The sequence below is a fragment of the Alkalibacterium olivapovliticus genome (genome assembly GCF_003003275.1).
GTDB classification, from domain to species: Bacteria; Bacillota; Bacilli; order Lactobacillales; family Carnobacteriaceae_A; genus Alkalibacterium; species Alkalibacterium olivapovliticum.
Genome location: NZ_PVTO01000005.1, coordinates 57,672 through 115,342, shown reverse-complemented (window position 1 = coordinate 115,342; position 57,671 = coordinate 57,672). Strand labels below are relative to the sequence as shown.

60 protein-coding genes (2 of these 60 cut by a window edge) are annotated in these 57,671 nt (G+C 41.1%); 9 read left to right on the top strand and 51 right to left on the bottom strand.

The features are described from left to right. The 13 genes from celB to CLV38_RS04040 form a co-directional block, all read right to left on the bottom strand. Positions 1 to 353: the 5' end (the start) of a PTS cellobiose transporter subunit IIC gene (gene celB / locus CLV38_RS04100; protein WP_106191879.1), read on the bottom strand. 940 nt of this gene lie to the left of the window's left edge; the window shows 353 of its 1,293 coding nt (coding positions 1-353); it begins with the start codon at positions 351 to 353; its stop codon lies beyond the left edge, outside the window. Between the two features lie 19 nt (positions 354 to 372). After that, positions 373 to 726 carry a PTS sugar transporter subunit IIB gene (locus CLV38_RS04095; RefSeq protein ID WP_425427769.1) on the bottom strand — a complete coding sequence of 118 codons (354 nt, stop codon included), beginning with the start codon at positions 724 to 726 and terminating at the stop codon, positions 373 to 375. A 473-nt stretch (positions 727 to 1,199) separates the two neighbouring features. Then, a complete protein-coding gene (locus CLV38_RS04090) occupies positions 1,200 to 2,804 on the bottom strand; it encodes a complex I subunit 5 family protein (RefSeq protein WP_106191873.1) in 1,605 nt (534 codons plus the stop codon). 30 nt (positions 2,805 to 2,834) lie between these two features. Next, positions 2,835 to 4,442: a complex I subunit 5 family protein gene (locus CLV38_RS04085; RefSeq protein WP_106191871.1), complete on the bottom strand. Its 1,608-nt coding sequence runs from the start codon at positions 4,440 to 4,442 to the stop codon at positions 2,835 to 2,837. 37 nt (positions 4,443 to 4,479) lie between these two features. Beyond that, positions 4,480 to 6,075, bottom strand: a complete 1,596-nt coding sequence (locus CLV38_RS04080; protein ID WP_245920532.1) for a complex I subunit 5 family protein — start codon at positions 6,073 to 6,075, stop codon at positions 4,480 to 4,482. After that, a complete protein-coding gene (locus CLV38_RS04075) occupies positions 6,076 to 6,426 on the bottom strand; it encodes a sodium:proton antiporter (protein ID WP_106191868.1) in 351 nt (116 codons plus the stop codon). 61 nt (positions 6,427 to 6,487) lie between these two features. Continuing rightward, positions 6,488 to 7,186, bottom strand: a complete 699-nt coding sequence (locus tag CLV38_RS04070) for an MnhB domain-containing protein (RefSeq protein WP_106191866.1) — start codon at positions 7,184 to 7,186, stop codon at positions 6,488 to 6,490. Beyond that, positions 7,170 to 7,733, bottom strand: coding sequence for a Na(+)/H(+) antiporter subunit B (locus CLV38_RS04065; protein ID WP_106191863.1), 564 nt, complete (start codon positions 7,731 to 7,733; stop codon positions 7,170 to 7,172). Before CLV38_RS04065 ends, CLV38_RS04070 begins: the two co-directional genes overlap by 17 nt. A 5-nt stretch (positions 7,734 to 7,738) precedes the next feature. Continuing rightward, positions 7,739 to 8,044: a monovalent cation/H(+) antiporter subunit G gene (gene mnhG / locus CLV38_RS04060; protein WP_106191861.1), complete on the bottom strand. Its 306-nt coding sequence runs from the start codon at positions 8,042 to 8,044 to the stop codon at positions 7,739 to 7,741. Further along, complete coding sequence (locus tag CLV38_RS04055; protein ID WP_106191858.1) at positions 8,044 to 8,304, bottom strand: MrpF/PhaF family protein; 261 nt, start codon at positions 8,302 to 8,304, stop codon at positions 8,044 to 8,046. Before CLV38_RS04055 ends, mnhG begins: the two co-directional genes overlap by 1 nt. 35 nt (positions 8,305 to 8,339) lie before the next feature. Beyond that, positions 8,340 to 8,873 carry a Na+/H+ antiporter subunit E gene (locus tag CLV38_RS04050; protein WP_106191855.1) on the bottom strand — a complete coding sequence of 178 codons (534 nt, stop codon included), beginning with the start codon at positions 8,871 to 8,873 and terminating at the stop codon, positions 8,340 to 8,342. Positions 8,874 to 9,237: 364 nt separating this feature from the next. Next, positions 9,238 to 10,164, bottom strand: a complete 927-nt coding sequence (locus tag CLV38_RS04045) for an RluA family pseudouridine synthase (protein WP_106191853.1) — start codon at positions 10,162 to 10,164, stop codon at positions 9,238 to 9,240. A gap of 98 nt (positions 10,165 to 10,262) precedes the next feature. After that, positions 10,263 to 10,577, bottom strand: a complete 315-nt coding sequence (locus CLV38_RS04040) for a hypothetical protein (protein ID WP_106191850.1) — start codon at positions 10,575 to 10,577, stop codon at positions 10,263 to 10,265. A gap of 152 nt (positions 10,578 to 10,729) precedes the next feature. On the opposite strand from CLV38_RS04040, the gene CLV38_RS04035 reads away from it, so the two are divergent. After that, positions 10,730 to 11,254: a YehS family protein gene (locus tag CLV38_RS04035; protein ID WP_106191847.1), complete on the top strand. Its 525-nt coding sequence runs from the start codon at positions 10,730 to 10,732 to the stop codon at positions 11,252 to 11,254. Between the two features lie 82 nt (positions 11,255 to 11,336). Here the strand turns inward: CLV38_RS04035 and CLV38_RS04030 are convergent, their stop codons facing one another. From CLV38_RS04030 to CLV38_RS03995, 9 genes are all read right to left on the bottom strand, one after another. Then, a complete protein-coding gene (locus CLV38_RS04030; protein ID WP_106191845.1) occupies positions 11,337 to 11,843 on the bottom strand; it encodes a tRNA (uracil-5-)-methyltransferase in 507 nt (168 codons plus the stop codon). Between the two features lie 68 nt (positions 11,844 to 11,911). Continuing rightward, positions 11,912 to 12,478 (bottom strand): hypothetical protein, encoded by a 567-nt coding sequence (locus tag CLV38_RS04025; RefSeq protein WP_106191842.1) that lies wholly within the window; start codon positions 12,476 to 12,478, stop codon positions 11,912 to 11,914. 389 nt (positions 12,479 to 12,867) lie between these two features. Next, complete coding sequence (locus CLV38_RS04020) at positions 12,868 to 14,148, bottom strand: YcjF family protein (RefSeq protein WP_106191840.1); 1,281 nt, start codon at positions 14,146 to 14,148, stop codon at positions 12,868 to 12,870. Between the two features lie 54 nt (positions 14,149 to 14,202). After that, positions 14,203 to 14,760 (bottom strand): NAD(P)H-dependent oxidoreductase, encoded by a 558-nt coding sequence (locus CLV38_RS04015; RefSeq protein ID WP_106191837.1) that lies wholly within the window; start codon positions 14,758 to 14,760, stop codon positions 14,203 to 14,205. A 133-nt stretch (positions 14,761 to 14,893) separates the two neighbouring features. Further along, on the bottom strand, positions 14,894 to 15,625 hold the full coding sequence (locus CLV38_RS04010) for a YrrS family protein (protein ID WP_170068807.1): 732 nt from the start codon (positions 15,623 to 15,625) through the stop codon (positions 14,894 to 14,896). Between the two features lie 191 nt (positions 15,626 to 15,816). Further along, positions 15,817 to 15,954: a hypothetical protein gene (locus CLV38_RS13695; protein WP_170068806.1), complete on the bottom strand. Its 138-nt coding sequence runs from the start codon at positions 15,952 to 15,954 to the stop codon at positions 15,817 to 15,819. A gap of 315 nt (positions 15,955 to 16,269) precedes the next feature. Continuing rightward, a complete protein-coding gene (locus CLV38_RS04005) occupies positions 16,270 to 17,409 on the bottom strand; it encodes a zinc-dependent alcohol dehydrogenase (protein WP_106191831.1) in 1,140 nt (379 codons plus the stop codon). Positions 17,410 to 17,574: 165 nt separating this feature from the next. Then, entirely contained in the window at positions 17,575 to 18,177 is a 603-nt protein-coding gene (locus tag CLV38_RS04000) for an ECF transporter S component (protein WP_245920531.1), read from the bottom strand. Positions 18,178 to 18,206: 29 nt separating this feature from the next. Then, positions 18,207 to 18,638 carry a MarR family winged helix-turn-helix transcriptional regulator gene (locus tag CLV38_RS03995; RefSeq protein WP_106191828.1) on the bottom strand — a complete coding sequence of 144 codons (432 nt, stop codon included), beginning with the start codon at positions 18,636 to 18,638 and terminating at the stop codon, positions 18,207 to 18,209. Positions 18,639 to 18,796: 158 nt separating this feature from the next. Here CLV38_RS03995 and CLV38_RS03990 point away from each other — a divergent pair, with 158 nt between their 5' ends. The 3 genes from CLV38_RS03990 to CLV38_RS14195 all read left to right on the top strand — a co-directional run bounded on the left by CLV38_RS03990 (position 18,797) and on the right by CLV38_RS14195 (position 21,344). Further along, positions 18,797 to 20,503, top strand: a complete 1,707-nt coding sequence (locus CLV38_RS03990) for an Rqc2 family fibronectin-binding protein (RefSeq protein ID WP_106191825.1) — start codon at positions 18,797 to 18,799, stop codon at positions 20,501 to 20,503. A gap of 198 nt (positions 20,504 to 20,701) precedes the next feature. After that, complete coding sequence (locus CLV38_RS03985; RefSeq protein WP_106191823.1) at positions 20,702 to 20,935, top strand: hypothetical protein; 234 nt, start codon at positions 20,702 to 20,704, stop codon at positions 20,933 to 20,935. Between the two features lie 202 nt (positions 20,936 to 21,137). Further along, the gene (locus CLV38_RS14195) at positions 21,138 to 21,344 is read left to right on the top strand and encodes an integrase core domain-containing protein (protein WP_425427768.1); all 207 of its coding nucleotides are present in this window, start codon (positions 21,138 to 21,140) and stop codon (positions 21,342 to 21,344) included. Between the two features lie 92 nt (positions 21,345 to 21,436). On the opposite strand, the gene CLV38_RS14190 is transcribed toward CLV38_RS14195, so the two are convergent. Next, positions 21,437 to 21,505, bottom strand: coding sequence for a hypothetical protein (locus tag CLV38_RS14190; protein ID WP_425427767.1), 69 nt, complete (start codon positions 21,503 to 21,505; stop codon positions 21,437 to 21,439). On the opposite strand from CLV38_RS14190, the gene CLV38_RS13945 reads away from it, so the two are divergent. Continuing rightward, positions 21,484 to 22,101, top strand: a complete 618-nt coding sequence (locus CLV38_RS13945) for a class B sortase (protein ID WP_245920530.1) — start codon at positions 21,484 to 21,486, stop codon at positions 22,099 to 22,101. The two genes, CLV38_RS14190 and CLV38_RS13945, sit on opposite strands and share 22 nt — an antisense overlap. A gap of 69 nt (positions 22,102 to 22,170) precedes the next feature. Here the strand turns inward: CLV38_RS13945 and pyrR are convergent, their stop codons facing one another. Genes pyrR through lspA form a run of 3 tightly spaced genes read right to left on the bottom strand, consistent with a single transcriptional unit; the run spans position 22,171 to position 24,112 of the window. Then, entirely contained in the window at positions 22,171 to 22,716 is a 546-nt protein-coding gene (gene pyrR / locus CLV38_RS03965) for a bifunctional pyr operon transcriptional regulator/uracil phosphoribosyltransferase PyrR (RefSeq protein WP_106191812.1), read from the bottom strand. A gap of 14 nt (positions 22,717 to 22,730) precedes the next feature. After that, the gene (locus CLV38_RS03960) at positions 22,731 to 23,636 is read right to left on the bottom strand and encodes an RluA family pseudouridine synthase (protein WP_106191809.1); all 906 of its coding nucleotides are present in this window, start codon (positions 23,634 to 23,636) and stop codon (positions 22,731 to 22,733) included. Between the two features lie 2 nt (positions 23,637 to 23,638). After that, positions 23,639 to 24,112: a signal peptidase II gene (lspA, locus tag CLV38_RS03955; protein ID WP_106191806.1), complete on the bottom strand. Its 474-nt coding sequence runs from the start codon at positions 24,110 to 24,112 to the stop codon at positions 23,639 to 23,641. A 206-nt stretch (positions 24,113 to 24,318) separates the two neighbouring features. On the opposite strand from lspA, the gene CLV38_RS03950 reads away from it, so the two are divergent. The 3 genes from CLV38_RS03950 to CLV38_RS03940 are packed head-to-tail and all read left to right on the top strand — an operon-like array spanning position 24,319 to position 27,103. After that, positions 24,319 to 24,966, top strand: coding sequence for a YkyA family protein (locus tag CLV38_RS03950; RefSeq protein WP_106191803.1), 648 nt, complete (start codon positions 24,319 to 24,321; stop codon positions 24,964 to 24,966). 11 nt (positions 24,967 to 24,977) lie between these two features. After that, on the top strand, positions 24,978 to 25,862 hold the full coding sequence (locus tag CLV38_RS03945; protein ID WP_245920529.1) for a polysaccharide deacetylase family protein: 885 nt from the start codon (positions 24,978 to 24,980) through the stop codon (positions 25,860 to 25,862). After that, a complete protein-coding gene (locus CLV38_RS03940) occupies positions 25,862 to 27,103 on the top strand; it encodes a putative glycoside hydrolase (RefSeq protein WP_245920528.1) in 1,242 nt (413 codons plus the stop codon). The genes CLV38_RS03945 and CLV38_RS03940 overlap by 1 nt, the downstream gene beginning before the upstream one ends. A 237-nt stretch (positions 27,104 to 27,340) precedes the next feature. Here the strand turns inward: CLV38_RS03940 and addA are convergent, their stop codons facing one another. From addA to CLV38_RS03820, 24 genes are all read right to left on the bottom strand, one after another. Then, on the bottom strand, positions 27,341 to 31,132 hold the full coding sequence (gene addA / locus CLV38_RS03935) for a helicase-exonuclease AddAB subunit AddA (RefSeq protein WP_106191801.1): 3,792 nt from the start codon (positions 31,130 to 31,132) through the stop codon (positions 27,341 to 27,343). Continuing rightward, positions 31,129 to 34,767 carry a PD-(D/E)XK nuclease family protein gene (locus CLV38_RS03930; RefSeq protein ID WP_106191798.1) on the bottom strand — a complete coding sequence of 1,213 codons (3,639 nt, stop codon included), beginning with the start codon at positions 34,765 to 34,767 and terminating at the stop codon, positions 31,129 to 31,131. The genes addA and CLV38_RS03930 overlap by 4 nt, the downstream gene beginning before the upstream one ends. 81 nt (positions 34,768 to 34,848) lie before the next feature. Continuing rightward, positions 34,849 to 36,075, bottom strand: coding sequence for a peptidase T (gene pepT / locus CLV38_RS03925; RefSeq protein ID WP_106191795.1), 1,227 nt, complete (start codon positions 36,073 to 36,075; stop codon positions 34,849 to 34,851). A 15-nt stretch (positions 36,076 to 36,090) separates the two neighbouring features. Continuing rightward, the gene (locus CLV38_RS03920; protein ID WP_106191793.1) at positions 36,091 to 37,218 is read right to left on the bottom strand and encodes a Nif3-like dinuclear metal center hexameric protein; all 1,128 of its coding nucleotides are present in this window, start codon (positions 37,216 to 37,218) and stop codon (positions 36,091 to 36,093) included. After that, on the bottom strand, positions 37,215 to 37,916 hold the full coding sequence (locus tag CLV38_RS03915) for a tRNA (adenine(22)-N(1))-methyltransferase (protein WP_106191790.1): 702 nt from the start codon (positions 37,914 to 37,916) through the stop codon (positions 37,215 to 37,217). Before CLV38_RS03915 ends, CLV38_RS03920 begins: the two co-directional genes overlap by 4 nt. Before the next feature lie 189 nt (positions 37,917 to 38,105). Continuing rightward, on the bottom strand, positions 38,106 to 38,672 hold the full coding sequence (locus tag CLV38_RS03910) for a general stress protein (protein ID WP_106191788.1): 567 nt from the start codon (positions 38,670 to 38,672) through the stop codon (positions 38,106 to 38,108). A gap of 296 nt (positions 38,673 to 38,968) precedes the next feature. Then, positions 38,969 to 39,592: a 50S ribosomal protein L25 gene (locus CLV38_RS03905; RefSeq protein WP_106191785.1), complete on the bottom strand. Its 624-nt coding sequence runs from the start codon at positions 39,590 to 39,592 to the stop codon at positions 38,969 to 38,971. A 166-nt stretch (positions 39,593 to 39,758) separates the two neighbouring features. After that, entirely contained in the window at positions 39,759 to 40,892 is a 1,134-nt protein-coding gene (gene rpoD / locus CLV38_RS03900; RefSeq protein WP_106191783.1) for an RNA polymerase sigma factor RpoD, read from the bottom strand. 26 nt (positions 40,893 to 40,918) lie between these two features. Beyond that, the gene (dnaG, locus tag CLV38_RS03895; protein WP_106191780.1) at positions 40,919 to 42,784 is read right to left on the bottom strand and encodes a DNA primase; all 1,866 of its coding nucleotides are present in this window, start codon (positions 42,782 to 42,784) and stop codon (positions 40,919 to 40,921) included. Positions 42,785 to 43,570: 786 nt separating this feature from the next. Beyond that, positions 43,571 to 44,128 carry an ECF transporter S component gene (locus CLV38_RS03890; RefSeq protein WP_106191898.1) on the bottom strand — a complete coding sequence of 186 codons (558 nt, stop codon included), beginning with the start codon at positions 44,126 to 44,128 and terminating at the stop codon, positions 43,571 to 43,573. Positions 44,129 to 44,212: 84 nt separating this feature from the next. Beyond that, positions 44,213 to 44,725: a transcription repressor NadR gene (locus CLV38_RS03885; protein WP_106191777.1), complete on the bottom strand. Its 513-nt coding sequence runs from the start codon at positions 44,723 to 44,725 to the stop codon at positions 44,213 to 44,215. Between the two features lie 30 nt (positions 44,726 to 44,755). After that, positions 44,756 to 46,468, bottom strand: a complete 1,713-nt coding sequence (locus tag CLV38_RS03880) for an ABC transporter ATP-binding protein (RefSeq protein ID WP_106191775.1) — start codon at positions 46,466 to 46,468, stop codon at positions 44,756 to 44,758. A 76-nt stretch (positions 46,469 to 46,544) separates the two neighbouring features. Next, positions 46,545 to 48,629 (bottom strand): glycine--tRNA ligase subunit beta, encoded by a 2,085-nt coding sequence (gene glyS / locus CLV38_RS03875; protein WP_106191773.1) that lies wholly within the window; start codon positions 48,627 to 48,629, stop codon positions 46,545 to 46,547. After that, complete coding sequence (glyQ, locus tag CLV38_RS03870; protein ID WP_106191770.1) at positions 48,629 to 49,561, bottom strand: glycine--tRNA ligase subunit alpha; 933 nt, start codon at positions 49,559 to 49,561, stop codon at positions 48,629 to 48,631. Before glyQ ends, glyS begins: the two co-directional genes overlap by 1 nt. Positions 49,562 to 49,864: 303 nt before the next feature. After that, a complete protein-coding gene (locus CLV38_RS03865; RefSeq protein ID WP_106191767.1) occupies positions 49,865 to 50,323 on the bottom strand; it encodes a hypothetical protein in 459 nt (152 codons plus the stop codon). Positions 50,324 to 50,364: 41 nt separating this feature from the next. After that, positions 50,365 to 51,141 (bottom strand): DNA repair protein RecO, encoded by a 777-nt coding sequence (recO, locus tag CLV38_RS03860; RefSeq protein WP_106191764.1) that lies wholly within the window; start codon positions 51,139 to 51,141, stop codon positions 50,365 to 50,367. Between the two features lie 26 nt (positions 51,142 to 51,167). Further along, positions 51,168 to 52,082, bottom strand: coding sequence for a GTPase Era (era, locus tag CLV38_RS03855; RefSeq protein WP_106191762.1), 915 nt, complete (start codon positions 52,080 to 52,082; stop codon positions 51,168 to 51,170). Further along, on the bottom strand, positions 52,079 to 52,483 hold the full coding sequence (locus CLV38_RS03850) for a cytidine deaminase (RefSeq protein WP_106191759.1): 405 nt from the start codon (positions 52,481 to 52,483) through the stop codon (positions 52,079 to 52,081). Before CLV38_RS03850 ends, era begins: the two co-directional genes overlap by 4 nt. Positions 52,484 to 52,496: 13 nt before the next feature. Next, on the bottom strand, positions 52,497 to 52,895 hold the full coding sequence (locus CLV38_RS03845; RefSeq protein ID WP_106191757.1) for a diacylglycerol kinase family protein: 399 nt from the start codon (positions 52,893 to 52,895) through the stop codon (positions 52,497 to 52,499). After that, positions 52,879 to 53,352: an rRNA maturation RNase YbeY gene (gene ybeY / locus CLV38_RS03840; RefSeq protein ID WP_106191895.1), complete on the bottom strand. Its 474-nt coding sequence runs from the start codon at positions 53,350 to 53,352 to the stop codon at positions 52,879 to 52,881. Before ybeY ends, CLV38_RS03845 begins: the two co-directional genes overlap by 17 nt. Before the next feature lies 1 nt (position 53,353). Beyond that, entirely contained in the window at positions 53,354 to 54,322 is a 969-nt protein-coding gene (locus CLV38_RS03835; protein WP_425427766.1) for a PhoH family protein, read from the bottom strand. A gap of 247 nt (positions 54,323 to 54,569) precedes the next feature. Next, on the bottom strand, positions 54,570 to 55,016 hold the full coding sequence (locus tag CLV38_RS03830; RefSeq protein WP_106191754.1) for a GatB/YqeY domain-containing protein: 447 nt from the start codon (positions 55,014 to 55,016) through the stop codon (positions 54,570 to 54,572). A 42-nt stretch (positions 55,017 to 55,058) separates the two neighbouring features. After that, positions 55,059 to 55,232 carry a 30S ribosomal protein S21 gene (gene rpsU, locus CLV38_RS03825; RefSeq protein ID WP_106191751.1) on the bottom strand — a complete coding sequence of 58 codons (174 nt, stop codon included), beginning with the start codon at positions 55,230 to 55,232 and terminating at the stop codon, positions 55,059 to 55,061. Between the two features lie 225 nt (positions 55,233 to 55,457). After that, on the bottom strand, positions 55,458 to 55,880 hold the full coding sequence (locus tag CLV38_RS03820) for a Fur family transcriptional regulator (RefSeq protein WP_106191748.1): 423 nt from the start codon (positions 55,878 to 55,880) through the stop codon (positions 55,458 to 55,460). Between the two features lie 138 nt (positions 55,881 to 56,018). On the opposite strand from CLV38_RS03820, the gene CLV38_RS03815 reads away from it, so the two are divergent. Then, a complete protein-coding gene (locus CLV38_RS03815; protein WP_106191745.1) occupies positions 56,019 to 56,828 on the top strand; it encodes a pyruvate, water dikinase regulatory protein in 810 nt (269 codons plus the stop codon). A gap of 69 nt (positions 56,829 to 56,897) precedes the next feature. Here the strand turns inward: CLV38_RS03815 and CLV38_RS03810 are convergent, their stop codons facing one another. Beyond that, positions 56,898 to 57,671 carry the 3' portion of an MDR family MFS transporter gene (locus tag CLV38_RS03810; protein ID WP_106191743.1) on the bottom strand. The gene runs 711 nt beyond the window's last position, so 774 of the gene's 1,485 nt are visible here — the last part of the coding sequence; its start codon lies off the right edge, out of view; the stop codon is at positions 56,898 to 56,900.

Sequence of the window (57,671 nt, the reverse complement as noted above, 5' to 3'; positions counted from 1 at the left end):
TGAGGTGTCATAATCAAGAATGACGCGATAGCTACGACTCCGCCATAAATGGCTTCGCCTCCACGCCCTTCAACCATTTTGTACCCTATACCTATTATAACAAATAATCCCATGATACTTAATGTGGCAGCTGAAGCGGGCCCCAACGCATTCTGATAGGCTGCAAAGGCATCGTCGCCTATTAATCGATCTAAAAAAGGCAGGTTAGCGATTACAACAAAGATTGAGCCAAATATGATCATCGGTAATGCCACCATAAATCCATTACGCAATGCTGTTAAGTACCGGTTATTATTCAACTTTTCAGCAATGGGCATTAGAACATTTTCTAACATCTCCATAAATTTATCCATTGTTTAAGTGCTCCTTTATTTAGTTTTTATTTGCTTCAATTAATTCCAGTGCTTTATCCAGTACTGCTTTTCCATCAACACGTCCGTAAGAAACTGGATCGATGACATCTAAAGGAATACCCACTTCATCTGCTGTCACTGAGAATTTTTTCTTCATGAAACGCATTTGAGGTCCAATAAGCAAAACATCCGCTTTTTTCATATCTTCTGGCGCTTTATCTTGAGCCACTGCCCAGATCTCAGCGTCCAATCCTCTTTCTTTTGCTTCCGCTTCCATTTTTTGAACCAGAAGACTTGTTGACATACCTGATGAACAGGCTAATAAAATTTTGACCATTTTTATTTTCCGCCTTTCGTTTTTTAAGCTATACACATCATATAAAAAGAACGCTTCCACTACCACACGTACAATTTCCGCTTCATAACGGAAAAAGCATGTGAGTGCAGAGGAACTGAAGACGATTTAGTGTAAGACTCAACCAAAATCTGACATTCAGTAGTGCCCTATCTTTGTTTTACCCGCATCTCAATGCCTCTTCATTTCTGAGACTCCCCTAGTCAGGTCCTTGACCTGCAACTCAGATGACATGTAGCTGCGAGATCAGTCTAGTCCCCTTCATTATCTAGAACTCAAGCCCAAGCTCTATTTCAGTTAAAGGTAGTGAGCCTCACTACCTTCAGCTCACAATCTAGTTTGTTTTGAGATGGTCCCTAAATCAGTTTAGGGGCCATCTCATATGTTGCTGTCTGCTGAGTTGCAGCTAATCAATACCCTTCTCCCCTTAGACAGCACATACACACAAAAACACCCCGTCTGATTAGACGAGGTGCAGTCACCGTGTTCAGTTATAGTACGAAATACAAGTAGGTTGCCATGAATAGAAAGAATCCAGTCATGGAGGTGATAACTCCGTTAAATGTGAGCTCGATGTGGCTGATTCTATTCAGCAGTCCACCCTGTTTAATGATCCCGTTATAAATACCAGCTGCGGCAACGATCATTAAAGCGTAGACGATTCCTTTTTCAAAATATTCCGCTGAGAATACCGCTACTTCATAGCCAAAGAGGACGTTCATTGAAGTTGGTCCGTAGATACCGGTAACTAAAATCAGTCCACCCATGATGAAGACCAGAAGTTCTGACAGCAAGTCTTCCTTAGGCGGCTTCGCTTCTTCAGCACGATTATCCTTACCGAATAATATGGTAGCGAACTTGAAGAAATAAGTGATGGTACCCAGGTTGATTAGGTTCAGACCAAACTGAACGATCGGACGGTAACTGCCGTAACTGATCATGTATTTGGAAATACTCCCGTTAAAGAGTGGTGCTCCTGTGACGCCCAGTATTCCGAATATAATGGCAAAGCCAGTGAGCGGCATGGCCTTAAGGACCCCTCTCATCTGCCGGATGTCCCGTGTGCCGTACTGATGGTAAACTTGACCGGCAGCCAGGAATAAAGTCGATTTGAATAAGGCGTGACTGACGACGTGGAACAAAGCACCCCAGTAGGCAATCTCAGACCCCATATTCAACCCGATCATGATCAGACCAATTTGAGAAACCGTTGAATAAGCAAGAATCATTTTGATATCATTCTGGCCCATGGCCATAATGAATCCGAATATAGAGGTGATGAACCCGATCAGGAAGAAGACTTCCTGTACATTAATGACGGGCTCGAACATGGCACTGAAACGGATGAACATGTAGACCCCTGTTTTAATGAATAAACCGGATAAAATAGCTGAAACAACAGGCGGTGCACTTGGTGTTCCGTGAGCTTTAGGCAGCCAGCTGAACAACGGTACAACAGCTGTCTTCAGACTCAGTGTCGTCATCATGAAGGCAAACGGCAGCATAACGGCACGAGGGTCTTCCAGTTGAGGCAGGACCTGACTAATAGCTCTTATGTCAAGAAGTCCAGTTGTGCGGTACAACATTCCTATTCCAAAGAGCAGAAAAGCTGTTCCGATGACATTGACGAAGAAGTAAATCATTCCATCGTAAATCGCCTGCTTTTCTTTATTGATCATGATTAGAATCGCTACAACAACTGTAGATACTTCCAGCAGAACGAATATATTGAACAAGTCTGTACTCAAGAATAAGGCGATGATCAATCCCTGAAGCACTAAGAACAAGAATCCGAACTGGGTCGTGAAGTAATCCTTATGAAAGGCATAGATAATCATCATTAGGAATATAGTGGTTGTCAGTAAGATGAATACCGATGAAATAATATCGGCCATCAGAGTAATCGCTATTCCTTCAGGAACATTCGACATGAAATTGAAGATTGTATCATCTGTTCGAACCTGAATGAAAATGCGCAGTGCATAGATAAACTGGACAATCTGCGCGGCCACAATAAACAGGCGTGTGTCTTTTTTAGAGAATAATATGCTGATGATTCCAGCTAAAATCGGTCCGATTACGAGTAGGTAAAGCAATGTGTGTACCCTTCTTTCTGAATTCTAGATTTAAGTTAACCAGTACATATACCCGACTATACCGATGAAAAAAGCAACTAAGGCGGTTATCATGGCATTGAACGACAACTCGATGTAGCCGATTTTTGAGAATAAATCCCGCTCCTTGACCCATCCTTTATAGAGTGCAAAGGCTGCCAGGACAAGCAGCAGATAAATAAATGATTTTTCCAGATATTCACCTGGGTAAATAGTAAAGTCATATCCATATAAGAACTGAAGCAGTCTATTCCCAAACAGTCCACTAATTAACGTCAGTACACCAAAAGTTAATGTTGTCCATTGAGGGACATCATGTCTGGTATCCTGCCCTTTGATGTCGTCCGGCTGAGTGTTTTTACCGAACAGCATAGCTGCAAACTTCATGCTGTAAAGTAGTGTTCCTAAGTTGATCAGGTTTAAAAGTAACTGAATATAGGGCGAATCACTACCATAACTGATCATGTATTTTGAAATGGACCCGTTAAACAGTGGAGCGCCTGTAATACCAAGCAGTCCGAATATAATGGCAAAACCGGTGACCGGTAATGTTTTCATGACTCCACGGATTTTATGTATGTCTCTGGTCTTATAGTGATGAGACAGTACACCCACGGATAAAAATAAAACGGTTTTGAACAAGGAATGGGCGAACATATGGTACATCGCTCCCCAGTAGCTTGCTTCCGCACCAAACGAAAAACCGACTGTCATTAATCCTACCTGTGAAATGGTTGAGTATGCCAGCAGCAGTCTAAGGTCATTTTGCGCAACGGCTAATGTGAACCCGACAATACTGGTGACAAATCCGATAACCAGGAAAAACGTGTTCAGTTCAATGACTTGTGAAAACATGGCTGTCAGTCTGATGAATAAGTAAAGGCCAGTTGTTTCATATACTCCCGAGAGAATAGCTGGAATAACTGGTGGTGCACTTGGTGTCCCATATGCTTTAGGTAACCAGCTGGATAATGGAAACAGTGCGATTTTTAAACTGATGGTGGTCATGATAAAGGCAAACGGCAGAATCAGTGAGCGCGGATTTTCCACTTCAGTAATGACTTCTGAAATGGCGTGGAGATCCAGATGACCGAATGTCCGGTACAGAAACCCGACACCAAAGAGCCAGAAACTTGATGCGATAACACTGATAAAGAGGAAAATCATCCCGTCGTAAACCGCCTGCCGGTCTTTTCGAAGCATGATCAGTATGGCGACGACAACAGTTGACACTTCAAGGAGCACATATATATTGAACAAGTCAGTCGATAGAAACAGTGCAATGATCAGCGCCTGCAACGTCAGATATAAAAACCCGAACTGACTGTCAAAGTAATCCCCAGAATAAGCATAGATCAGCAGTCCTAAAAAGAGTAAAGTCGTCAGCCAGACTAAAACGATCGAGATACGGTCCGCATAAAGCGTAATGGAAAAAGCGCGAGGATAACCGGCCATATTATTGATGATCGTTCCCTGAGAGCGGACGTTGAAAAACAGATAGGTCGTATAAAGGGTAATCCCAATTTGCGAGCCAACAATCAGCTTTCGCGAGTCACTGTGAATGAACCCGATATTGATGACCGCAATAATAATGGGTATGATAACCAGCCAATAGAGCATCCTCTCACTCCTTTCCACTAAATTTAGAGCCTGTCAGTTATAACATTAATGATAGATAGACAACAACGACAATAAAGTAGCCTGCCATTGCAGTAATAATTCCGTTGAACGTCAATTCCGCGTGTCCGATTCGTGTGATCAATCCACCGTGTTTGATGATACCGTGGTAGAATGCAACGCCGGCAACGATCATTAAGACGTAGACCATACCTTTTTGGATATACTCATCTACATTTACGTGCACTTCGTAGTTAAAGAAGAATTGAGTCAGTCCTTCTCCGAAAATACCTGTAAAGAAAGAAGCGATACCCATCACGACACAGGCACTTAAGGCAAAGAAATCAGATTTTGCTCTACCCTCTTTTGGATTGTTTCCAAACAGCATGGTCGCATATTTAACGAATGACATGGTCGTTCCCAAATTAATGATGTTCAAGAGAATCGTGACCCCATAGTCATACGTTCCGTGGGCAATCATGTATTTTGAAATACTCCCGTTAAAGAATGGAGCTCCGGTAATGCCAAGAATTGCAAAGGTTGTAGCAACAGCTACCCAAGGCATTCGTTTGAAGAGCCCTCTGATCTGGTAGACATTTCGTGTGCCGTACTCCTCGTAAATCATCCCAGCTGTCAGGAAGAGAGTTGATTTGAATATGGCATGGTTGAAAATATGGTAGACGGCACCCCAGAATGCAATTTCTGATGCCATGTTGATTCCCATCATGATCAGACCGATTTGTGAAACGGTATGATACGCCAGAATGAGTTTTATGTCTTTCTGACCAAGCGCCATAATGAAGCCGATCAGTGACGTAAAGAATCCGATCCAGAAGAAAAAGACATGCATATCGATGACAGGACTGAACATGTCATTGAAACGAATGAACATGTAAACCCCACTCTTAATGTAAAGTCCACTTAACACAGCAGATACGACCGGTGGTGCACTTGGTGTACCGTGCGCTTTCGGAAGCCAGCTGAATAAAGGCGTGACCGCTGTCTTCAGTGAAACAGTTACCATCATCATCCCGTAAGGCAGCACAACGGCGTGAGGACTTTCCAGTAAGGACATGGCTTCTTTGATGGCACGAATATCTAAAAGTCCGAATGTTCTGTAAAGCATGCCTATCCCAAACAGCAAAAAGGCTGTACCAATAACGTTGACGAAGAAATAAATCATTCCGTCATAAATCGCCTGTTTTTCTTTGTTGAACATAATCAAAATAGCCACGACTACTGTTGATACTTCCAGAAATACAAAGATGTTGAATAAGTCACTTGATAAAAAGAGTCCCATCATCACTCCTTGTAAAGTCATGAATAAAAATTGAAAACGTGGCTCGAAGTAATCTTCTCTAGTCGCATAAACAAGGAAGGCAATGTAAAATACGGCTGTCATCAAGACCATGAAAATCGCAATAGAATCAGCATATAAACTTAATGCCAAGCCGTCTGTGTATCCACCTGTGTTCCAGATGATCGGGCCAGTCTCTTTTACTTGAAAAAAGACATAAAAAGCAAATCCGGCATATAATACCTGAAAAACATACAATAATAATTTAGCTAGTCTATTACGAAGTAATAGAGCAATAACCCCCATCAAAATGAGAGCAAGCACTAATAATCCTAACAATTAATGGTCACTTCCTGTCTGATCTCTATTACGCGACCAGTGCGTAATGCCGTGTTTCTGTTTGTAGTGCATAAACATGGTCAACCCTATCGCTGTAACACCAATACCGATAACGATAGCTGTAATCATCAAAGCAGAAGGAACGGGGTCGACGAAAGCAGCTTCCTGTGCCTGTCCGATTGGAGGCACACTGCCAACAGTGTAATTGATTGTGATATAGAATAAAAATATACCCGATTCCATGATAGACATGGACATGATTGTTTTAACGATCGTTTTCTTTGTCATCAACCCGTAAAGGCCAATGAAAAACAAAAGGATGCCGACAATCTCGCCAGTGATAAAATCCAATGGTTTCATCTTCTTTCTTATAATAGTTGTGTGTTGCTACAGACTCAATTAGTCAGTAAGACTATCGGCCTTCATAGAATACGAAACGGTAGAATATGATACTTAACCCTGAGAATACTTTAAGTCCGATAAGCGAGTTCATTGCCACCATGTAAATCTGGTGAGAAATCGTTGTATCTGCAGGTTGAATCTGCATGAAGACGTAAAGAACAGGAGTCATCACGATCGAAAGGAAAAGAATTTTTTCCACGATTTCTAAAGCATGCAGGTCTAAATCAAAGTTTGGATAAACCAGGTAACGTGTGATCAAAGCTGTAGCAAGTATTGCTCCACCCTGGAATCCTCCACCTGGAGAAACGTGGCCATTAACGATAATGTAAAGACCAATCAGTAAAACGAACGGATAAATGATTCCAACCATTCGAACAACAATCTCTGAGTTCCCTTTACGGTTAAAGTCGTCTTTTTCAAACTGATATTTTTCAGCGTGTTTATTTGCCCATGATACGTTGATAACCTCCATTACAGATACCATCAGCATCAAGGCTTCAAATAGTGTATCGAATACACGGTAGTTCAGGTAAATAGCAGCAACTGAGTTCTGGGCACCCGTTTGTGCAAAGAAGTCTGCTGTGAAATAATCCATCAGTGGTGTGTCGAGCTGCTCTGAGTGATTCAGGAATAAAAAGAGAACAACCAGTGCACCAATGACCGCAAATGCGATACGAATTATGTGGAATAACCTACTCGTCTGCGCCATCTAAGGTCACCTCATCTCTAAATACTACACGGATATCTGTAATATCTGTAATGACTTCATTCAAGTTAGCCACGATATCCTGGAACACCTGATCAGTCGTATCACCGTATAAATACGTCAGATTTCCTTTTCGGTGTATAACACAATCATGTCTGTTTTCACGTGCAACTGTTTTCAGTGGCCGGTTTGTGTAAGCCAGCTGAGGCTCGATTTCTTCTGTACGCTCCATGAACAATTCCAGTGGACGGACGATCGATCCCATGATTTCATTGATTTGATCATCATTAAATACTTCTACATCTTCATTAACATAACAGATGTCGTAAACTGATACTTTTTTCAAGGCAACTAAGTACATAACGGTTGAAAGACCTACGCCAATAGCTGCTTCAGCTAAGGCTACATCGGGTGCGTTGTAATGCAGGTAGGCAAGAGCAATCGTTAAGGAAAAAGCACCAAGGAAAATGATTGAACGACGCAAGTTATCAGAGAAGACAGACACACAAGCTAAAACAAGCAGTGTCAATAAAATAAACGTTTCAAACATGTCTCCTATCTCTCCTTCTTGATTCGGTAGCCGCTGATATGGGCTGACCTTGTAATGGCGTGCGTGGCTATAGGGTTAGTGATGATATATAATGCTAAAACTAAAATAATTTTTCCGCTGAAGAAATCAAATCCGTGTTTGATGATCAGTCCCAGCATAATAGTGATAAAGCCGACAGTGTCAACCTTAGCGGTTATTAGGATACGTGAGAAATAATCTTTGAATCTGAAAATACCGAAAACACCTAAAGCCATAAAAATAAGGCCGATGATAATGACTATATTGGCAATCCATTCTATTACGTGTGCCATTATACATCTCCCTTTCGTTCAATAAATCGTGCAATCATGATAGTCCCTATAAATCCAAGTACACCATAAATAAGGGCTACATCGATCATGTAAGTGCGGTTGATAATTATCCCGATAAAGACAGCGGCAACGATAACCTTGGATGAAAACAGTGAGAACCCAAGCATGCGATCCCAAACTGTCGGTCCGTCCAGCACTCGAACAAGACCAAATACGGATAATCCCGCTATAATGGTTAAAACAATTGAATCAAAATCCATTTGTTTCCCTTCTTCCTCTCTATTCCTTTTTGTTATTACGCTTTTTCTCCACCAAGTGACTTTTCATAGCGTAAAAGGATATCTTCTAGTTTAAGTGGAATGACCGCTCTTGGATCTTCGTCTATAGCTGGTGCATTAAGAGCTAAAACTTGCAGCGTACTGCCCTTCTTTTCTACCGTTACAGTACCCGGTGTCAGTGTGATCGAGTTAGCTAAAATATCGATCAGCAGTTCATCCGTCAAAATCGTTTCACACGTAATGATCTGTACATCTGCTTTGCCTGTAATAATGTTTGGAATAACATCCATACCGGCAAGGAAGATTTCAACAAATAAGCGAAACGCATATTTAGCTAGTGTCCCTAATCCGATCATGTATGAATGCTCGTAATTCCCCTTTAAAAGGAAGCGATCTGTAAAGACCAGCACCACTACTGATGAGATAATACCTGATACAACTGTGAAGATGGTAAGCTCTTCAAACAAAATAAGCCATACTAACGATAACAGAATCAATATCTCTTTGTTATCGACGATGTCTTCCCATAATGCGTTCATATATGTTTTCAAAAAAAAACCTCCCTTCCGACGTGAGTAGATGAAAGTCTATCTCCTAAGTAAGTCGATGGGCGGGTAAATGTCCCGTCTTTTCGGCTGTACTTCGATTGTAGCATGTTTCAGATCTTATGCAATGGATTTCTGCTAAAAAAGCGGTCAGGTTGTCATTGAAAGCGATTTTACTCCAGAGGCCTTTCGTTCTTTATTCACATTTGCTACTTATTTAATAGTCTAACAAAATCAAGTGCCTTTGAGAACCGGTTTTTTGCTTCTAACGGGTAATAATTAAATACAAAAAAAGTACTGTGGAATCAGCGCTCGAGCCATTCTCCACAATACTTTATAATTGGTTTCCGATTTTTATGTCTCATTTGTCCTACTTTACACGTTTAAGGAAACTTCTAGGCACTTCAGCTGTGTAACGAACCAGTTTATTCGTCCCTGGATGGACCAGAACAAGCGTCGTCGCATGTAACCCCAAGCGTTTAAGCGGATTGGTTTCTGCATCATACATCTTGTCTCCGGCTACAGGATGGCCCATTTCTTTCAGGTGAACACGAATCTGGTGTTTACGTCCCGTCTCCAGTTCCACTTCCAGCAGTGAATAATTCTCATTACCCAGTACTTTTCTGAAATGCGTAACAGCGTGTTTTCCGCCATTTGGTTCCAGATTGGAATACATCTTGATGCCTTTGCTCTCGGAAATATAAGAGGCATACTTACCTTGTTCTTCAGCTACAACACCTTCAACCAGTGCCGTATAAATCCGTTCTTTTACAGTATTCTTCCAGTCTTTCTGAAGTTCCTCTTTTATCTCTTCTGACTTAGCGAACAGCATGACGCCAGATGTGTCTCTATCCAAACGGTGTACAACGAAGATTTTATTTTCAGGATTCTCTTTTTTTAAATAGTCACTGAGTTGGTGATAAGCTGTCAATTCAGTTGGATCATCGCCTGCAATAGACAGTAACCCTGCTTCTTTATTGATTACGATAATATCTCTGTCTTCATGAAGGATAGACAATCCAATCAGTTCTGATTTTTTCTTGGATTCTTTGTTGCTTAAAACACCGACGACTTGGCCCGGTTTTAGTGGGTGATTGTGTTTGGTCACTTCTTTTTCGTCTACAGAAACCTGACCACGCGTTAAAATCGATTTTACTGCATTACGACTTTTGTTGGTAATAACCGACAATAAAAATGGCAGTAAAGTTGTCTCTTCTTTCACTGTGTAGTTTGTCATTCCTTTTTGAGCGTGCTGTGTTGTCCCTTTTCGTAACGGTTTATTTTGCTTGTTTTTCATATATACTCACTCCTATAGTTGGTAACTCCAATGCATTATACCAGAAAACAGCTTTGAAATATGCACTGATTCAGTATCGCCTGTCTTTAAGTCTTGAATTACTTGGCTTGTGATTCTATTGTATCGAACAAAAAAATGTCCTGAGTGTTTTCCCTGTAGGTAAATAAATGAGTAGTAGTCGGTGTGTCTTCTAAGGTAATGTACATCACATAAAAATCTTGTCTTCCTGCTCCATTCCCTATGTATGAGTTTTCAATAGCTGTTTCAGTGTTTACCCCTTCACTTTCAAGGTAGGCCAGCGTATCCGTTTCTAACGCTCTTTTCTGCAGATGCGCGTTAAAAGCATATGCCGACATTACTAAAACGAAAGTTATGATTAAACCTAAGACAATTTTCTTTCTAAGTGGACTCATGTGGTTCAACTCCTTCTATATAACTTAACAGAAAACTGTGCTATAGAAAAATTCAAGCCAGTTATCTAGAAAAATACGTATAATATGGTTGTAAAAGTTTGGTATACTATAACCAATGACCACTTAATGTCAATGAAGAGAGGATTTTATAAATGAATAACAACGATCGACTGGTAAGATTAAGATACGCTCTGGACCTGAAGGATGAGGAAACCGTTGAGGTCTTCACTCTAGGTCAGTTCGATACAACCATTGAAGAAGTGCAGCAGCTTCTGGCTAAAGAGAAGAATGCAGCATCGTCTGAAGATGAAGAGGACGATTTTTCAGAAAATGTCTACCTTAAAGAATGTAGTAACCGTATGTTTGAGTCGTTCCTAAACGGGCTGATCATTTATAAACGTGGCCAGCAAGTAACTGCTACAGGGGAACCTGTTAAGCAGACAAAACTCGTCAAACATGATAAAGATGTTAATAATGTCCTGCTGAAGAAAGTCAAAATCGCCTTAACACTAACAAGTGATGACATTTTGGATATACTTGATGAAACAGGTGTCTCTATCTCTAGCAGTGAATTGAGCGCTGTCTTGAGAAAAGAAGGTCACCGGAATTACAAGGAATGCGGCGACCGCTATGCTCGGAACTTCTTGAAAGGTTTAGCCCTTCGCTACCGTGATTAAAATAGTACCCACAAAAAAGTGTCTCCAAGATCAGCATAAGCTGTTTCTGGGGACACTTTTATGAGTAAAGATATTACTGTGCTTATTCAACGATTACTTGTAAATTGATTACAGCACCATTTTTTTCTTCATTAGAATCTTCCATACTCCTGGTTCTATAGCTCAACGTTCCTTCGTATTCCCCTGGTTCGTAGGTATTTGGTAGTTCAATTGAATAAATCCCAGTACCTGGTTCGATCAACTGAGATTCATAGACCATTGTGTCTTCTATGTTTAAGGAAACAATAAAATATACATCTTTATCCTCGGGGTTTTCAAACCTTACGTCCTGTATTAAGCTGTCTGATTGAAAAGTCAGCTTCTCAAATCCGGGTATAGCAATCGTTTCAGATGTATCATTACTGTCTTCTTCAGGTCGTTCAGTACCGGCATCCGGATCGATCCCTAATAAATCATCAATCGTTTCCTTTGTATTATCGTTGGTAAAGTAATTAACAACAATAATTGTGATAATTACAACTGCTATATAAAGTAGTATTTTTAAAAATATAGTTAAAGCCTTATTCTTTTTGGGACTTTCTTCAGTCATAGTGACTCCTTATTATTAATTAGAGTGTGGGGGACTCTAATGGATTGATTTAATATTGGGACTTAAGGTTATTCAACGTCTGAGAGTTCTTCTGGGTGGTAAGTAACTGTAAAAGTAATTGAACCACTGTAGGAACCCGGTAAATTATCTTCGCTTTCTTCACTAGTTTCAATACCAATGGATTGTTCAGGAGCTTCTAAAGAAAGATCAAAGTTTCCTAACTCTGACCCTAAAGAACCGTCTTTCAAATATATTTCTATTTCCTGATTACTATTTGGATTAGTAACTGGCGATTCTCCATCCAGTAGAGTCATATTTGATGCGTTTGGAACCACTGATACCAATCCAGCTGATGTTAAGTTTGTTAATGTTACAGGAGCAATATTGGTCTCATAACGATTATCTTGATCCATTAAATCAATTTCTATTTCGGCTGGAATTGTTACTTCATATTGGGTTGTTATAATTGTGGTAATAATAGTAGTATCCTGACTTACTTCATCATCTTCATCTTGGTTAATTGCAAATACTGTAGATGTAGTTCCTACTAATAGTCCTGACAACAATGCGGACGCTAATAGTTTTTTCGTTTTTTTGGCTACTTTCTGAATTATATGTAGAAAAATGCTCCCCACTAGCCACTTTTCTCATGAATCAACCTTACTACTAATTGTTCTTTTATACAAAAAAATGCGACAAGAAACTGTAACAAGTGTGACTGGAATTTTATGGAACGTGTTATCATAGACACAATCGCAATAAAAAAGAAATCTGAATAGCTTTAATTGTAGCTCTTTTGATGATTATATGTTTTTTAATTATATGAGACAAAAGCGCAATTTCGACTGAATTAAAACCTCTACATATTGAGAGTATTTCATATTTTTCAAATAGGAATGGATTAGTATAAGACTTCAGCTATTATTCAGTCTAATGTCTAATAACTAGCACATACTAAACATTGCCTTTTTCACGCAAAAAAACCGTCGTGATTAAGTACTCACAACGGGATAATAATTACTTTTTATTTTTTATTGAAGGGTTTATGGTTCTCTGCGAATTTAGAGAGCGCCCTCTTAATTTTTTTTGGCACTGAAACGGAGTGGCTCTCTTCTTCCATGGATTCATACGTGTTATAAGCATCCTTTAATGCTTCATCCGATCCAAATTCCAGATCTTTTGATTTTAGTTCCTTGCGATTTAAAGTGATGTTCTTTTTAAACTGGTTTCTCACCAGACGCTCTATTAGACCAAGATCGATGCTTTCGCCTTCTTTTTCTTTAGTCGCAATAATGCTCAAAACTTCGATATAACTCAAACCTAATGCGCTGGTTACAATTGAAGCAGTGGTTCCGCTGATAATGCCACCTATGATCGTTCCCGCCCCGGGGATAAATTTGAAGGCATTGGCGACAAGTGTCTTTCCGATCATGGTTGCTGATCCTGTACCGCCAACAGCAGCTAGCAGGCTGACTATCGTTGCTTTATCCATTGATATCCCAAATATCGCTGTAATATGTGCAAGCAGAGTCACCTGCATGGGGATCAGAACAGACGCATCGGAAAACGGTATAGGGGCAAAACCTACCCCGAACGTTGTAGCGACATATCTGGAAGCCCAACGTCTGGCAGCCTTAGCTTTGCGTTCAATGTCTGCGTGTTGGGCGTTCATAAAAGCATCATGTGCCTCTTTTGGAATAAGCTGGAGCGTTTTGTCAATCAGTTCCTTCAGACCAAATGGTGGAATGACATAATCATCAGTTATTTCATAAGGTTCAGCCATTATATTCTGAACGGCAGCAACTGGTAAATTCAAATTGTCCAGATAGCGGTTGAAATCTTCAGCTGATTTTCCGATTGACTGGGTCAGAACCAGTATAACGGGCAGTACTGATGATATCTTTTTAATGAGGTCGATTTCTGTTTCTTCGATTCTTGATGAGTTGGCTTGAATACAGTAATAAACCGCATGAAGTGCTTCTTTGGTGTTTTTATTCTGTTTGACCAGGTCAAAGATTTCATCTTTCACTTTTTTCTGAACAGATGGATCCAGTTCCAGTCCTCTGGTGTCGTAGAGAACAATCGGAATGCCTTCTTTAGAAATTTGACGCAAATGTGTGGTTACGGGTTTTCCAATACCCGTATCGGCCAGCTTTTCACGGAAAACATTATTAATCAGTGTGCTCTTCCCTACCCCTGTCTTACCGGCTATCAGTATATTCACTGGCTTCATTTTTTCGATTTCAGCTTCAGTTTTTTCTAGAATTTCCTGAATCATATTGTATTTATTATCTGTAAATTTCATAGGGAACCTCCTTGTTGTTTCTATTATTTTAACATGTTCAAGGGATTAAGACGATTAAGATGCGCCATTATCCTCCTGTCTGAGCATAGTTCGGGTGTATTTCATACCCATTGTCCAATACAGTAGCTTTTCGATTTCACTAGCCGTTTTATCCTCTGTCTGCTGAAACAGCTCAAAGGCAGTAGCTCTCTTATGATCCAGGTAAGGAAGGATCACACTGTTGTAAAGGACCGGCATTTCAAACGAGCGTGCCATTTCAATGATGTCTACCTGCTGACCATATTTATCTTCAACCCCATAATAAATGACAAGCAGTGGTTTGTTGGCCAACTCACTGGAACACATACCTAATGCATAAGATAGGTCATCAATTATGCCCTCAGAGTGTTTAGGAATAAGAAAGACAAATCCGTCATGTTTAGATATCGCTTTAATCCAATCCTCTTTTTCATCGTTTTTATTTAAATTAAAGTCAGCTGCTTCAATTCTGTTAAAAATGACTGGATGAGTATAGGATTGAAGTTGACGTGTAACGGTCTTAATTCGTTGAGCTAATTTTTTACATTCTCTTTTATTTTCAAAGCCGAACGACACGATTCCTATAGTTATCAACTCGCTCACTCCTTATTCTTATGTAGCTTAACCATACTGAGAGTAGTTGCGTATAGTCAAGTTAAACGACACAAAAAACCAGAGTACCACTGACTATTTTCAGCGTGTTCTCCGGTCAACTTTTGCTGTTTAGTTATCTGAATTCTGCTGGAACGTCGGCCAGTTCTTCGACACTAGTGACATGCCATTGACCATCTCCGTATTGAAGAAGGACTCGGTAGACATTGGATCGTCCGCTGTCAGATGTGACTGCGAATACGCGTCCAGGTCCATCATTTCCAACTCTCCAAGTAATCATGTCGCTCTGATTCAATCCCGTAACAGATGAAACAGCATTGGCGATAGCAACTCGGTCACCGGAACCTTCGTTATAATTGACTGTGTAACTTTCATCTAAAGGGGCATTTTCCGTAACTTCAACGTCAGACTCTTCAGTCTCTTCTTGATCGTCTTCAGTATCAGTCTCTTCATCCGGCTGATCTTCTCCCGCCTCTTCATCATCAGCAGGTTCTTCTTCGGTGTCTGTGTCAGTTTCTTCTTCAGTATCAGCTGAGTCAGTCTCTTCATCAACATCAGCGTCCACGTCTTCATCAGACTCAGATTCCTCTTCTTCTTCCTCATCTAAATCAGTTACAATATCTGATCCAGGTGATTCATTATCGGCATTGAGGTCAACCCCAGTATCCCGGTTCATGAAAATGAAGACCATGATACCTACAAGAACGACAAGCAAGATAGCAATGATGGAATAATAAATCTTTTCCGGATTACTTTTGCCCGACTTTTCAGGTCCGTTCGGTTCAGTCGAATCAGGTGTATTTGCTGCTCTTTTTGCCTTTTTTCGATTAGCTCGTGTTTGTTTCATAAAAAAAAGTCCTCCACTCATTAGATGTACTAGGTAAATTATACCATTGTTAAAAATTGTAGCACAGTCTGAGGTCTTTTAAGGTGACAAATCAGCTACAAAAGTCACAATAGAGTTTCAGTTGGACTTTTTTAGGTTAACTAGAAGTTAAGATAAGCTTAATTATTGGATAAGTGGTGATATATCACCACTTAAACAGCTTCGCCTAATGGAAAGAATAGCATTCGGTAAACTCCATCGGCTATCGCACTGGAGTTGATTGAAATTAAGTGATGTTTGGTTCGCTCAACGGTAAATTTTTCTGGAGTTAACTGAATATGCCTAGTCATAGGCATACTCCACTTGAAGACATCTGTCAGTTTGCTGAAAAGTCGAGCCTTTCAGCAAGCTCATTTTCTTAATAGAATTAGGTTTGCTGAAAAGTCTTCCACTTCGGTTAACTGGTGATAGAATGCAAATCGGCTAAACCGAATTACCTGTTATAAGGAAGACTCGACTAAAATAATTTAGCGAGTTTACCTTAGAAGAAAGATTAGGACAATGTGGCTCTCAATCTGTCTTTGAGTTAACCTAAGTAAGGACTACATACAAAAAACCTGTCTCTATCCACCACTAAAGTGAAAGAGACAGGTTGATTTTAACGATTAGGGTTTTAAAACAAATTTGATATTGTTATCTTCTTTTTTATCGAAAAGTTCAAAGGCTGTTGACGCCTGTTCCATTGGCATAACATGCGTGATGATGTCACTTGGGTCAATATCGCCTTTCATGATCATGTCATAAAGCTTAGGCATGAGATGAGGAACCGGCGTTTGTCCTGATTTGACTGTAATGTTACGGGCAAAAATATTGTTGATTGGGAAGTTTGAAGCAGGCGTCAGATAGACTCCTGTAATCATAATCGTCCCGAATTTTTTCACTGCTATACTGGCCATTTCGATTGGACTGGTCGTTCCGCGCTGAAGTGAAATCAGATTAGTGATTTTTTCAATCTTCCGCTCTTTCCCATCCATTCCAACACAGTCAATTACCACATCTGCGCCGCCATGTGTCATGTCTTTTAAAGCGAAACTAGGTAGATCGACTTCTTCAAAATTCAGTGTTTCCACTCCGATCTTCTTCGCTGCATACTCTAATCGGTTAGGAACACAGTCTACTGCGATAACGCGTTTGGCGCCTTTAAGTTTTGCAAACTTCTGAGTCAGTAGGCCGACAGGTCCGCAACCGAGCACGATGACAGTATCTCCTTTTTTAACACCGGCATGCTCGACACTCCAGAATGCCGTTGGAACGATGTCTGACAGGAATAACACTTTCTCGTCCGGCACAGACTGGTCAGGAATTTTAAACGAATTCTGATCGGCGAACGGAATGCGCATAAATTCAGCTTGCCCGCCCGGGTAGTCGCCATTTAGTTTTCCGAAACCAAATAAGCCGCCATAGTCTGTTTCTGGGTTTTTATTGGAATTATCGCATTGACTTTCCATGTCATGATTGCAGAAAAAACATTCGCCACAGCTGACATTGAAGGGAACGACTATTCTGTCTCCTACTTTTAACGACTTCACGTCTGGTCCCACTTCTTCCACTATCCCCATCGGTTCATGGCCAATAACGTAATCGTCATCCAGCACAAGATTTCCGTGGTGGTACAAGTGCAAGTCGGAACCGCAGATCGCAGTTGAAGTGACTTTTATAATAACGTCTGTTGGATCCTGTATCTTAGGATCAGGAACGGTTGTCACGGCAATTTTTTCTTTGCCTTGAAATGTTACTGCTCTCATTGATATATTCCCCTTTCAACATATTTAACACATATACAGTACCACCAGATAAGTTAAAATGAAAACGATAACACCCGTTATCCCAAAAAAATCCTGATCATCGGCAGACGTTTCAGCAGAAAGGGTCTACTGGTCAGTCAGCCCTGAGGATCAGGACAGTGTTTGTTACTTTTTATAGGTGATCTTTCTAAGTGGGATCGTCACAAGAGGTGCAATAATAGCTGCGGCAACTGCTTCAGCCACACCATTCGTGCCGACTATAATGGCTAATGCCCCTGCCAGATTACTGATGTCTACATCAATCGCCTGAGCGTAAGGTTCGCCAAAGAATATATAGATAAATAAAAGTACAAAAATTGTGTTGGTAAATGATCCGACTACAGATGCACTAGCGAGCGCAAGCTTATCTTTTTTAGGAAACAGTTTGTGAGACAGCTTGTAAGACAATCCGGTAAAGAGTCCTATGAGCATACGCGGCAGTAAAGCGATCATCGGATTAGTCCAAAGCAGAAGATCAAGTGGTGTGGCAGGCATTGTGTAAGCCCTGATCATTCTGGTAAGGCCCCATATTGTTCCGATAATGATTCCGTCGCTGGTGCTCATTGTCAGCGTGGCAACGATAACCGTAATATGTATGATCGTCGGATTAAGTGGGGGTATCGGAATATTGCCTAAAAACGGTACAAAGTTTTGAATCAGTATGATGGCAGTCAAAATTCCCAGCAAAGCAATGCGGTGAGGTTTTGACATTTTCTTGTTAGTCAGCATAGTGTTCTCCTCTTCCATTCTTCTTCTATTTATATGCGGTTAGTCATGCTTCGGTTCAAACGGCCGATCAGGACAGTCAGCATATGGACTTCTTCCTGGGTCCATCCAGTTAAAATCGATTCGAATTTCTTTTCAAGATGGGAATGATACTCAGAAAATACCGTCTGTTCTTTTTCAGTGATCGTGAAATAAGCAAAGCGTTTGTCTTGCCCGGTTGTTTTGGTAACAAAGTCTTTCTTCACCAGGGCATTCATTTGGCGACTGACGGTTGATTTGTCCAGTCGACTCAGTTCAGTTATCTGTTTTAACGTATATTCGCTGTCACCCATTAATTTGATCAGATTGATGGCGGAGCTTGAAAGACCATGTTCGTGCAGAACCAATTCTGCCACTTGTTTGTATAATTGATTTAAATCAGTTACTTTCTCGAGTAAAACGTCTGTTTTTTCAGGTGAATCCACTGTAATACCCCTCTCTGTTTATGGAAAAAGTCTAATTATTTGCATACGTCAACTATAGCACGACTTTCTCAAATGAGCAATCTTTTTTGATGATTTGTTGTAAAGGGCATATGAGTGCTATAATGGACAAGACTTTGCTAGACGAAAGGAGTTTTAAGATGTCTTTTGATGGACTATTTGTACATTCCCTTACACAAGAATTAAAAGACCAGTGTGAAGGTGGGCGCTTATCCAAGATTCAGCAGCCCTTTGAAAATGAAATTATTATTAAGATAAGAGCAAACAGAAAAAACGTGTCTCTTCTATTATCTGCACATCCGCAGTATGCCCGGGCACAACTGACGACTATTCCATTTGATAATCCGGCTACTCCTCCCCATTTCTGTATGATTTTAAGGAAATACCTGGAGGGGGCTATCATTGAATCGATTGAGCAGAAAGAAAACGACCGCCAGCTTGTCTTCACCTTTAAAAGCCGAAACGAGTTAGGAGATACTGAAATTCTATCACTCGTTGTGGAAATCATGGGTCGGCACAGCAATATTCTCCTGATCAACACGTCGACTAATAAACTGATCGATGCCATACGTCACGTGCCTTCCAGTCAGAATACGTACCGAACACTCCTGCCTGGTGCCCAGTACGTTGAAGCACCAGATCAGGAAAGAGACAATCCTTTCACTTATGATGGTGATTTCCCAATCAAAGAACTGTCTACCTCAGAAAAAGTTAAGTGGATTCAAACCACTTTCCAAGGCTTCGGTAAAGAATCCGCTACTGAACTGGTCTACCGCTTTGAGCAGGATTCAGCTGAATCATATAAAGCCCTGTTTCAGCAGTTCGTGTTGTCTTACGATCTGGATAAAATCAATCCTACCCTCACTCGAGATGGGCATAAAGAATTTTTCACGCCATTTGATTTTACTCATATTAAAGGCGAGAAATTCACCTTTGAGACATTAAGTGAACTCATGGACCGTTATTTCCAGGATAAGGCCGAACGTGACCGTGTTCACCAGCAGGCTAATGATTTAACGCAGCTGGTTAAGAATTATCATCAGAAGAATGAGAAAAAACTGATCAAACTGAACAAGGAACTGAAAGATACAGAAAAAGCTGATTCAATACGCATTAAAGGAGAAGTGTTGACCGCTTACCTTCACGAGGTTAACAAAGGCGATGAAAAAATAGAATTGCCTAACTTTTATGAAGAAGATGCACCTTTAACGATTGAATTGAACCCGCAAAAAACACCAGCAGAAAATGCTCAGCGTTATTTCTCTCGGTATCAGAAGCTGAAAAGTGCCAAGAAGCACCTGACAAAACAGATCAGGTCTACTCAGGCAGAAACTGATTATTTTGATACGCTTCTGACTCAAATTTCAATAGCGTCGCTGACGGATATTGAAGACATCAGACAAGAGCTGCGTGACGGGCATTACCTGAAAAAGAAAAAAGCAACGAAAAAGAAAAAGCAGACAAAATCCAAACCCGAAGCGTTCACATCAAGCGACGGGACCAGTATTCTTGTTGGCAAAAACAACACTCAAAATGACGAGCTGACCTTGAAAAAAGCTAGGAAATCCCATTATTGGGCGCATGCAAAAGATATTCCGGGATCACATGTCATCATTGAAGACGACGAGCCTTCTCAACAGACGATCGAAGAGGCCTGTCTTCTGGCAGCGTATTACAGCAAGTACCGTCTGTCTTCATCGGTCCCGGTCGATGTCGTGCAGGTCAAACAGATTAAAAAGCCCAATGGTGCGAAACCTGGATACGTTATTTATGAGGGACAAACCACTTACTTCGTTACGCCGAGTGATGATGCTGTAAGAGCCCTTAAATCCACTAACGCAAATTAAAAAAGGTATCGAGTGAGTATCTGTTACTAGACTAACACAATTAAATGGGACAATATAAAACACCTCCGAAATGGTACACTTACTACAAGTTCTGAAAACGGAGGTGTTTTTGCATGGGCAAAAACGTATATTCAAGCGAGACAAAATGGGCCGTAGTAAAAGACGAAAATGGATGGACGGCTGACTACCAAAGAGATTATGAAGAAAGATGGAATCAAAAATAAATCTCAAATCGAGACGTGGATGAGATGGTACCGGACAAATGAAATTCATCGGTTCGACCAACCAATTGGTAAGCAATATTCTTATGGGCACGGGACTCAATTTGCAAGTGAAGATGAAAAGAAAGATCGGCAAAATGCATATTTGAAAATGGAAAATGAGATCTTAAAAAAGTACTTGGAAATGAAAGAGGAGTTGAACAAGAACTAATACTGCAATTGGTCGAAAGATACCGACAGACATATACCATCACGGCCATTTTGTCTGCTTTGAGTGTGCCACTCTCTACTTATTATAGGTGGCTCGGCGAAGGTGCTAAAAATGCATTGACAGAAGTGGAAGAAGCGATCATCGCATTGTGTAAGATAACAAAGTGTCGTTTCGGTCATCGGAAAATCATTTGGTCAGTAGTATGTCGCGTCGCGGGAATTGTTGGGATAACGCGGTTATTGAGTCATTCCATTCTAATATCAAGTCAGAGGAATTCCAGTACGTCAAATATAATTCGCTTCAAAATAGTCGTGTTGTGGAGAAAGTGAATGATTACATGAGTTATTACAATGAAGAACGGATCTTAGAAAAATTAGGCTACCTAACGCCCAAAGAACTCGGGGCGTAAGCAGCCTAAAGAGGTGTTTTATAGTTGTCTCAAAATACTATGTCAGTCTAATACCTCACTCGATACCTTTTATTTTTCAGTCTTTTTAGTTATTATGCTAACTGTTTTTTAGTGTAAGCGAAGATGAACACACCAGCAGTTGCCACTAAACCGGCAATCAACAGGATATTTGATTCAACGCCTGTTTGAGGAACCTCGTCTTCTTCCATCTAATTCTTATAGTGATAATGTAACTATCAATCAGGACTTTACCGACTGGCTGTCAATTTCAAATACTGCGATTGATTACCCAGTAGTAAAAGGTCGGGACAATGAATTTAATCTGGAACATGACTTTTACAAAGACCAGCACCCTTTCGAATCACTATTTATGGATACCGAAATGTTGGGATGGGCACGATCAGCATACGATTTTGTACGGCCACTATACGTCTTACGGGAATATGTTTGCAGACCTGGAGAAATTCTTTCTGAAGATTTCTTCAATTCCAATCAGACAATTGTTTTTCAAGATTTGTTCACCGACCGGACGTATGAAATCTTTTCCGTACACATTGCTCCGGCAGACCCTTACTTTATAAATGAATCGTTTAACACTCCAGATCTCACAAAGTATTATGAAGAATTGAAAGAACTGTCTTTATTTGAAAGAGAAAGGGACTTTACTGGTGAAGAAAAGCTGATGACACTCATTTCCTGTAATTACACTGTCAATGATGGTCGTGTTTACGTTCATGCCATCGAAATCACTTACTAATCAGTGTGCACAATAAAACAGACGCTTCATTGGGAATTGTTCCATCCAATGAAGCGTCTGTTTCTGTACTTAATCCGGTTTAATAATGTCGACAGCGTCTTTCCCGTCAATTTCTTTCATAGAAACTTTTACTTGTTCAGATTTAGACGTTGGAATGTTTTTTCCAATGTAGTCTGCTTTGATCGGAATCTCGCGATGTCCTCGGTCAGTCAAAGAAGCCACCATGATTTTTTCGGGTCGACCCAGGTCAATGACTGCATCCATTGCCGCACGGATCGTCCGCCCTGTAAAGATAACATCGTCCACTAAAATGACTACTTTATCTTTGACCGGTACTGGAAACATCTGGCCTTTTACTTCAGGCTCATCCACCTCTTTGGGGAAATGGCGGTCATCCCGGTACAAGGTAATATCCAGCTCACCTACAGGAACACTGGCTCCTTCGATTTCTTCAATTTTTTTGGCAATACGGTTTGCAATAAAAACACCTCGCGTTTTAATGCCCGCTAGCACTAGGTTGTCGATACCTTTATTTCGTTCGATAATTTCGTAAGAAATACGGGTTAAGGCCCGGTTAAGAGATACTTCGTCTAAAATAGACACAACTTTCGTCATCAGTTTGCTCCTCCTTATCGTCTTCTAGCGTAATCAAGGGTTTCTTCAAAAATGTCCGGTAATGGAACGGTAAAGCTCAAGCGTTCTCCTGTTCTTGGGTGTTCAAAACTTAATGACGTAGCGTGTAAAAACTGACCGTTTCCAGGAAGTGTTTTACGTGGCCCATATAATGGATCGCCTGCCATTTTAAACCCAATGTAAGCCAGGTGGACTCTGATCTGATGCGTACGACCTGTTTCAAGCTGTAATTTTAAAAGTGTAAATTCCTTGAAGCGTTCAAGCACCTCAAAATGTGTTACAGATGGTTTACCGTTTTCAATAACCGTGAATTTCTTTCTGTTTTTTGGATCTCTTCCAATGGGTGCATCGATTGTGCCTTTATCATTTTCTATGACGCCATGCACTAAGCCGATATATTCTCGACGGGCCGTTTTTTCTGACAACTGCTCAGCCAGTTTTTCGTGTGCTACGTCATTTTTCGCTACCATTAACAGTCCGGATGTGTCTTTATCGATACGGTGCACGATTCCTGGTCTGATTTTTCCGTTGATTCCTGATAAATCTTTGATGTGATAGAGTAGTGCGTTAACCAGCGTATGATTTTCGTGTCCTAATGAAGGATGAACAACCATTCCCTGAGGCTTATTGACAACCACAACATCTTCATCCTGATAGACGATATCAATGGCAATGTCTTCCGGTTTTGCATCGATTTCCACCGGGTCCGGTACAGAAATATCGATTAGGTCATCTTTTTGTACCTTGTAATTTGCTTTTGACGGCTCGCCGTTGACTGTGACCTGTTCGTCTTTGATCCAGGATTGAATCTGAGAGCGTGAGTTATCTGGAAGCTGATCATTTAAGAACTTATCAAGCCTGCCTTCCTCATTGTTAATAGTGTACGTGTATGATTCACTCATTTTTAATGTCCAACTTTCTTTTGCTTATAATTCTTGTATTCATCAACGATCAGATAAATGATCATTAACGTGACACCGATTGATAAAGCCATATCTGCTACATTAAATATCGGAAAATCGATAAATTCCAGTCTGACCATATCCACGACATACTGTAAAAACAGACGGTCGATAAAATTACCGATTGCCCCACCCATTATCAGGCTTAAAGAGACTCCGAACAGCTTGTCCTGTCTTCCATAAGTATGAAGGTAATAAATAATGATTCCAACGATAATCACTGTAACGATATAAAAGAATATCATTTGCCCTTCAAGTATACTCCAGGCAGCACCTGTATTTCTGTGATGAGTAAATGACACAAGGTTCGGGATCCATTCGATCGTTTCGTGGAGTGGAATAGATTGAACGGTCAGATATTTCGTCAGCTGATCCAGGCCGACTATGATGACCGCGATCATGTAAAATAGTAACATAGTATCCTCTTTTCTGTAGTTAGCTCTCTCATATTGTACAATATTTTCTCTTTAAAACCCACCTTTCTGATAAGTTTCTCAATTTATATACAATATTAGCATAATAATTAATTAAGGTATTACACCTCTTACAGTTTAATTACACTGTGAAGTTTGCTATACTCAAAAAGGTAACACTTATTTATTAATCAAAAGGAGATCACTATATGATTCGAAAACGATACACACTTATCACGATCAGTGCCCTATCTTTACTATTGGCTGGCTGTGATGATGGCGAAAACGTTGAAGGCATGCAAGAAGCAACAGAAGAACTTGACCGATTGAAAACAGAAACAGTTGATAACTTGAATCAGTTATATGATCTGGAAGTAGACTTACAAAGCAATTTTAGTGATACTCTTGAAACAGATGATGACCTGACAACTTTAGGTGATGGTTCATCCCCTGTATTTGAAAACATAGAATCCAGACAGACCGTTCTTGATTCTATAGAAGAGAATGAAACAGAAATGGAAGCACATCAGGACACCCTTGATTCATATGAAGGTGAACGCTTGAATCAGGATGAAATTGATGGTGTAACAAATAATGTCGATTTATTCATAGAGCATTTAGCTCAGTACCGCAATCACTACTTAGAAACACTGTCTTCACAAGAGGACTACTTTACAAGTATTGCAAATGACGATGCCACTTATGATGAATTTTCAGAAGGTATTCAGTCTATTAATGAAGAACGTGATGCATTAAGAGACCATTTACTTGAACTAGATGATATTCTAGTAGACTTCAGCACCACTTTAGATCAGCTGTCTACGACTATTGAAGATGAACTAGCAGAAGAAGAATAAGGAGAGACTGAATGATGAAACGGACATTAGCTACTTTATTTCTGGCGTCTACCCTTATACTGACCGCTTGTGAGAATTCGGACGCAGACAACGGAGACGATAATGAAATGGTTGACACAGAAGAAGATCAACCAACGACAGATGAAGAAACAGGAGAAAACACTGACGACACAGAAACCGATTCAGTTGAAGATGAAGAAACTGTAGATGAATCTATCGAAGAAGTACAGACCTATTTATATGAAATCAACGAAAATGATATTGCAACAGTCCAAGTCATTGACGGTGAAGAGGCAAATGAGCAAGTCGCCCTGCTCACTTATGATGATGCTCCTGACCAGTATGCAGTAGATATTGCGGAAGTATTGGTCGAGCATGATGCTAGTGCTATTTTCTTCGTCAACGGCATGTACATCGAAAGCGAAGAAGGCCAGCAGATGTTGAGAGATATCCACGAGATGGGCTTCCCTATTGGAAACCATACGCACACGCACCCTAGTCTTCCCTCTTTAACTGAAGAAGAACAAACGGAAGAAATAATGAAAACAAGTGACCTCGTCGAAGAAATCATTGGTGAACGTCCCCGCTTCTTCCGCGCTCCGTTTGGTCAGAATACTGATCATGTCAGAGAACTGGTTAAAGAAGACGGTATGGTCCTGATGAACTGGACGTATGGTTATGACTGGGAATCAGGTTACATGGAAGCAGAACCTTTAGCAGATATTATGGTTAATAGTGAACTGCTGAGACCCGGTGCCAACTTACTGATGCACGACCGCAGCTGGACCCTTGAAGCAACCCCCGCTATCATTGAAGGTCTGCGAGAAAAAGACTATGAGCTCGTTGATCCTGATTTAATTCGTTCAGAAGCTACCGAAAGTGAGGAAACAGATTAATGGAGAAAAAAAAGAAGCGTCACTTATTCCTGTCGGCTACAGTAATGGTCGTGTCTGCACTCTTCCCTTCTGCCGTAAGTGCAGATGAGAGTGAAGACACCGATCAGCCTGAAGATATCGAAACAGCCTATCTGACATACAGTCAAGAGCCTTTGCTGTCCGTTCCAGATGAATTCCCAAGCCAGTTTAAATATAACAGTGGCGTCAACATCGACTACCCGGAAGATGGTGTAAAAGGTATTTTCGTTACCGCTCACTCTGCAGGCGGATCGCGACTGGAAAGCTTGACCGAGTTACTGAATACAACAGAACTTAATTCAATGGTCATCGATGTTAAAGATGATTACGGTGATATCGTTATGCCGGTTGAATCTGATCATGAGTACATCAATCAATTTACAAATAATGTTGTTGAGGCTGAACCACTGATGGCCCACCTGGAAGAAAATGATATTTATCCTATCGCTCGAATCGTTGTCTTTAAAGATTCAAGACTGGCAAATGAACGTCCCGACCTGTCATTCACTAATGAAGACGGATCTGTCTGGGCTAACCGACGCGGCGAAAGCTTCGTCAATCCTTATGATCGTGAGGTCTGGGAGTACAACGTTGAAGTTGCCCGTCAGGCGGCTAAACTAGGATTTAAAGATATTCAATTCGACTATGTTCGTTTCCCTGAAGGATTCGAATACAGAGATGAGGAGCTGACTTATTCTCGTGGAGATTATGAAGAAAGTGATCTGGATAACGTGAAACAGCGCGTCGATGCCGTGACTGAATTTGTTGCGTATGCCCGCCGCGAACTGCAGCCGTATGATGTCGATGTATCAGTTGATATATTCGGTTACGCTGCTACTCGAGAAGAAACACCAGGTATTGGACAGAACTTCTCCCGTATTTCTGAAAATGTTGATGTCATCTCATCTATGATTTATCCAAGTCATTGGGGTGCCGGATCGCTTGGCATTGAGCGTCCTGACCTTGAGCCTTACAATGTTGTGGCAAACTACATGGAGCTTGAAAACGAAGTGCTGGGTAATTTAGGTGATGATGCGCCTGTTTCCCGTCCATGGATTCAAGACTTTACCGCTTCATATCTCGGAGCTGGATGGTATACGAATTATGGCGCTCATGAAGTTAGTGAGCAAATTCGAGCATTAAATGAACATGGGGTTGATGAATTCCTTTTATGGAATGCAGGCAACAGCTATTCTGAAGGTGCAACATACAGTTTTGATTAAACGGTTCTTAACCCTATTGGCTGATCAATTGGTTTAAAGCCTATTAAAGACCACCCGGTCCTCCTCTTCTGATCTAATAGAAAAGGCATACGGGTGGTCTTTTTGGTTTTATCAGAAATGATTAAAATAGATTCTTTTTGAATAGAATGAAATAAGCAACGGCTCATTTTGATGTAAATGACCCAATAACGATAGTAAATCCACTAAACTTTATTTAGACTCATACCTATTAGGTACTCATCCTTCGATTGTAATGGTTTCCCCAATATCTAACAGCACCAGATTTGTTTCCAGCACTGGTTTTTGAAGAATAGATTCAAGGGCTTTTTTATAAAGCATCAGCTGGCCTTTATATTTTTTCAGCATTTCTTCGTGCGCCTGTTCTCCAAAACGCTGGACATTATCTGTCTTATAGTCAAACAGGATGATCCCCTCTTCTGTTTCAATGTATCCATCTATGATTCCATGAATCAGGACATGGTCGTCAACAGACTGCATGTCCTGAAAGATATCGCGAGCTTCAAGCAGTAAGGAAAAAGGCACTTCCCGCTTAATTCTGGACACCTGACTGAGTATATAGCGGCCAAATGGAGTCTGGAAAAACTGCATCAGTTTCTCAATGGGGATTCGTTTACCCATTTCTTCAGTAATCACTTGCTTAGTGACTAAAGACTGGACCTCTTCTTGAATCTCATCCTGAGTAAGATGTTCTGACAACGTCAGTGCCTGCAGGACGAGGTGGGTTGCTTTACCAATGTCGGCTCCGCTGGGTTTAGAGACATCAGAAATAAATTTAGGACGATCCAGTTCATCTTCTACATAACGGTGAGACAGTCTTGGATTAGTGACATCGATCTTCACCATTTGGCCGTCATCCGGTTCTTCGAAAAGGCGCTTGATTTCAGACACGGACTGATAACTGGTCGTTTGGGATGCGAGCTGGTATGGATAGGCTTCTGTCATCAACTTTAACGCATCGCTGACTGCTTCAACGACGTCTGCATCTCCCGGAGCTTTTAGCTTCCCGTCTTTAAGGCTTTCGAACCAGTCTTCTGCTTCGTCATTCTGATAAGACAACAGATGATCTTCAAGTTCACTGGATGTAAAGAAATCGACGGAAAATTGGGTGTCATAATCCCGAATATGAGGATTGGTCGACTGGATTCCGGTTTCTGAATCGAGTATCTGGTGTCTGATCAGACACCTTCCTATCCAGTCCATAAAATGCTGAGCGTCAAGCCTTAAAGTAGCCGGCAGCACGGCTTTAGAGTGGCCACTTACTTTATCCCATTTACTGAGCGCGGCTTCTTTGTTCTTGTATGACCCAATCAAATATAATTTCTGTTCTGCTCGAGTCAAAGCGACATAAAGGACGCGCATCTGTTCTGATAAGATGCGGTTCTTTTTCTGCATCTTCAAGACTGTTTCCGGAAGCGTCGGGGTTTTGATCCGGTTCACTACATCAATGAATTCCGATCCCACTCCGTATTCTTCATCCAGGACAGTTGAGCCTTTAATATCGTTCAGATTGAACCGTTTTGACATATCCATCACAAATACTACTGGAAACTCCAGTCCTTTACTGGCATGAATGGTCATTACACGGACTGCATCCTCACCATCAGAAACAGCAGACGGTTCGGCTAAGTCCTTGTCTTTTTTCTGCATTTTTTCAATAAAACGGATGAACTGGAACAACCCTTTAAAAGAAGTCTTTTCATAAGAAGCTGCCCGTTCATACAAGGCATGAAGATTAGCCTTTCGCTGTCTGCCGGAGCTCATCCCCCCTACGTAGTGCAGGAATCCAGTATCTTCATAAATCAGCCAGATCAATTCGATGAGCGGTTTTCGCTTGGACTGAGTGCGCCAATTATCCAGGTAAACCATAAAGTCCTGTAACTTAGCCTGAAGCGTAATATTGCGCTGATCTTCCCAATCGTTGCGTGTGACAAATGCCTGTAACGCATCAAAATAGGATCCTTGTTTATCCTCTAGTCGAATCCGGGCCATCTCCACTTCATTCAACCCGACAATCGGAGAACGTAAAACAGCTGCCAGGGGAATATCCTGCTTCGGATTGTCAATAATTTTCAGCAGAGACATCATGATCGCTATCTCAGTTGTCTGGAAGTAATTCTGTGTATCATTGACGGCTGTTGGAATCTTCAGCTGTTTAAAAATGTCCTGGATGTCGATATTGTTTTTCTTTGTCGGTGTCAGGAGCACGATATCTTTAAACTGGATCGGGCGGTCTGCCTTCATTTTTTTATCATAGATCTGATAGCCATTTCTGACCATATCCAGTATTTTATGCGCCACCATATAGATTTCGCCTTTTGTTTTCGTATTCATCTGAAAGGTCACGTCAACGTCTTCCAGTGATAAATCATCTGAATCATCCGACTCCTCTTCGTTCGTTTCATAAATCAGGACACTGGTTGAGAATGCTTGTGAATCTGGAAAGCCGGTAAACCCGTTGACGAGTTTAGCTGACTGATCATAGGTCAACTCTCCTACTTTTTTATCCATCAGCTGTTCAAAAATAAAATTCGTAAAGGACAAGACGTCATTCCTTGAGCGGAAATTTTCCGCCAGAATAATACGGTCGCCGTCTTCACTAGTGTCGTAGCGTTCGTATTTCTCGATAAAGAGACTAGGATCCGCCAGTCTGAAGGAATAAATGGACTGCTTGACGTCCCCAACCATAAACTGATTACCGGATTCTGAAGAATCTTTGGTGAGCCATTTCAAAATGGTTTCCTGAATAAGGTTGATATCCTGATATTCATCGACCATGACTTCCTGAAATTGTTTCCGGTAATGATGGGAGGCTTCTGACGGTAGAGTTTCCCCATCTTCACGAAAAGAAAGGATATCCAGCGTCAGGTGCTCAAGATCGCTGAAGTCCAGGACTTTCCGGTCAGCTTTGTGCTGCTGATAGCGATCGAAAAATAGACTGGATACTCGTGCCAGTTCTTCAACGAGTGTTCTTACTTCTGCCATTGTCTCAATCTGCTCGGATGGCGTGATCATAAAATAACGCGTTTTTACTGCAGTGATGAACTCTTTGGCCTTATCCCTGAAACTTTTCATTTCTCTGGCAGCTTCTTTTACTTCGTCCTGGGATTTTTTCCCAGGGTTCTTCCATCTTGGGAAGTTGTCTGTATTATTTATAATAGTGTAGGCATCATCTAGACGATTTTCTAAAATAGCGTACTCTATGGATTCAGCTAGAACCAGGTCTTCTGATAAAATACTGACTGTGCCTTCGAGATCCGGTTCGCCATTACTGATCTGAATCGCATCTTTTAACAATTCCTTTGCAGTAGCCAGTGTGTCTAGAATATCCGGTTTAGCAAGATCCTGATAGATGGTACTCTCAGCCAGGTCATTTCCCTTAATGTCATAACGACTGGATAAATCAGATAGCCACTCTCTGGAATTCGTTTTAGAACGGGAAAAGTCATACAATTTAAAGACAAGTTGAGTCAACCCATCATCACTGCGGTCATTTGAGTAGGCTGTTGTTAAATCTTCAAACAGTGTGTCTTCTTCTCCATATAATTCTTCTCTTAACTCTTCCCAAATGTCCTCTTTCATTAACGAGATTTCCGTATCATCTGTAAGAAGTCTAAAAACAGGATCGAAGTCGATAAGGTAGTAATAGCGCTTGATCACTTTAAGACAGAATGAGTGAAGAGTCGAGATATCAGCATGACCTAGAAGGGGTAACTGCCTGATCAAATGCTGTTTCCTTTTTGGATCTGTTTCTTTACTGATCTCATCCTGGATCGCTTTTTGAATACGCTGCTTCATTTCTCTGGCCGCTGCATTAGTATACGTCACAACGAGCAGTTCATTTATATCAGTAAATCGTTTTATTTTTTCAATAACGCGCTGCACCAGTACCGTGGTCTTCCCAGAACCAGCAGAGGCAGAGACCAGGATGTTCTTTCCCTCATCAAAAATAGCCTGCCACTGATGATCTGTGAACTGTGCGTCGGATGGTTTAGTCGGAATCGTTGTCATGACTTGTCATCTCCCCCTTTCTCACTAAAATCGGTGTATTTCGCCTTCAGTTTCTCAATCAAGTCTGACTGATCTTTAACAGCCTCGAGTTCCCTATACTGATTCTGTCCATTTGGCAGCAGCACATCGAACTGTGAAATCGGCTGATAAATGCCTCTTACAGATGGTGTATACTCTTTTTTATCGTAAATGGGAGATAATGTATTTTCACCAGACAAGATCCGGTTACCGGCTTCTCTGATTTTATCTCTGTTATGCTTAAGCAGCAGATCCAGATCGTCCATTGTAATCAGTTTTCCTTTGATCTGATCTCTGGATTTGACATATTCTAAAGGATAAACAAGTGAATATTTATTATCAGGAAGAGTCAAATCCAGCTGCTCCACCAGCTCATCTTCATTTAAAATAATGCCATCCATTTTAAATGACTTCAACCAGACGTCCAGCCAGTCCTTTTTCATCAGGTCTGCGGCTTTCAGCATTGGATTGTTGACGTGCGCATAAAAGGCGCCTGCCGGCTTGGCTTTTTTTCCAAATATCTCTTCGGAATAGTGAACAGCCGTATCCAGATAGGTCAGCATCTGCATCATCAGCCCATGATATATTTCATCAAACTTCAAGGCTTTTTTACTAGATTTGTAATCGACGATGCTCAAATACAGCTCGTTGTTCATTTCCAGTGTATCCAGACGGTCAATTTTTCCTCTAACATACAGGTTCCCTCCTGTGTTCAAAGGGAAATGTAATCCGGGTACACCCTGTTTAGTCCCAAGGCGGCCAAATAAAACCTCTGATTTCCTCGGGCGCATTTGTGTGCGTTTCGTCTGATTGGACATCGCCCATACCATTTTCTGGATCGTCTGACTCAGCTGTTTTCTGATAAACCGCATGCGGTTAGACATTGACAGCAGTTTGAACTTATTGTTCATGTATAATTCCTGCAGCACTTCGTCAGTTACAGTGATCAGCTCTTCTTCATTCAGCTGATCGAATGTCAGGTTCTTTGAAATAACTGTTCTAAAAATGCTGTCCAAAGCATCATGGAAAAAAGTGCCCGTTTCAGCCGGGGTCAGTTCCTGAACAGCACGCTCTCGCAACTTTAATCCATATTGAAGGAAATGGCTGTACGGATCCAGGTAAAAGCTCTCAAGCTGGGAAACAGACAGATAGAGATCCTTTCCATACAGCTGCTCAGCTAGTTCTGGAGATAAGCGTCTAGGGATGTTTTTGTAATCCAGACTCTTAAGTATGCGTCTCTCGACGGATGAGGTCTGTTTATATAAAGACTGATATAACTTTAACCAGAAAAGGGGTGGGTTGGCTTTATTATCCAGCCGTTCTCTCAAAATGGTAACAAGTTGCCCCATTGATTGTCTCCTGGATCCAATAAAAGTCAATGCAGTTTCGAGGCTTTCATCACTATCGGCTCCAACATCCGTATACTTGTGCGTGACAGGGATGCCTGACTGCCGGTTCAACCTTTCAACATAAGGACTCATCCGATTATCCCCTGATCCATCGTTCCTGACAGGATAGCTTAAAATAAGTTTCTCTGAAGCGTTCATAAAGGCCAGGTAAGCATTGAATGGTTCACTGGCCAGTCGACCAGATGTTGATGGGAGCAGGAATTTATTATTTGGAAGAAACTCTCCAAGCTGTTCCCGGTCTTCATCGGTAAGAATGGATTCATTTTCAATGCTCATCGGGAGCTGCGAATCTGTCAGTCCTAATATAAAGACGATTTTCTTACAGTTCATACGGGACTTGTCGAATTGAGTAAACATAACTTGATCAATACTGGGCGGAACAATACTATAAGTCGCCTGTTCGAACCCAGTTTCTAAAATAGTCAGGAATGTATCGATATTCCACTCTTCATCACCCAATACATCTACAAATTCATCTAATAACTGAATGAACGTCTGCCAGACCTGCTCATGTTTTCTGGCATCCTCCAAATCCCCTTCTTCAAGGGACTGATCACGCCAGTTTAATAACTGGTCATTCATCCGGTGACGTTCAAGAAACTGATACAGCACACCAGCAGCTTCCCGGTTGGTGCTGACATTTTTTAACTGTTTAAAGAATGGCAGAAACGCAGAACGAATGAGTGTTTTTGTTTTATTGGCTTCATCCTGCATTCGCTTATCCGCATCAAGCTGGTCATCCATTTCTTCAAGATGGAAGCGCGCGTAGATCCACTCATCATCTTTCACCCAGTCCTGTCCTTCATAACCATAGGCCAGCATGACGTTCTCAAGTGCATCAACGGATTCTCTCCAATGCAGAGTCTGTGCATGCCAGAAGGATAGACGCTTATCTTTATTTTTGGGTATAGTATCTCCATCTTTTAGAGGAATAAATAATTCTGTCCGTAAAAACCGCATCACGTCTTCATAACGATAATGTCTCTTGTAGATAGCAAGCAGACTCTGAATTCCTTCAACGAGTGCATGATTAGCCATTTTATCAGCCTGATCAATAAAGAGCGGAAGACCGATTTCAGAAAAAGTAGAGTCAATCAGCATTTTATAATCTTCAAGTGTGCGAGACACGACCAGTATATCTTTATACCTATATTTGCCTTTTGCAACTAACCGTTTTATAGTGGTTGCCGTGTGCAACACTTCAGCTTGTCTGCTTTCAGCTTCTCTGATTTCGATACAGTTCATCATATTGTCCGGTGTGTGCAGCTGAGAACTGGGCGTAGCTTCAAAACTGCTGACCCAGTAGTTTTCGAATGCATTCAGTCCGTCGCACCGTTCGTCGCTTTCATCACTGATAATCTGATCATGCAGAACAGGGAGATTCCTCAGTCTGGATTCTTGATAGAGGCGGTGATAGGTCTGCCCTGTCTGATAAAAGAAAGTATTCAGATCAGGTGCTTCTATTGCGTACTTTTTATCCAGTACTAAGGATACTTTTACTTCTTTGGTATGAGCAACTAACTGCAGAATCAGTTCCTGTTCCTGAGCTGAAAACCGGTGGAAATTATCGATAATGATTCTGGTCTGACTTAAATCTCTAGTCTTCACTTCTTCGATCAGTGCTTCCAGTACATCCTCTTTTTCAATATACTTGCCTTCCAGGTGAGCTAAGAAAGAGTCATAAAGAAGAGAAATATCCTGGAGTTTTAATGAAAAATCTTTACTTTGAGGAGATTCGTCAAAAAGCTGACTGGTCACCTCTTCCAAGTCATTAGGCAGGACTCGGGCATTTCGTAATTCCATAAACAATTCTGTTGTTTTCTCGACAAAGCCCTGCTGCTGGCTTTCCCCTCTGAATATTGTCAACCGTTCTTCATTTTCTTTAAGTAGTCTTCGCATCAGCATGGACAGCCCTGTTTCAGTCAACTGAGAGTGACTGTATAAAGCGGTATCCTGCATAAAGTACCAGGCGAGTCTGCTGAAACTGAATACCTGAAGGTTGATCATGCCGGCCAGATTCGAGCCGTTACTGGTTTGTCTGGATTTGATATGGTTTAGTATAGCCATTTCTGACTCAAACTTCATATGATCAGGGATAAGATAAAAGACCTGAGTATCGGGTGTTTCTTCTATCCAGTCGAGCATCTGATCGAAGAGTATCGTCTTCTTGCTGGTATGTAATCTTCCGAGAACAAATTGAAGTGCCATCAGATTACTCCTCTCGTGATATAGTAAGAATATAAGAAGAAAGGAAAGAAAGGATTTATCCGCCTTCTTTCCTTTACTCCATTATTGTACTGCTAATTTTGCAATTTCAATCAATACATCTGTTGCTTTTTCCATGCTCTCAACCGCCACAAATTCATAACGCCCGTGAAAATTTTCTCCACCGGCAAAAATATTAGGGGTCGGTACGCCCATAAATGAAATTTTAGACCCATCAGTTCCTCCACGGATTGGTTTGATAATAGGATCAATAGACAAGTTTTTCATCGCTTTATCAGCCAATTCCACTGGTCTCATATCTTTTTCGATGACTTCTCTCATGTTGTAGTACTGGTCATTCATAATAAGTTTAACTCGGTCTTCGTCAAAAGTCGCATTCATGTTTTCCGCAACAGTTTTCATCTGTTCTTTTTTAGCTTCAAAGGCGTCTTTGTCGTGGTCACGAATGATATAAGCCAGTTCTGCACCTTCTACTGTGCCTCGGATACCCAGGAGGTGGTAGAAGCCTTCTCTGCCTTCTGTGCGTTCAGGCACTTCATTTTCAGGTAAAGCCTGATCATATTGGATAGCCAGTTTTAAGGCGTTGACCATTTTATCTTTAGCCGTTCCCGGATGGACATTCTTTCCTTTGATCAGAACATTAGCGCCTGCGGCATTAAAACTTTCATATTCCAGTTCTCCGACTGGACCGCCATCAATCGTGTAGGCAAAGTCTGCGCCAAAATGATCGACATCAAATCTGTCAGCACCCACACCAATTTCTTCATCGGGTCCGAATGCCACTCTGATTTTTCCATGTTTAATTTCTGGATGAGCGATCAGATATTCCATTGCGCTAAAAATTTCCACTATACCGGATTTATCATCAGATCCAAGCAGCGTGATGCCGTCTGTAGTGATAAGCGTCTGTCCAACATAATTTTTCAGATTAGGAAAATCGTTTGGAGACAATCGGATCCCTTCTTCTTCGTTCAGAACAATCGTTTCGCCATCATACTGTTCAATAATCTGAGGATTGATATTTTCAGAATTAAAGTCCGCTGTATCCATATGAGAAATGAAGCCAATGACAGGCGCATCGCTATCACTGTTGGACGGTAACGTCGCAGTAACAAATCCATTGGCTTCGGTGTATTCAACATCGCTCATACCGATGGCTTCCAAATCTTTGATCAAGTGTTGTGCAAAGGCAACTTGTTTTTGAGTTGACGGCACTGTTGTTGAGTTGGCATCAGAGCGTGTATCTATTTTGACATAGGTTAAAAATCGATTCAGTAAGTTATCGTACATTGACATCCCATCCTTTTATCTTAAGTAAGTAAATACATCCTTTTGAGTTTTTGATTCTATAATGTCTACAGACCAGTTATGTTCTTCTTTTTGACGGTTGAAATAAGCAAACAGTTCAGGAACACAGATGGATTCGATATAATGTCCGGCATCAATAAATTCTATCCCGTCTCTGAGCATATCCTGTCCGTCATGATAGGAAACATCTCCTGTAATGAACAAGGTAGCCCCTTTTTTCAAAGCATCTTTATAATACTTAGCTCCAGATCCCCCAAATATAGCGGCGGTTTTGTGCGGCATCTTACTGGTAGCACCATACCGGACGCCGTCAATATGGAAAAGGGATTGAATCAGATGGGCCATTTCTTCAGTTGATTTCGGTTTTTCGATGGTTCCCACACGGCCAAACCCATATGAATCGGTCTGATTTTCAAGTGTGAGCAGATCAAAGACCGGTTCTTCGTATGGATGAGCTGCTTTAAGCGCATCAATGACACGGTACACCCATTTATCCTTCACAAGCATCTCAATACGCTGTTCGTGAGTCAGTTCTTCTCTACCGATTTCGCCGTCCGTCGGGTCAGACCCTTCTTGTGGAGTGAAACGGCCTTGTCCTTCAAGTGTATAGGATACATCCTTATAGTCACCTACTTCACCTGCCCCAGCTTCGTGAAGAGCTTTACGGACTTTTTCAGCTGCATAATCCGGAACATATACAGCCAGCTTTTTGTACCCTTCTGTCTTGTTAAGGGAGACAATCGTCCGTTCACTTTGGCTCATTCCGATACTATCTGCTAACCAGTCATTCATACCTGATTCGGCTGCATCTAAATTTGTATGAGCTGAATAGACAGCTATGTCTGATTTAATCAGGTTTATATAGTCCAAACGCCTGGGATCTTGGCTATTCAGTGTTTTGAGCGGCTTGAAAATAGCAGGATGATGCGTGATCATCAGATCAACCTTTTCGTCTATCGCTTCCTGGATCGTGTTGTTATCGACATCCAGGGCGATCATTACCTTACTGACTTCTTTATCCAACGATCCAAATGAGAGCCCGATCGGATCCCAATCCTCAGCAAGAGAGGGAGGCGCAAGGGCATCCATTGCTTCGACCAGATCTTTTACTGTTACAGCACTCATGTGATCATCTCCTTGATCAGTGTGATTTCTTCTTTCAGATCCGCGATTCTTTTTGGATCCGGATCTTTGGATTTTTCGATTTGTCCGAGAATAAATTGGTCCGTCTTGAGCTGTTGAGCCCATTTCTCCTTAAACACGTCTGACTTCTCCCTACCTAAAAATGGACCGAATAAGCACTCTTTCTTAGAATAATGAACAGGTGCTTCAGCGGGTACAGCTTTTATGATTTCATATATTTTGTCGTTTTCTTCCAGGATCGATTCAGCTGTGATTTCATACTGGTTATCCATCAGGAAACATCTGACGGTCTCCTCGAAAACGTTGGGTTGTAAAATAAGCATTTCGCTGCCTGTTATTTTATCTTCCGCTTGCCCTTTTTCAAGAATCGAACGGATCAATGCTCCACCCATCCCAGCAATTGTAATGGTATCGATTTGATCTTCTGCATTGACGACCATCAGCCCGTCACCTAGTCTGACATCGATTTTATCAGTTAGCCCTTTATACTTCACTTCTTTTACCGCGTTTTGAAAGGGCCCGTCTACTACTTCTCCAGCTATAGCGTACTCAATCTCTTCTTTTTCAGCCAGGTAACAGGGAAGATAAGCATGGTCTGATCCAATATCAGCCAGTCTAGCTCCTTTTTCCACGTAATCTGCCACTTGCTCTAAACGTTTTGATAAATTTACTGAATTCATACGTCACCTCACTAAAGTCTTCCTTTTCATTTTACCAGTTTTTACAGAAGATTGAAAAGCTTTCAGTCAATTAATTGTTAATGAGACTACTATCATGCAAACAGCCCTTAAACAGTTGCAAAACTGCATAAGGGCTGCCTCAATATAAATATCAAGCAACATTAAGAGAATAAGCTTCAAAAGTTGTGTTTAAATCCCCTTGTCTTCATCTTCGTAGATACGAGTTTTACCCATTGGCTCAGTTGTATCATCTAGGAGGTCATCTGTTAAGTCGGTATCCGTTTTTCGATTAGTATCCGGATTTGGTATGGTATCGCTTGAAGGTATGTCACTCTCGACATCTCTAACCGAATTATACTGAGTAACATCTTCACCGCGGAAGTTATCAACTGCCACTACAATTTTCCCATCTCGAATATCATCTCTATAAGGATACAGTACATCGTTGTCCTGATCATAATCAGCTGTCTGCGACCGTTCATTTTCGTCGTATGTGTCTGTAGAAAAAGCGCCTTTGATTTTGTCCCATAAGGACTCATCATCAACTTGTGTGTCGTTACGTGCATCAGTATTGGCTCCAGTACCGGCCGTTACATTGACACCTTCGTGATCACCTATGCTGTTTGAAACGCTCTGATTGCCATATAAAATGATGTCCTGCTTCTGATACCCGTCATTTTTCAGTCTCTGAACAACATCTAAAGCTTCTTCCCGGCGATCATAACTACCCACAACAGTTTTATTATTATTCTGCATTCTTTTTCCTCCTTTTAGTTTTAAGAGTGACAATAATGTGTCTGACACTCTAAGGTGATTATAACGGATTGAATATGTTAACCCTAATAATATACCTTGAGGATAAACTGTATTATTAAAGAATGTAACCGCTTGTTATATGATGGCTAAATCGTTCAGATAGTTACAGTGTATTTAAAGGTCTTTGTACTTGATGATCAAATCTAGTTGAAAGGACAAAAAAACCATCAATTCCTTCGACTGTCAAAAGCCGGGAATTGATGGTGTCATTCGTTTAGTTATAAAGGAAGCTAATATTATTCTGAATCTTCGTCGTCAGATTCACCGATGACTTCTGGTTCAGGCATTTCGTCAGCATCTTCAGCTGGTTCTTCTTCGATTGCTTCTGGAGCAGATACTGATACAACTGTAAAGCTTTCGTCAGTCAGTAATTCAGCAGAATCACCTAAATCAAGATCAGATACATGTAACGTGTCTCCGATTTCAAGTTTAGATACATCTAATGTGTACTCTGAAGGAGCTTCAGCAGGTGCAATATTCACTTCGATTTCAGAAATTGATTGAGAAACGATTCCTTCTTCAATATTTTCTTCACCAGAAATGCGAACAGGAATAGACATCGTTACTTTTTGTCCTTTAGTAAAGGCAAGCAAGTCAACGTGGTATACAAGTGGTTTAAGGGCAGCGTTAGCTTGATCCTTAACAAATACCTGATACGTGTCGTTTCCGTCAACTTCAACGTCGAATACGCCGTTGTAACCAACTTCTTTGATTGTTTGTTCGAATTCTTTACGGTTGATCAAAACAGAAACTGTTTCAACTTCTTTACCGTAGATTGCAGCAGGAACTAATCCTTCTACTCTTGCTCTTTTTGAAGCTCCTGATCCTAGTTCTGTACGTTTAGTTGCTGATAATTTCATATATATTACACCTTCCAAAATTTTATTTTAAGTAAATAGCATACGTCAATAATTAACAAGCCATGGATTAGTATATCAAATAACTAACGAGAATGCAAAGAAAAGCGACAAGAACTTTTACTTTACAGTTCTTTTCTGCTTTTCTTAGGCTCTCGTGCGTTCCATTTTACTCTAAAAAGTCTTTTAATTGTTTAGAACGACTCGGGTGACGTAGTTTTCTCAACGCTTTAGCTTCGATCTGGCGTATACGCTCACGAGTCACGCCAAATACTTTCCCAACATCTTCAAGTGTACGCTGACGTCCATCATCAAGTCCAAATCTTAAACGCAAAACATTTTCTTCGCGGTCAGTTAATGTGTCAAGCACATCTTCCAGTTCGCTTTTAAGCAGTTCATAGGCTGCATTATCAGATGGGCTGGTTGCGTCATTGTCTTCAATGAAGTCACCTAGGTGCGAATCATCTTCTTCACCGATCGGTGTTTCTAGAGAAACGGGTTCCTGAGAAATTTTAAGAATGTCACGTACTTTTTCAGTAGGCAAGTCCATCTCTGCGCCTATTTCTTCAGGTGTCGGTTCTCTACCCAGATCCTGAAGCAGTTGACGCTGAATACGAACCAGTTTATTAATTGTTTCAACCATGTGCACAGGGATACGAATCGTACGGGCCTGGTCAGCAATCGCACGTGTTATAGCCTGACGGATCCACCAGGTCGCATAGGTTGAGAATTTAAATCCTTTTTCGTAGTCAAATTTCTCAACAGCTTTCATTAACCCCATGTTACCTTCCTGAATCAGATCAAGAAAGCTCATTCCACGCCCGACATAGCGTTTAGCAATTGAAACAACTAAACGCAGGTTAGCTTCAGCCAGTTCCTGTTTAGCAATCTTGTCGCCCTGCTCGATACGTTTAGCCAGAGTGATTTCCTCTTTAGCGCTTAACAGATCCACTCGACCGATTTCTTTCAAATACATGCGGACTGGGTCATTGATTTTAACGCCAGGTGGAGCAATCATTTCTTCTTTTTTAGCTTCTTCTGCAACTTCTTCTTCCTTATCCAGCTGCTTAGCTAACGGATTACCATCTTCATCAACTACACCAATACCTTCATCTTCGAACTTTTGAATCAGGTCTTCCATCTGCTCTTTTTCAAGCTCGAATGGTTCCGCCAGTTTGTCAGTCAGATCAACATATGATACGGTTTGCTGCTTGTTCTTTCTTAAATCCTTAATGAACTTTACAACCGCCAGTTCATATTTTTCTTCAGGCTGTTCGGTAACTTTCTTTTTACTCTTCGCCATATAATGACATGCCTCCTGATTAATCTTTATTTACTTTTCATTTGTTTAATAATATTTATGATTTCAAAGCTCAGTGACTGCTGCTTTTGTTTGTCCCCACTTCTTTCTGCCTGTTTCAATTCATCCTTTTTTTCTTTCAGTCGAATTTCAAGTGGCTGTCGGTCACAGATGATTGCAATATAGTCTTCTATTTCTCCAGCCGAAATCTCGTCACTTAAAGAAATCCAGGCTATTTCAGAAGCCCTGCTTTTTAAACGCTCGTCGGGCAGGACATCCAGAAAGGATTGAAGGCTCGGGTGATCATGAGAATGGTAATAGTCGTCGTACAATAAAAATAAGACCTGATGATCCTGATCTGAAAATGATATCTCTTTATCTGATGAGTGAAGAACAGTCCATACCTCATCATGCGTAAATAACCGGTGAAGCAGCGCTTTTTCCGCCCGACTCAGTGTCGTCTCTTTCGGTTTGTTCTGATGAACGACTGCCGATCTGCTGGGGACATCAGCCTGCTTTTCCTTGTTTTCTTTACGTCTCTCGCTTCGGCGCTCATTCTGTTGCTCAACGATAAAGGAATGCATCTGTTCTTTTAAAGCGTCGACAGACAAATCAAATTCTTCCTGCAGCTGATTCAGATAGAGCTCCCGTTCGACTGCAGAAGAGACTCTTGCCAGTTCTCTCAGCACCACTTCAATATACTTCAACCGTTCACTTTCGTTTTTCAGGTTGATCCCTTTACGGTGGTACTTCAGTAGAAAACTCATTAAAGTGTCTCTACCATGAGATAGGAACTCAACGAATGCCTCTTTTCCTCTGGACTGAATAAAATCATCTGGGTCCAGGTTTTCTGGAAAACTTGCAATATCAATAGTGAAATGAGTCTCTCTATTAATAAAGTCAGTTGCCCGCTTAGTAGCTTCAAGCCCAGCATCATCTCCGTCATAAGCAATAACGACATGATCCGTTACTTTGTCCAGCACATGGATCTGTTCTTCAGTCAAACTGGTTCCCATGGAGGCAATGCCGTTTTTGACACCTGCCTGCCATGCTGATATCACGTCCATGAACCCTTCAAACAATATGACTTCCCCGTCACGTCTGATCGACGCTCTGGCTTTATCATAATTGAATAAGATGCGCCGCTTGTTGAATAACTCTGTTTCGGGGCTGTTCATGTATTTAGCCATACGGTGATTATCTTCTGCTTCCAGAAAAGCACGCCCTGAAAAGGCAACTGTTTTCCCTCTTGCATCGGCGATAGGGAAAAGGATCCGATTAGTAAACCGATCGACGAAGGTATCGTCATCTCTATCGGAAAACAATCCGGATTTTTTCAGAACCTCCGGATCATTGAGCCCTTCATTGTCTAAATACAGTTTTAATGCCTGTCTTTGAGGGGGTGAAAAACCGATTTTGAAAGTCTCGATACTCTCTTTTGTCATCCCTCGATTCAGCAGATAGTTATAAGCCTCTTCACCCGCTTTTGAGTTCACTAAAAGGTGATGATAAAAATACTCAGCCTTCTCGTAAACAGCGAGCAATTTTGAGTGCATTGAATCTGCAGCAGGTTTGGATTGCCTGGCCTTGTCTATAACTGAAAAATCAATAGACAAATCTGCCAATTCAGCTGTTTTCCCAACCGCTTCAACAAATGATAAGCCTTCTATTTCCTGCAGGAAGCTAAATACATTACCCCCTCTTCCGCAGCTGAAACAGTGATAAATCTGTTTCTTTTCGCTAACGGAGAATGAAGGTGTCTTATCATCATGAAAAGGACAAGAAGCAAAGTAGTTCTGCCCCGACTTTTTCAATTGAAGATATTGGGAAATCACTTGAACAATATTCGTTTCTTCACGAATCGAATGAATAGTTTCTTCAGGAATTCTGCTCACTAGTCATCCCCCTTCACATACCGATGATGTATTGACAATAGGCACACTGTCCCTATATTAATCAAAGTTAAGTATACCAAAATAGGATGAAATTGTAAATGAAAGCAAGCTGTAAAAGGCAGATTAGTACCTCGCCGGTTTGATAAGCCAGTCTAAAAACTGGCGTCAGGTTGTGACGATGACTAGCAGGAGAAGTGCGGATTCTATTCATTATATCATCAATTTTAGCAATGGGCGTCTCATGACATGTAAAGTAAAGAGAGCATTTAACGGATCTCGATTAGATAACCTGGACTCATGCCGCACTGCGGTGTATCAATTCTAACCTTATTAGGTATTAGGCTGATAAACTATTTTATGTTGTGGGAGACTAACTTTGGGTGCAACTGGCCTGTTCAAATCAAAGGAGTTACGCCTTAAACGCTCAATAGGAGCAAGTCAGACTACTCCCTCCTTGAGCTGCACTTAGTCTAGCTGACTAAATCGAACTCAAAATAAAGATGCTTTGGGTTGCGTGTAGTCCCCACCACTAACTAGGACTGACCGAGTATTATTATTTCAGTTGCAGCTAGTCCTAAAAGTCACCTGCAACTCAGTCAAACTGATCACTGAGTTAGACCCTATATCCATTTAATGCTTAACCGAGTTCTTCAGCTCTTCTGAGTTGCAGCTATAAAGGGCAACACCCATAAAATAAACCCATAAAATGAAAAATACTCGTCCGAAGACGAGTATTTACAGACTGTCGAACCAGTTTGGCTCTTATTTCGTTAGTCAAATGAACCTTTAGACTTTTTGGGCCATCTGAGTCATTCGTCTGCCTAAACTTTTCCAGATCAGCTGAGCCAGGAAAAAATCGACCATACTATGAATGACTGTTCCCACGCCTACCAATAAGAATACAGCGTAGAAGAATCCATCCTGATAATCGGCACCTGAAACAAGGCCGAAGAAAAAGACTGAAACGACCAGTACTTCAGCTAGTGCGTGCACGATAGCTATGCTGAATGAAAAGAGCTGACTTTTTAATGGAGAGGATAAGACATCCTCTCTTCTGCCTTTAAGATATAAGGCACCAATCAGGGCGAAAACGACATGACTCATCGCTCTCATCGTTACGACGATCGGGAAACCGGCCAGAAGAAAGCCGACTGCTGACCCTAAGGAGACGGCAACAGCAATAGCCGGTGAAAAGAACATGGCAAAGAAAATGGGCACGTGGCTGGCCAGTGTGAAGGAAGCCGGTTCGATAAGTACTCGAATAGGCATCACCATTGGAATAGTAATGGCGATAGCTGTCAGTAAAGCTGTAACAGTCAGCTTTAGCGTGTTTGTCTGTCTAATAATGAACAACTCCTAATTTTGGTATGTATACAGGTGTCATGACACCTAATAAGTATACCCTAATCAGGCTGATTGTCAATATTGTTATTCATAAAGAAAGCCTTTACTTTTCAAGTTTTCCTTAATTTTTTGCAGTCGGTCTTTATTTTTAGCTTTTATCGTATGCGTATGCAGGCCGTCAGTCAAATTTGATAATAGAGCTGATTTATTCTGATTAATTTTTTCTATAAAATCATCTGCTTCCAAACGGTTTGAAATCCGCAGGTCTCCTCTAATTTGACCATATATAGGGTGTTCTACTGTGACATCGACCACTTCTCCGCCCAGATCAACTATAGCGTACAGTTCTTCTTTCGTTTCTTCCGGCAGGTGCTGACACACCACGGATTCGCACTCCCCTTCTTCTGTGAGACTGCGCATGATGTATCCTTTAGGGGTAGAGATGATTCCGACGCCGGAAGCTCTGAGCAGTGCAATATCCCCTACTATCACTTGTCGGCTCACATTAAAAGCTGAAGCCAGTGTTCGGGCTACCACTGCTTCTTCTGCCTGATCTAAATAGTGTTTGATAGCGCGTCTTCTCTGATCTGCTTCCATACTATCCACTCTCCTATTAAGTCTGTTTAATCATGAAAATTGGGCATCATAAAGTGATTTATATGCTCCATTAGTGGCAATCAGTTCATCGTGACTGCCTTCTTCTTCAATGCCTTTAGCGGATACGACGACGATTCTGTCTGCATTTTTGATGGTAGCCAAACGGTGAGCAATGATAAGCGTCGTCCGTCCTTTTGATAGAGAATCCAGTGCTTCCTGAATAGCCTGCTCTGTTTCAGTATCTAATGCTGATGTCGCCTCATCTAATATCAGAATAGGCGGATTTTTCAGGAACATACGAGCTATGGACAAACGCTGTTTCTGTCCGCCAGATAATTTAACGCCTCGCTCTCCAATAACAGTTTCCAGTCCTCTTGGCAGTTTACTGACCACATCCACTAGATTTGCCATCTTAACGGCATTATGAACTTCTTCATCTGTTGCATCCAGTTTACCATATAGAATGTTTTCTTTGATCGTTCCAGGGAATAAAAAGACATCCTGCTGTACAACGCCGATCTGCTCTCTTAGAGAATCAAGCGTCACATCTTTAATAGAGTAGCCGTCAATGGTAATAGACCCTTCATCAATGTCATAGAATCTAGGGAGTAAGTTACAAATGGTCGTTTTCCCAGCACCACTTGGTCCGACAAAGGCAATCGTTTCCCCTGCTGTTATGCTTAGATTGATATCTTCTAAAATAGGCTGATGCTCTTCGTAACTGAAGGTCACATTAGAATACTCAATGTCCCCTTTTAAGCTCTCTACTTTAATGGCATTGGGTGAATTTTTCACTTCTGATTTCAAGCCCAGTTCTTCAAGTAATCTCTTAAAGCCGGCAATGCCTTTAGGGTAACTTTCAATCATAGTATTGACTTTTTCGATTGGTCGGACAAATACATTTGCGAACAGGATGAAGGCTACTAAGTCCCCATAACTGATTTCTCCCTGAATCGTATAGTAAGCACCGAAAAAGAGTGCAAATAAGGTGATCAGACGCATCAGAAAATAATTATACGAATGACTGACTGCCATCATTTTGTAAAATAAGTATTTAGATTTACGGTAAGCAACATTTAACTGATTAAACCGTTCCTGTTCATATTCTTCATTCGAAAAAGCCTGAACCACGCGAACACCTCCGACAGATGCTTCGATACCTGCACTGAATCCCGCAAGGTCATCATAAATGCGTGTATTGACATTCGTCATGCGCTTGTTGAAAAAGGCAAGGGCTATTGCTATAAACGGCACCAGGACAAAGGTCATGATTGCCAGCTGAACATGCACACTTAACATCAGTAAGAATGCACCTGTCAATGTGAACAGCGTAATGAAAATGTCCTCAGGTCCATGGTGGGCCACTTCTGCAATTTCAAACAAATCGGATGTCAGCCGTGTAATCAGTTTACCGGTTTCCCTGTTGTCAAAGTATGAGAATGATTGTTTCTGAATATGATTATACAGATCCTGACGCATATCAGTTTCAATATTCGTACCCAGCACATGTCCATAATACGTCACGATAAAATGTAAAAATGTATTCAAGGCATATATACCTAGTAAACCTAAGGATACGATCACTATAAGAGACCAGTCACCCGTTGGTAGTATGTTATCCACTACCTGCTGAACCATGATTGGAAATGCGAGTTCCAAAGTTGCCACAACAATGGCGGCTGAAAAATCTAATGTAAATAAAGCCTTATAAGGTTTGTAATATGAAAAAAAACGTTTAAGCATACTCCCAGTTCCCTTCTCTTTTAGTCATACAGAAAGAAGGCAGACCAATCGAGAACTGCCTTCTTATCTAATTATCTTATTTAATCACTAAAGCATTGAATCGTGCAACTGATGATGATAACGTATTGATCCGTGACAATAGTGCTAGACGATTGTCTTTAACGGATGCATCATCGGACATGACCATATTGTGATCAAAAAAGTCATCGATTAATGGGTGCATATCAGACAAAAGCTGCCATTTATCGGAGACCGAAAGGCCGTTTACGTTCAGCTGTTCTGCTTTCAGTATAGCTTCATATAAACTTTTCTCTGAATCAGTTTCGAAATAGTCAGACGATATGGACAGATTATCCTGAGCCTTTTCAGCTAAATTTGAGACACGCGTCAACGACTCAACAACTGCTTTAAAATCAGATCCACCTTTTTTAGATTTCAATACACTTGCTGCTTCAATGATTTTCACCAGGTCATTCTGATCTGACTCAAGAACAGCTTTTCGAATATCGTATTCTTTACTCAAACCAGCTTCAGTGGAGAGCCACTGGTCTACGCGGTCTTTAATAAAGGCAATAACAGCAGACTGTTTTTGAATATAAGCAGCTTTGATTTCAACTGTCGCAGCTGTTTCAGTTACAGATTCCAGTAGATCATTTAAAGGAATAGATACATTGAAGGCTTTTATTATTCTTACAATTCCCATTGCCTGGCGTCTTAATGCGAACGGATCATTAGACCCTGACGGAATAAGATCCACTGAGAAAAAGGACAGCAGGGAATCAAGTTTGTCTGCTATGGAGATGACCGCGCCAACTGGTGTCTGAGGCAATGCACCATCCATGCTTTTTGGAAGGTACAATTCCGATAGAGCATCAGATACGATTGGGTCTTCTCCTCTTTCAGAAGCAAAGATACCGGCAATTTCTCCTTGAAGTGATGTGAACTCGTTGACGGTCTGAGTGACCAGATCAAATTTAGAGATCATGCCAGCTCGTTCGATTGATTGAGCTTCCTGATCTGTCAGCTCAAAGTATGGAGCCAGCAGTTTAGCAATTGTGGTCAACCGTTCTTGTTTATCATATAGAGAGCCCAGTTTTTCATGGAACGAGACTAAGGCTAATTTATCGACAAAGGTATCTATTGAGTGTTTCTGGTCTTCGTGATAGAAAAAGGCGGCATCAGATAGGCGTGCACTCAAGACCTTTTCATTTCCTTTTCTGACCTGATCGATAGACTGGTCATTTCCGTTTCTAACTGCAATGAAATGAGGAAGAAAAGCAGCTTCTTCATTGTCATTTCTAACTGGGAAATAGCGCTGGTGATCTGCCATAGCCGTTTCTAGAACATTTTCCGGTACCTTCAAGAAGCTATCATCAAATGATCCAGAAAATGCTGTTGGGTATTCAACCAGATCGGTCACCTCTTCAAGCAAATCTGTATTGTCCAATGGACTTTTCCAGTTGTTAGTATGACACAATGCCAGTATTTGATTTGTAATCAGTTCCTGTCTCTCCGTTCGGTCGACGATTACAGACTGTTCCCTTAATTTGTCCTGATACTCATCAGCATGGGCCAGTGTAATGCTCTGTCCAAGGAAACGGTGGCCTCGAGATTCACGACCAGACGACACATCGAAAAGTGACAGCTCGATCAGCTGATCATCTAGCAATACCGTCAGCCAGTGAACTGGCCGAATGTATTTGTAGGAATGATTTCCCCACTTCATTGAAACCGGGAATGGAATAGAGGTTAAAACAGGTGACAACTGTTGAATTAATTCCTGTGCAGTTAGTCCTTTTATCTGTTTTTCGACAAAGACATACTCTTCTCCTTTGATTTCTTTAAAGACGATATCCTCTACAGAGGCATTCTGACCACGTGTAAAGCCAATCGCAGCTTTAGACCAGTTCCCCTCTTTATCCAGTGCTATTCGTTTGGCAGGCCCTTTAACTGTTTCAGTCTTGTCAGCCTGTCTTTCCTTGAGCCCTTCTACCTTTACAGCCAGACGTCTTGGCGTACTGAACGTTTTGATCGATTCAAATGCTAACTGACTGTCTTTAAAATGACTGGTAACTTTTTCTTTTAAGTGGGTCACAGCCGGAACAATCGCTTTTGCCGGTAGTTCTTCCAGTCCTATTTCTAATAAAAATGAATGAGTCATTAGTTTGCCTCCTTCTTTAACCCGTATTTTTCAATCCATTTTTCACTGTCAGTCTCATCCAACAGGGGAAAGGACAGTTTCGCGCGTTCCTGTAAAAATGATTTTGCGATCAGACGTGCCATATGGCGAATGCGTTTTAAATAGTCTGGGCGGTCCGTCGCAGAGACCGCTCCTCTTGCATCCAGTAGATTGAATGCATGACTGCATTTTAGAACGTAGTCATAAGCTGGGTGGACGAGATTGTTTTCAATTTGTTTTAATGCTTCTTTTTCAAAGGCTGAAAATTGGGAAAAGAGAAAAACCGTATCGCTGTGATCGAATGAATAAGCTGAATGCTCGTATTCCGGTTGTTTAAAGATTTCACCATACTTGACACCAGGAGCCCATTCAATATCATAGACATTGTCTACATCCTGAATATAAGAAGCAAGACGTTCCAGTCCATAGGTCAATTCGCTTGTGACGGAATCAACTTCAAGTCCGCCTACCTGCTGGAAATAAGTAAACTGAGTGACTTCCATGCCGTCCAGCCAGACTTCCCAACCAAGTCCGGCACACCCTAGTGAAGGGTTCTCCCAGTTATCTTCCACAAACCGAATATCGTGCTGAAGTGGATCGATTCCCAGTGCTTTTAAACTGTCCAAGTATAATTCCTGTATGTTTTTAGGAGAGGGTTTCATAACGACTTGAAACTGATGGTGCTGGTATAAGCGGTTTGGATTTTCTCCGTATCGTCCATCTGCAGGTCTTCGAGACGGCTCGACATAAGCTGCGTTCCATGGCTCCGGTCCGATTGCTCTTAAAAAAGTGTATGGACTCATCGTCCCTGCTCCTTTTTCTGTATCATATGCCTGCATCAGCATACACCCTTTGTCAGACCAGAATTGCTGAAGGGTCAATATAATATCTTGAAATGTTTTTGCTTTTTCCATTTCGTTTCTCTCCTCGTATTTAAAAATAAAGAAAACTCGTCTCTATACTGACAGTTATCCATCAGTATAGGGACGAGTTTTCTCGCGGTTCCACCCTACTTCCAGCTCAATAACCTACTGAGCCGGCACTTTACAGTGTGCACTCCAGATGCCTTTCCAAGTAGGTCCCTCTATGGCTTACACCTTCCCATAGTCGCTTATAAGGACTCTATCTGTACTTCTTCTGTCACCGTGCGTTATTGTCATATTCTATCTTACAATAACTTTTGAAATTGTCAAATACTAAAGTCAGTCTGACACTGTTTATTTGTCTTTTGTAACCCTGACCTTCTGATTTTTCTGAGAAAGGTAAGACAGTACCTGTTCTTTGACTGTATTGTCAAAGTAAATCAGCTTGATGTCATCCGGCTCTTTTACTGTCGTGAAGCACAGCTGTATCCGATCCTCTTGGTCAATAAACAGCCATTCCTGCGTTTCGTTGAAGTTATATTCTTTACTCATCATCCCGCGGATGGCAGTACCGGATTCAATGGGAATGACCCCTTTTGAGGTCAATCCCTTATTGAACTGAGATACATATACAAACAGTGCGGCTGAAAAGACGACTATCCAGTCAATCAGTGGAAGCTCAAATAGTATAGCCAGTGTTATAAGAATGAAAGCAACTGCTAATTGAACGGACTTCCTGCTTAATAAACTATCAGACGGTGACGAATCACAATCTGTTTCATTTGAATCAAAACATGGATAATGCCTGCCCATGCCAGACTGACAATGATTAGTCTTCCTAATAGTTCACTCATCTAATCGTCCTTACGCTTCAATATACTTTCCCATTGATGCATTTGATTGATAAACCGTTTGCTCTTCAAATTCAGTCCTACTAATTCATCATATAATTCATCTATAACATAACGTATCTCGAGTTTTGTCTGTTTCTTTAAAGAGACCGTATTGAGTTTATCGAAAGACAGCACAGAAAATAGTCTGATGAAATGCATGGCTTTTGGTGAAGCATGCAACCGTCGTTCATCTTCGTGAAAGTGATTGGGACAGATTAAGCCATGATGTTTACTGGAATAATCAAAAGGCCCCTCGGTTTTGCCGCAGAATACACACCCTCTGAACTCAGGCATGACCCCAAAATACAGGAGAAAACGGACTTCGAAAATCGCCATGATGATTTCGGGATCGACATCTGAATTGATGGCTTCATGTCCCATAACGAGTTGGTGATATAATCCCGGGTCTGCTTTTCGGTCTTCAAGTGCAGCATCTGCCAGCTGCACGATATACGTCGCATAGGCATTTTTAAATATATCAGTTTGGATAGATGTATAGGATTCAACATTTTTTGCATCCCGTATAAAGCTTAATCCATCCGGTCTGATATCGGCTATAAATGTAGCTTTAGTGAACGGCTGGATCACAGGTCTCAGTTTGAAATTCGGATTTTTAGTTCCTCTCACAAAGAACATTAATTTACCGTATTCATTTGTAAATAACTTGACCAGATAATCACGTTCACGGTGTTTTCTGACTGATAAAACAAGTCCTTCAATTTCTTCTAACTGAGACACTCAGTCACCTTCTCACATTTAACAGACTAATATTGGTCTTTGTTGTACCCATAATCATTCAAGTTTGACTGCTTATCGCGCCAGTCACTTTGAACTTTGACCCACAAGTCCAGATAAATTTTGTCCCCCAACAGACGTTCAATATCTTTACGGGCATTCATACCAATATCTTTCAGCATTTTTCCTTGTTTCCCAATGATAATCCCTTTTTGAGATTTTCTCTCCACAATAATCGTCGCATTGACCATTACTTTCTCATTTTCTTCCCGTTTCATGCTTTCCACAACGACGGCCACAGAGTGAGGAATCTCTTCTCTCGTGCGCTCCAGTACTTTTTCACGAATCAGTTCAGAGACAATAAAGTACTCAGGATGATCACTGATCTGGTCTTCAGGGTAATAGCGAGGACCGACCGATATATATTTGCTGATTGTTTCCTGTAAATGTGCCACATTATTCCCATCCATAGCAGAAATCGGCACGATCTCGGCAAAATCAAGCTGCTTATTGTAGTCTTCAATGATTGGCAGCAGTTCATCCGGATGGACCTGGTCGATCTTGTTCAAAACAAGAAACACGGGACTTTTGACGTGCTGCAGCTTATCAATAATAAAGTCGTCTCCGGGTCCTCTTTTTTCAGTTACATTAACTAGAAATAAGACAACATCAACTTCGTTAAATGTACTAAGGGCTGTCTGAACCATAAAGTCACCCAGACGGTGTTTCGGTTTGTGAATGCCCGGTGTATCAATAAAGACAATTTGTTCAGTATCTGTTGTTAATATTCCTTGAATCTTGTTACGCGTCGTTTGAGCTTTATCGCTCATAATCGCTACTTTCTGACCGACAAATCGATTCAACAGCGTGGATTTTCCGACATTTGGACGTCCCACTAGTGAGACAAATCCTGACTTATACGTTTTACTGTCTATTTCGCTCATACCATATCTCCCGATTGAAAAGCACCTGGCAACAGTTCACTGACTGTCGTCTCCAGTACTTTTCCTTTTTTATTTGTTAATAATACAGGCATCTCAGGTGCACAGAATTCAACGAGTACTTGTCTGCAGGCCCCACAAGGTGAAATGGGGCCCTCTGTATTGCCTGTCACTACTAAGTAATCAAATGATTTATTTCCTTCTGAGACTGCTTTAAAAATAGCTGTCCGTTCAGCACAGTTGGTCAATCCGAATGATGCATTTTCAATATTACACCCTGAGTAAATGTCTCCGTCACTGGTCAACAAAGCTGCACCAACTGGAAATTTTGAATAAGGGACGTAAGCTCTGTCCAGCATTTCTGTCGCTTTTGAAACGAGCTCTTTTTTTGTCTGTTCATTCATATCGAGCACCTCTTCACATTATAATTTGTATGATCTTTGGAAGCAGAATTATAGCACCAACCAGCACAGCAAAGCTGGCAGTGACTAAAACAACTGCCGCTGCCATATCTTTTACTTTTTTGGCGATGGGATGGTATTCTTCTGTAATCAAATCAACGACATTCTCAGCCACAGTATTGATTAATTCCATAACAAAGACCAGATAAGACACCAAAATGAGCCATAACCACTCAGAACGTGTCATTGGCAATACAATGGCTATAAGAAAGACAGCTATACCTGACATGACATGAACACGCATATTTCGTTCTTCCTGAAATGCTGTCCGGATGCCCTGAAAAGCAAATTTAAAAGAGGCCCGATATGTTCTATTCTTTTGTGGAAGCTCTTTTTTGTTATCTTTTAAGGCCATATTCCTTCAGAATCTCCTCTTGTAATGAAAACATGATCTTCTCTTCTTCTGTTGTCATGTGGTCATAGCCATTTAAGTGAAGGAAACCGTGTACCATCAGAAAACCCAATTCTCTTTCAACTGAATGTCCGAATTCGGTTGCCTGCTCCACTGCTTTATCATAAGAAATAAAGATATCACCTAGATCTCTCGGGATCGTAATACCGTCTAAGTCGAATTCCTTGAACAGATCTTCTTCATCATCTTCAATGGCAAAACTGATGACATCTGTTACCTGATCTTTATCACGGTACTCTTTGTTTATTTCTCTGATTTTATCATTAGTGACTACAGTAATGGATACTTCTGCTTTGTCAGTGACGTTTAACTTGCCAGCTGCAACATTCAGCAGGTCTTCCATCCAATCGACCATGTCTTCAGTTATTTTGTCTGTTTCATCATATATAATTGTTTCCATTTTAATCACTATCCGTTTCATTATCATATGCACGTATCACTTTCGCAACAAGTGGGTGTCTGACGACGTCTTCAGCTTCAAATTTAATATGAGCGATTCCTTTGACTTCTGTCAGGACCCTCTCAGCATGAATCAGTCCGCTTGGCGTTCTTTTGGGCAAGTCAACTTGCGTAATATCCCCATTAATGACCATTTTAGAACCGAATCCCAGTCGGGTCAGGAACATTTTCATCTGCTGAACGGTCGTATTTTGAGCTTCATCCAGGATAATAAAGGCATCATCCAGTGTTCTTCCCCGCATATAAGCAAGTGGAGCAATCTCGATCGTTTCTCTTTCGAGCAGACGATTGGTGTGCTCTGTTCCGAAAATAGTATACAGGGCATCGTAAAGGGGTCTAAGATAAGGATCCACTTTTTCCTTTAAATCACCAGGCAGAAAGCCTAAACTTTCACCTGCTTCTACGGCAGGACGCGTTAAAATGATGCGCTTTATTTCTCCTCTTCTCATCGCAGCAACAGCCATGGCCACGGCCACAAACGTTTTACCTGTTCCTGCTGGTCCAACACCAAAGACGATGTCATTCTTTTTGATGGCTTCTACATAATCTCGCTGACCCACATTTTTAACACGGATTGCTTTGTTTTCTTTATCTCTAGTAATTTCCTCTTCATACATCCGCACGAACTGTGACAATTTGCCTTGTTTGGCCATGCGGACAGCTGCCATGATATCCGCTTTTTTGATACTGATCCCTTTATCATCGAGCGTTAATAATTGATTAAATAAAGTCTCGATGAGATTAATCATGTCAGGTTCGCCCTCGATTTCAAGTTGAGTACCTCGACTTGAAATGGAAACAGCCATTTCCTCTTCGATCAAAGTCAAATAACTGTTTTGAGGTCCAAATAGTGAAAAGACTCGTTGCGAGTCTTCCAGTTCGATTCGTTTTTTATCGGTAAATTGAGTCAACCAGTTGACATCTCCTTTAAGTAAATTGATTCCTTTAAATCATAGCATAAATTGAACTAAATCTCCATAAAAGGTGCTGAAAAGTAAGGAGTTTACAGCTTTTATGAACAATCATCTGTAGTGACTTGCCATCTCAATCAGGGACGAGGCTCAGGGATTAACCAGAGCTGAAAAATAAAAGGGAGAATAAAACAGAAAAAACCGCGAGTGTCTGAACAGATAGTCCAGATAGTCGCGGTTGTCTCTCTTACTTATTCAGTTCTTCTTTAACAATCGAATTCACAAGATTGCCGTCAGCTTTACCTTTAACTCTAGGCATCAATGCACCCATTACCTTACCCATATCTTTCATTGAGGAAGACTGAGTCTGTTCAACTGTGTCCTGCACAATTTCACGAATGTCTTCTTCGCTCAACTGTGCTGGCAGATAAGTGTCAACGATTCCGATTTCTTTTTCCAGTTTGACAACCAGATCATCTCGACCGGCTGCCTTAAACTCGTTTAAAGATTCGACGCGCTGTTTTTTCTCGCGGGAAAGAATAGTCAATTCGTCTTCATCCGTCAGTTCGTCTCCCTTATTGATCTGTTCATTCTGTAAGGCAGATTTTAACATACGGATAGTAGACAATTTCTCCTTATCTTTAGCTTTCATCGCGATTTTCATATCCTGATTCAACTCATCAAGACGAGACATACAATCACCTTCTGTTTGAGGGTAACATTCAAAGGATTAACCTTAGAACTTACGCTTACGTGCTTCCTCAGATTTCTTTCTACGCTTAACACTCGGCTTGTCATAGTATTCACGTTTACGGGCTTCTTTCAAAGTGCCCGTCTTAGATACGGAACGTTTGAAACGACGAAGAGCATCATCAAGACTTTCACCTTTCTTGATATCTGTTTTAGTCAACGTTCTTCCCCTCCCCTCGTACGTTCAGGGCGTTCCGATTGCTAATAAATAGTAGTATATTCACAATTGGTCTTCCCTATCAATAAATGATGTAATCATTTAATATGCACGAATGCATTCAAACGATTCATTTTTAATTATATAGAAATAAATAGAGAGCGTCAACACTCTGTCCAAAATAATTATGGACAAAATGTAAACACTCTCATATTTCAGTCAGTGGCCTCAGGCGGTCAGGCAGCAATCCTGACATTTTCCAAACAATTCAAATCGATGAGAAGTTACCTCGCATCCAGGGAGTTGCTCCTGAAATAAATCCAGCGGACACATCTCAAGTTCCCTTGTCTTTCCGCATTCAGTACAGATAAAGTGGTGATGGTGACCATGGACATCACAGCTGGATCGGAATAATTTTTCGCCGTTCAATTCAGTCTCTTCGACTACTGATAATTCTACAAATGTGTGTAAGTTACGGTAAATGGTGTCAGGACTGATACCAGGAAACATTTCTTTTAAATGATCCTGTACTTCTTTGGCAGACATGTATTTTTTTCTGTTATATAAGATTTCTAAAATACGCTGTCGTTTACCCGTTGTTTTATACCCGTTACGTTTAAGGGTTTTAACGGCTTGTTCAAACGCTGTCAACAGAATCGCTTCCTTTATGTTAGAGTCTCTATACTAGTATAACGAAATATAAGAATTATTCAAGAATCATTTTCGGTTCAAATAAGTGCACGATTACTATATACTTAAAGTATAAACTCTTTGGAAGGACTGATCAATATGTCGAAAGAATCAGCCGCAACGATCTTTGTGTTATCAGATTCTGTCGGTGGAACAGCCAGTAATATTTTTTACGCAGCAAGAGCACAATTTCCGGATACACTATTTGATCTTAAAAATTTCCCCTTTGTCAGGCAGGAGGATCAGATCATTACTATACTGGAAAAAGCAAAAGAGGCTGACGCAATCGTTCTTCACACGTTTGTCGATCCAGCTCTAGTGGACATCATTGAGGAGTTCTGTACCAGAGAATCGCTGACATGTTTTGATATTATCAACCCTCTTATTAATGAGCTGACTTTACGGTCGAACGCACTGCCTACGCACAAACCGGGTGCCATGCATAAACTGGATGAGAAGTATTTTGACCGGATCGGTGCCCTTGAATTTGCCGTTCGCTTCGATGACGGAAAAGATCCTAAAGGGTTTCTTGAAGCGGATATCGTTATTTTGGGTATTTCGAGAACGTCCAAGACACCGCTCAGCATTTTCCTGGCCAATCAGAATTACAAAGTAGCGAACCTTCCTCTTTTACCTGAATCAAAATTGCCTGATGAAATCTGGCAAGTCGATCCAAGTAAAATTGTCGGATTGACTAATGACGAAGAAATGCTGTCCAATATTCGGAAAGAACGAATGCTGTCTTACGGTATGGAAGCAGAAACGCCGTATTCCGATAGAAACCGTATCCGAAAAGAAATTAGATATGCCGATGAAATCTACAAAAAATTGAACTGTCAGATTATTAATGTCGCGACTAAATCAATTGAAGAAACCTCTGCCATCATAATCAACTCATTGAATGTTTAACTAGAAAAAATTCAACATCAGTACGAGCAAGCAGCTGTTTGGCTGTCCGACTCACTGTGTTGAAGTTTTTTAGTGTGCTTTTTTTGTTTTTTCTTTTAAGAAAAAGGTCAGTATGAAGGCTGTGAAAGCTAGTATAGCTACCATCCCAAATCCTCCTCTAATTCCTTCAATCGTTAAATCAGGAGCAGCTCCCCCTGCATCCGCCGCTTCAAGTGTAGGCGAATGAACGAAAGCAGACACAATGGACATGGACGCGAAAACTAATGTAATAGCGAAACTTGAGCCGATTTGTCTCACTGTCTGTCTGGCTGAGGTTCCGTGTCCCATCTGATCATCAGGCAGTGCATTCATACCAGCAGTGGTAACCGGAATATTGAAGACCCCAAATCCGATCGACAACAGAAGGTAGATGCCAACGATGTACCAGATCGGTGTCGTCTGACTGACAAAAACCAGAAGCAGTGTCCCTATAAACAAAGTCAATCCCCCTAGTGGCGCAATTTTTGATACGCCGTACCGGTCATAAATACGACCAGTTACCGGTGAAATAAAAGCTTTGAAGAGCCCACCTGGAAGTAATATCAGTCCCGATAATGTTGCGGAACGCCCCAAAACAGTCTGGATATACATGGGCATCACGTTTGATATACCTGTAATGACCATCAATCCGAGCATCGTAATGACGACGGCTAGACTGAATGTTCTGTTTTTAAACAGAGACACGTTCAGCATGGGATCCGGACTGTTTAAATTGCGCTTGATGAACAAGTAGATGAACAGTGCTCCGATGACGACCGACACCCATGCCACAATTGAATCGAATCCCTCTGATCCCATTAATGA

Excerpts from the sequence above, each read along its gene's own strand:
- CLV38_RS04045 (WP_106191853.1), bottom strand. The coding sequence starts at position 10,164 with ATGAAAAACAAGCAAAATAAACCGTTACGAAAAGGGACAACACAGCAC.
- glyQ (WP_106191770.1), bottom strand. The coding sequence starts at position 49,561 with ATGGAAAAAGCAAAAACATTTCAAGATATTATATTGACCCTTCAGCAA.
- CLV38_RS03930 (WP_106191798.1), bottom strand. The coding sequence starts at position 34,767 with ATGGCACTTCAATTTGTTCTCGGAAGATTACATACCAGCAAGAAGACG.
- CLV38_RS04030 (WP_106191845.1), bottom strand. The coding sequence starts at position 11,843 with ATGACTGAAGAAAGTCCCAAAAAGAATAAGGCTTTAACTATATTTTTA.
- addA (WP_106191801.1), bottom strand. The coding sequence starts at position 31,132 with ATGACAACGATTCCGACTAAACCATCCGACGCACAGTTCACAGATCAT.
- CLV38_RS03990 (WP_106191825.1), top strand. The coding sequence starts at position 18,797 with ATGTCTTTTGATGGACTATTTGTACATTCCCTTACACAAGAATTAAAA.
- CLV38_RS03940 (WP_245920528.1), top strand. The coding sequence starts at position 25,862 with ATGGAGAAAAAAAAGAAGCGTCACTTATTCCTGTCGGCTACAGTAATG.
- CLV38_RS04085 (WP_106191871.1), bottom strand. The coding sequence starts at position 4,442 with ATGCTCTATTGGCTGGTTATCATACCCATTATTATTGCGGTCATCAAT.
- ybeY (WP_106191895.1), bottom strand. The coding sequence starts at position 53,352 with ATGGAAACAATTATATATGATGAAACAGACAAAATAACTGAAGACATG.
- CLV38_RS03865 (WP_106191767.1), bottom strand. The coding sequence starts at position 50,323 with ATGGGCAGGCATTATCCATGTTTTGATTCAAATGAAACAGATTGTGAT.
- CLV38_RS04000 (WP_245920531.1), bottom strand. The coding sequence starts at position 18,177 with ATGCTGACTAACAAGAAAATGTCAAAACCTCACCGCATTGCTTTGCTG.
- CLV38_RS03960 (WP_106191809.1), bottom strand. The coding sequence starts at position 23,636 with ATGAGTGAATCATACACGTACACTATTAACAATGAGGAAGGCAGGCTT.
- CLV38_RS04035 (WP_106191847.1), top strand. The coding sequence starts at position 10,730 with ATGAATAACAACGATCGACTGGTAAGATTAAGATACGCTCTGGACCTG.
- CLV38_RS14195 (WP_425427768.1), top strand. The coding sequence starts at position 21,138 with ATGTCGCGTCGCGGGAATTGTTGGGATAACGCGGTTATTGAGTCATTC.
- CLV38_RS04070 (WP_106191866.1), bottom strand. The coding sequence starts at position 7,186 with ATGGCGCAGACGAGTAGGTTATTCCACATAATTCGTATCGCATTTGCG.
- CLV38_RS04065 (WP_106191863.1), bottom strand. The coding sequence starts at position 7,733 with ATGTTTGAAACGTTTATTTTATTGACACTGCTTGTTTTAGCTTGTGTG.
- CLV38_RS03885 (WP_106191777.1), bottom strand. The coding sequence starts at position 44,725 with ATGGAAGCAGATCAGAGAAGACGCGCTATCAAACACTATTTAGATCAG.
- lspA (WP_106191806.1), bottom strand. The coding sequence starts at position 24,112 with ATGTTACTATTTTACATGATCGCGGTCATCATAGTCGGCCTGGATCAG.
- pepT (WP_106191795.1), bottom strand. The coding sequence starts at position 36,075 with ATGTACGATAACTTACTGAATCGATTTTTAACCTATGTCAAAATAGAT.
- CLV38_RS04040 (WP_106191850.1), bottom strand. The coding sequence starts at position 10,577 with ATGAGTCCACTTAGAAAGAAAATTGTCTTAGGTTTAATCATAACTTTC.
- glyS (WP_106191773.1), bottom strand. The coding sequence starts at position 48,629 with ATGACTCATTCATTTTTATTAGAAATAGGACTGGAAGAACTACCGGCA.
- CLV38_RS03845 (WP_106191757.1), bottom strand. The coding sequence starts at position 52,895 with ATGGCCTTAAAAGATAACAAAAAAGAGCTTCCACAAAAGAATAGAACA.
- mnhG (WP_106191861.1), bottom strand. The coding sequence starts at position 8,044 with ATGGCACACGTAATAGAATGGATTGCCAATATAGTCATTATCATCGGC.
- CLV38_RS03915 (WP_106191790.1), bottom strand. The coding sequence starts at position 37,916 with ATGAATTCAGTAAATTTATCAAAACGTTTAGAGCAAGTGGCAGATTAC.
- CLV38_RS03945 (WP_245920529.1), top strand. The coding sequence starts at position 24,978 with ATGATGAAACGGACATTAGCTACTTTATTTCTGGCGTCTACCCTTATA.
- CLV38_RS03815 (WP_106191745.1), top strand. The coding sequence starts at position 56,019 with ATGTCGAAAGAATCAGCCGCAACGATCTTTGTGTTATCAGATTCTGTC.
- CLV38_RS03985 (WP_106191823.1), top strand. The coding sequence starts at position 20,702 with ATGAAGAAAGATGGAATCAAAAATAAATCTCAAATCGAGACGTGGATG.
- CLV38_RS04020 (WP_106191840.1), bottom strand. The coding sequence starts at position 14,148 with ATGAAATTTACAGATAATAAATACAATATGATTCAGGAAATTCTAGAA.
- CLV38_RS03905 (WP_106191785.1), bottom strand. The coding sequence starts at position 39,592 with ATGAAATTATCAGCAACTAAACGTACAGAACTAGGATCAGGAGCTTCA.
- rpoD (WP_106191783.1), bottom strand. The coding sequence starts at position 40,892 with ATGGCGAAGAGTAAAAAGAAAGTTACCGAACAGCCTGAAGAAAAATAT.
- CLV38_RS03850 (WP_106191759.1), bottom strand. The coding sequence starts at position 52,483 with ATGAATGAACAGACAAAAAAAGAGCTCGTTTCAAAAGCGACAGAAATG.
- CLV38_RS04005 (WP_106191831.1), bottom strand. The coding sequence starts at position 17,409 with ATGAGAGCAGTAACATTTCAAGGCAAAGAAAAAATTGCCGTGACAACC.
- CLV38_RS04010 (WP_170068807.1), bottom strand. The coding sequence starts at position 15,625 with ATGAAACAAACACGAGCTAATCGAAAAAAGGCAAAAAGAGCAGCAAAT.
- era (WP_106191762.1), bottom strand. The coding sequence starts at position 52,082 with ATGAGCGAAATAGACAGTAAAACGTATAAGTCAGGATTTGTCTCACTA.
- CLV38_RS03920 (WP_106191793.1), bottom strand. The coding sequence starts at position 37,218 with ATGAGTGCTGTAACAGTAAAAGATCTGGTCGAAGCAATGGATGCCCTT.
- CLV38_RS03910 (WP_106191788.1), bottom strand. The coding sequence starts at position 38,672 with ATGCAGAATAATAATAAAACTGTTGTGGGTAGTTATGATCGCCGGGAA.
- CLV38_RS04055 (WP_106191858.1), bottom strand. The coding sequence starts at position 8,304 with ATGGATTTTGATTCAATTGTTTTAACCATTATAGCGGGATTATCCGTA.
- CLV38_RS03830 (WP_106191754.1), bottom strand. The coding sequence starts at position 55,016 with ATGTCTCGTCTTGATGAGTTGAATCAGGATATGAAAATCGCGATGAAA.
- pyrR (WP_106191812.1), bottom strand. The coding sequence starts at position 22,716 with ATGACGAAAGTTGTGTCTATTTTAGACGAAGTATCTCTTAACCGGGCC.
- CLV38_RS13695 (WP_170068806.1), bottom strand. The coding sequence starts at position 15,954 with ATGACTAGGCATATTCAGTTAACTCCAGAAAAATTTACCGTTGAGCGA.
- CLV38_RS03880 (WP_106191775.1), bottom strand. The coding sequence starts at position 46,468 with ATGCTTAAACGTTTTTTTTCATATTACAAACCTTATAAGGCTTTATTT.
- CLV38_RS03950 (WP_106191803.1), top strand. The coding sequence starts at position 24,319 with ATGATTCGAAAACGATACACACTTATCACGATCAGTGCCCTATCTTTA.